The organism is Curtobacterium sp. MCJR17_055 (genome assembly GCF_003224335.1).
GTDB lineage: Bacteria > Actinomycetota > Actinomycetes > Actinomycetales > Microbacteriaceae > Curtobacterium.
The window spans coordinates 1-55,475 of sequence record NZ_QKLF01000003.1 but is presented as its reverse complement, the minus strand read 5'-3'; the positions used below and the strand labels follow the sequence as shown (position 1 = coordinate 55,475).

Here is a 55,475-nt window from a genome sequence, read left to right as displayed (position 1 = left end):
CGCCGAGAACTGCTGGGGCGTCGAGATCGGAGCCGGGGCGAGCACGGGCGCGGCCGTGGCGGCGTCGGTCTGCATCGGGTTGAACAGCGATCCACCGACGAAGGCCGACACGGCGAGGAACGACATCGCCGGGATCGTCGAACGCTGCCGCACGAACCCGTTGAAGGACCGCGGGGTCGACGGCTTCGACGGCGCGACGGACCGCGCGCGGGACCGGCGGACGATCCGGGCGGCGGGAGCGGTCACGACAGCTGCGGCCCGCGTGGCCTCGGCGTCGGAGACGCGGTTCGCTGCGACGGACACCGGCGCGATGACGGGAGCGACGGGCTGCTCCTGCTGGGCCGGGGTGGGACGGACGACCGAGGTCTCCGCCGTGCGCGTTCGGTTCTTCGCCGCTCGTCGCTCGCTGACGATCGCGTGATCGTGCAGTTCGCGGTTCGCGCGGTCGGATCGAGTGTCTGCCGTGTGCCTGCCCATGAGTCCGACCAGGATAACGGAACGATCACGGAAAGCGAAGCACCTGGGGACGGCGATTCGGCAGACGCCGATGCGGCCCGTTGCGCCCGTCCGTCAGCGCACGGCGAGCATGACCTCGACGACGGCGTCGAGGAGGGCGTCGACCTGGGCTTCGCGGTACCCGCCGTGCTTCGGACGGAACACGATCGACCGGACCTCGGTCAGGCTCAGCGGCTTGCCGTCCTTGAAGTAGCCGTGCAGCCGGCGCGAGAACGCGTCGACGTCCTTCGGGTGGTAGCCGGTCGTCAGGACGCTCACGCGCTGGAACCGCTGCCCGTCGGGTCGGCCGAGTCGCGCGACCACGTCGGACGCCTTGCTCCGGGCCTCCGCGTACCAGGCCTTCTGGCCGACGTCGGCGATCTCCCGCTCACGCTCACGTGCGGCGAACGCGTCCTCGAGTCGTTCCAGCGCGGCGTCGACGTGTTGCGTCGAGTAGCCGCCCTTCTTCATCGAGAAGGCGGTCGCGCGGATCTTCGCCGCCTCGATCCCGGGGGCGCTGTCGTTCGCGGTGTAGGCACGCCGAGCGTCCTCGAGGAAACGCTCGACCTCGTCGGCGTCGTAGCCGAGGACCGAGCGGGGGGCAGTCGGGAACGTCGAAGGCACGGCGCCATTGTGCCAGGCCTGTGTCGGAGCACTTCCTGGACGCGCGGGGACAGCGTGCGCGGAGCCCCGTCCGGAGTGTGGTCAGCGCACGATGACGAGGTACATCAGGTACGCGATGGCCGCCGACGGCAGGATGCTGTCGATCCGGTCGAGCAGCCCGCCGTGGCCCGGCAGGAACGAAGAGATGTCCTTGATCCCGAGGTCGCGCTTGATCATCGACTCGGTGAGGTCCCCGAGCGTGGCCGATCCGGAGATGAGCACCCCGAGGATGATCCCGGTCCACCAGGGCAGTCCGAGCATCAGCCACGTGACGAGGATGCCGACGAGGATGCTCGCCGCGACCGATCCCCCGAAGCCCTCCCACGTCTTCTTCGGGCTGATGCGCGGCGCCATCGGGTGCTTGCCGAGGTTGATGCCCGTCGCGTACGCCCCGGTGTCCACCGCGACGACCACGAGGATGAACGCGATCACCCAGCGTTCGCCGTGGTCCTGCGCGGACAGGAGCACCACGCAGGCACCGAGCAGCGTCACGTACGCCTGGACGAACAACCCGTTCGTGAGGTCGCGGACGACGTTCTGCGCCGACGGCTTCGTGCGGGCGAAGGCGACCTCCACGAGGCGCCACACCGAGATGACGACGACGCCGCCGAGCAGCGTCGACAGCGCCCAGTCCTGCCCGCCGAGGAAGGCGGCCGGGACGGTCGCGACCGCGACTGCGACGCTCGGGATCCTCGGGACGTCACGACCCGCGAACCGCATCGCACTCGCGAGCTCGTAGACGCCGACGCCGAGCAGGAACGCGGCGACGAGCATGAACACCGGTTTGAAGACCAGGAGCGACGCGAGCATGACCACCGCGAACGCGAGTGCGATCGCGATCGCCGCCGGCAGGTTCCGCCCGGTGCGGGCGGTCAGTGCTTCGTTGCGCACACCGAACTCGGCACGACGTTGCCGGATCTGCGCCTCGAAGTCGCTCCGGGCCGCCCTCGCCCGCGCGTCGAAGTCCTGTCGGAACCCCGTCATGCGGCGGTCATCTGATGTGGGGCGGTCGTCGCCCTGGTCCGGACGGCGCATCAGACCTCGAGGAGTTCGGCTTCCTTCTTCTTCAGCGCCTCGTCGATCTGGTCGACGTGCTTCTTCGTCAGCGCGTCGAGCTCCTTGTCGCTGCGGGCGATGTCGTCGTCGGACACCTCGCCCTTCAGCGCGTCGAGGTCGTCCTTGGCCTTGCGGCGGATGTTGCGGAGGACGACCTTGTGGTCCTCGCCCTTCCCCTTGACGATCTTCACGAACTCCTTGCGGCGCTCGGCCGAGAGCTCGGGGATCGTCACGCGGACGATCTCGCCGTCGTTCGTCGGGCTGGCCCCGAGGTTCGGGAAGGTCGCGATCGCACGCTCGATCTCCTTGAGCGCCGACTTGTCGTACGGCGTCACGATGAGGGTGCGGGCCTCCGGCGTCTGGAGGGACGCGAGCTGCGCGAGCGGGGTCGGCGAACCGTAGTACTCGACCGGGATCTTCTGGAAGAGCGCGGCGTTGATGCGGCCGGTGCGGACGGTGGCGAAGTCGTCCCTCGCGACGTCGACGGCCTTCGCCATCTTCTCGGTCGCCTCGGTCATGACGTCACTGATCACGGTGGTTCTCCTTCGGTACGGGTCGAGTCTAGTCAGTCGGCGGTCGGGACCCGGTCAGTTGCTGACGACGGTCCCGATGCGCTCGCCCTGGATCGCGGCGCGGACGTTGCCCTCGCCCTCCATGCCGAACACGTGCATCGGCATGCCGTTGTCCATGCAGAGCGAGAACGCGGTGGCGTCGACGACCTTGAGCCCCTTGAGGAGTGCGTCCTGGTAGGTGACGTGGTGCAGCTTCTCGGCGGTCGGGTCCTTCTTCGGGTCGGCGGAGTACACGCCGTCGACGCCGTTCTTGGCGACGAGCACCTCGTCCGCACCGATCTCGAGCGCACGCTGCGCGGCGACGGTGTCGGTCGAGAAGTAGGGCAGGCCGGCGCCCGCACCGAAGATGACGACGCGGCCCTTCTCGAGGTGCCGCTCGGCGCGACGCGGGATGTACTGCTCGGCGACCTGGGTCATGCTGATCGCCGACTGCACACGGGTGGCGGCGCCGGCCTGCTCGAGGAAGTCCTGGAGGGCGAGGGCGTTCATGACGGTACCGAGCATGCCCATGTAGTCCGCGCGGCCCCGGTCCATGCCGCGCTGCGACAGCTCGGCACCGCGGAAGAAGTTCCCCCCACCGACGACCACGGCCACCTCGACCTCGCGAGCGGCGTTCGCGATCTCCTTCGCGATGGAGCTGATGACGTCGGGGTTCACGCCCAGGGAACCGGCGCCGAACGCCTCTCCCGAGAGCTTCAGCAGGACCCGTCGGCGTCCGGTCTTCTCGTCGGTCATGTGTCAAGCACCCTTCGTCGTGGTCTCGTGGAAATGTACTCGGTGCGCCGGGGCGCACGACAACGGGGCCAGGAACCGGTTGGTTCCTGGCCCCGTCATGGGTTCGTTACGCGCCGACCTTGACGCGGGCGAAGCCCTGGATCGTGATGCCGGCGTTCTCGGCGGCCTTCGCGACGGAGATCTTGTTGTCCTTCGCGTAGTCCTGGTCGAGGAGCGAGATGCCCTTGATGAAGGCGTTGACGCGACCCTCGACGATCTTCGGGAGGGCGGCCTCGGGCTTGCCCTCCTCGCGCGTGATCGCCTCGACGGTGGCGCGCTCCTTCTCGATCGCGTCGGCCGGGACCTCGTCGCGCGTGAGGTACGACGGGTTCGCGAACGCGACGTGCTGCGCGATGGAACGGGCCTCGGCGGCGTTGTCACCCTCGTAGGCGACGACGACGGCGATCTGCGGCGGCAGGTCCTGGCTCGTCTTGTGCAGGTAGATCTCGAAGGCCGAGCCCTCGACACGGCGGACCGTGCGGACCTCGAGCTTCTCGCCGAGCGCCGCTGCGCTCTCGTTGACGACCTCGAGGACGGTCTTGCCGTCGAGCGGGGCCGCGTTCGCCGAGGCGACGTCGGTGGCACCGGCAGCGGCGACCGCACCGAGCACCTTGTCGGCGAGGGTCGTGAACTTCTCGTTCTTCGCGACGAAGTCGGTCTCGCTGGCGAGCTCGACGACGGTGGCGGCACCGTTGTCGGCCGATGCGACGACGACGCCTTCCGAGGTCGCACGGTCGTCGCGCTTGGCGACGGCCTTCGCGCCCTTGATGCGGAGCAGTTCGACGGCCTTGTCGTAGTCGCCGTCAGCCTCGACGAGGGCGTTCTTGGCGTCCATCATGCCGGCGCCGAGGTCCTCGCGGAGCTTCTTCACGTCAGCAGCGGTGAAGTTTGCCATTGCCTGGAGTCCTTTCTGGACTGTGCGTGTGTGGAGAGTGGGGAGCGGAGCAGGGGCGCCGGACCGGTGACGGTCCGGCGCCCCGGGTGCTCACTCGGCGGGGGTGGTCTCCGCAGCGGCGGCGGCCTCGGCCGTCGGCTCGGCGTTCTTGTCGGCGTCGGCGATCGGCTCGCCGATCTCCTTCGCGGCGACCTGAGCGTCAGCGTCGTTCTCGGCGACGGTCGCACCCTCGGGGGCGGCGTCGGCGGCCGGCGTCGCGCTGTCGCCACCGAGGAGCTCCTGCTCCCACTCGGCGAGCGGCTCGGCGGCCGCGTCGTCGTCGCCACCGTTGTGGCGGGTCTTCAGACCCTCGGCCGCGGCGTCGGCGACGATGCGGGTGAGGAGGCCGACGGAGCGGATCGCGTCGTCGTTGCCCGGGATCGGGTAGGTGATCTCGTCCGGGTCGCAGTTGGTGTCGAGGATGCCGATGATCGGGATCCCGAGCTTCTGCGCCTCGTCGACGGCGAGGTGCTCCTTCTTGGTGTCGACGATCCAGAGCGCGCTCGGGGTCCGCGTGAGGTTGCGGATACCACCGAGGGTCTTGTGGAGCTTGTCCAGCTCGCGCTTCTTGATGAGGAGCTCCTTCTTGGTGAAGCCCTTCGTCGTGTCGTCGAAGTCGATCTCCTCGAGCTCCTTCATGCGCGCGAGGCGCTTGGAGACCGTCTGGAAGTTCGTGAGCAGACCGCCGAGCCAACGCTGGTTGACGTACGGCTGGCCGACGCGGGTCGCCTGCTCGGCGATGGAGCCCTGCGCCTGCTTCTTGGTGCCCACGAAGAGGATCGTGCCACCGTGCGCGACCGTCTCCTTGACGAAGTCGTACGCACGGTCGATGAAGGCCAGCGACTGCTGCAGGTCGATGATGTGGATGCCCGAGCGCTCGGCGAGGATGAAGCGCTTCACCTTCGGGTTCCACCGACGGGTCTGGTGTCCGAAGTGGACGCCGCTGTCGAGCAGCTGGCGGATGGTGACGACGGCCATGCCGTCCCTCCTTGTTCTCGGCGCACGGGACGGAGCCCGTGCACACGGTTGCGGTTGTGTCGGTCACGACCGGTGGTCGTGGCCCCTGGCGCCCAGCCCCGTGACCGCCCGCTCGTGAGAGCGGGACCGATGGCCGCGGGACGTGCCGGAGGCCGGCACTGGTGGACACGCGAAGTCAGCGCGACCAGCGCGCTGCTGGATAGATGCTAACAGAGGAAGGAGGCCCGGATCACGCGACCCGGCAGGGTCACGCGATCCGGGCCTCCCGGCTGGGTGGGCGGCAGCGTCAGGCCTTGGCGCTGACCGTGTCGCCCTCGGCCGAGATGCCCATCTCCTCGAGGGAGCGGCCCTTGGTCTCGGGGATCTTCGCGATGACGAAGAACAGCGACAGCAGCGCGAAGAGCGCGTAGATGCCGTAGGTGACCGTCAGGTTGAAGCCGGACAGCACCGGGAACGAGATCGTGACGATGAAGTTCGCGATCCAGTTCGCCGCCGAGCCGATGCCGAGCGCGGTGGCGCGGATGCGGTTCGGGAACATCTCGCCGAGCAGCACCCACATGAGCGGGCCCCAGGTCGCACCGAAGGAGACGACGAACAGGTTGGCGAAGACGAGGGCGATGACGCCCCAGGCGCCGGGCAGCGAGGGCTCGCCGTCGACGATGCGGGCCTGCGAGAACGCGATGGCGACCATCGTCAGCGAGACGAACATGCCCGCGGAACCGGCGACGAGCAGCGGCTTCCGGCCGACCTTGTCGACGAGGAAGATCGCGATGAACGTGACCAGGACGTTCACGACCGAAGTGATGGTCGAGATGAGGAACGAGTCGCTCTCCTTGAAGCCGACGGCCTGCCACAGCGTCGTCGAGTAGTAGAAGATCACGTTGATGCCGACGAACTGCTGCAGGACGGCGAGGATGATGCCGACCCAGACGATGGGCTGCAGGCCGAAGCGGTTGCCGCGGATCGAGCCCTTCTTCTCGTTCGCTTCCTTCTGGATGCCGTCCTGGATCTCCTCCAGGCTCGTGTTCACGGTGTCACGGGGCACGATCTTGCCCATGACCTCACGCGCGTCGTCCTCGCGGCCCTTGGTGAGCAGGTACCGGGGCGACTCCGGCAGCGTGATCGCGAGGATGCCGTAGACGATCGACGGGACGACACCGACCAGGAACATCCAGCGCCAAGCCGGCAGGCCGAAGACGTCCGCCGACGCGCTGCCCGCCGTGACCGCGAAGAACTGGTCCGAGAGCAGGGCGGCGAAGATGCCGAGCGTGATCGCGAGCTGCTGGAAGGACGCGAGGCGCCCACGGATCGCCTTCGGGGAGACCTCGGAGATGTAGGCGGGTGCGATGACCGATGCGGTGCCGATGCCGAGTCCGCCGACGAGGCGCCAGATGACGAAGTCCCACGTGGCGAAGGCGAACCCCGACCCGATCGAGGACACGAAGAACAGCACCGCGGCCCAGAACATGATCCGGGTACGACCGAACCGGTCCGCCAAGCGTCCCGCGAAGTACGCGCCGAACGCACACCCGATGAGGGCGGAGGCGACCGCGAACCCGCTGGCGCCGTCGGAGAGGTCGAACTCCCCCTTGATCGCGTCGACCGCCCCGTTGATGACGGACGAGTCGAAGCCGAAGAGGAAGCCACCGACCGCCGCCGCGACGGCGAACAGCGTGACCTTCCCCTTGAACGCACGGTCCTCGCCGTGCTCGGTGGTCCTGGTCGACACGATGCTCCTGGGTTCCCGCCGCCGTGCCGGGTGGTGCACGGTGCCCCGGCGGTCGGCTGGATCGCCGTCCGAGCGGCGTTGCGGTGTCCGGAGCGGCCCCGACAGTACCCCTTCGCGGGTTGTTGAGCACATCGGGCGCCGTGCGGCGGCCGCTCCTCCACTGGCCGGGAGGCCCGGGGCTCCGTCCACAGGAGGGCTCCGGTCCGCCTCGGGGCCGGGTCGGGACGGCGAGCCTGGGTGGCATGACGAGCGCGACGAGGAGCGGACGGGGAAGCGTGGTGCCGGGCGTGGCGGGGCGGCGTGCCGAGCGGGGGCCGGCACCGGGTCGGTGGCGGGGTCCGTGGCGGGGTGCGTGGCGGTGTCCGTGGCGGGCTGAGTGGCGGGCTGGGTGGCCACGGGTCCCGGCGTCCGCGGCGACTGCGACCGCGATGAGGACTCGGAGGGCGCTGCCGGGCGTCCTGCGGGTGGGGCTGGCTGCATCGGTGGCCGTGGCCGTGGTCGGCCTGGTCGGACCGGTGGGTCGGGTCGGTGTGGCCGACCTCGCCGCCCCGGGTCGTGCCGCCGGGATGGTCGACCGGCCCGGGGAGCGGGGGTGGGCGGCGGCATTCCACGGCGTCGGCGCGGGCGGCCAGATCGGCGCGGGTGGCTCGGGTGGCGCGGTCGGCGCGGTCGGCGCGGTCGGCGCGGTCGGCCAGGACGGCCAGATGAGCCGGACCGGCCTCGTCGAGCCAGCACCTGCCTCCGCCCCGTCCGGCGCGGCCCGGTCCACGGTGGGACGGCCCCGGTGGTCCTGGCCGACGGCACGTCACGTCGTCCAGCGGCCGTGGGAACCCCCGGCGACCGAGTACGGGCCCGGGCACCGTGGTCTGGACGTCGCCGCGGACCCTGGCACCACCGTGACGGCCCCCGACGCGGGGACCGTCACGTTCGCCGGCCCGGTCGGAGGTCGACCGGTCGTGACCATCGACCACGGAGACGGGCTCGTGAGCACCCTCGACCCCGTGCGACCGGTCGTCCGGAAGGGCGACCGTGTCGACCGTGGGGCGCCGGTCGGGGTCGTCGCGTCCGGGCACTGCCCTGCCGTGACGCCGTGCCTGCACCTCGGCGCTCGGGACGACGGCAGCTACGTCGATCCGCTCCCGTTGCTGCCGGCACCGGCCTGGCCGGTCCTGCTGCCGGAGAACGCGCTGGCCGCCGGCGTCGGAGCGGGCACCGGTCAGGCGCGGGGGTGCGCCGTCCGGTACACCTCGCGCAACCGAGCGGACGAGACGTGCGTGTAGATCTGCGTGGTGCCGAGGCTGGCGTGCCCGAGCATCTCCTGCACGGCACGGAGGTCCGCTCCCCCATCCAACAGGTGCGTCGCCGCCGTGTGCCGGAAGGTGTGCGGGCCGCTCGGCCCGTCCCCCGGTAGCGCTTCGAGCAGTCTCGCCACGATGCGGTAGGCGCTCCTGGTGCCGAGTCGCGCTCCGCGGTCGCCGAGGAACAGGGCGGTGCCCGCCGCGGACGTCCGAGCGGGCGGTGCGCCGGTCGACGGAGTACCGGCGGCGGCGAGCGCCGGTCGGCCGCGCTCGAGCCAGTCCTCGAGGGCGTCCCGTGCCGGCACCCCGAACGGCACGACGCGTTCCTTCCCGCCCTTGCCGAGCACCCGGACCGTCAGGCGCTCCCGGTCGAGGTCCGTCAGGTCCAGTCCGACGAGTTCGCTCACCCGGATGCCGGCGGCGTAGAGCAGCTCGACCACGGCGAGGTCGCGCAGGGCGGCGGGGTCGTCACCGACCGCGCGGGCGCTCAATCCGTCGAGCATCTCCCGCACCTGGTCCTGTGCGACCACGCGCGGCAGGTGCGCGGCACCCTTCGGCGCGCGGAGCCGCACGCCGGGGTCGACCGGCAGCACGCCGGACTCGCTCGCCCACCGGGTGAAGGCGCGCACCGACGCGCTCCGACGGGCGATCGTCGAGCGGGCGAGACCGCGCTCGTTCGCCGTCCACAACCAGTCGCGCAGGAGCTCGAGCGTGATGCCGTCGGTCCGGTCGATCCCCCGCCCGGACGCGAACGCCGTGAGGTCGTCGAGGTCCGCGCGGTACGCCCGCACGGTCTGCTCACTGAGGCCGCGCCCGTGTCGGCCGTGCTCCAGGAACGCCGACACGGCCCGGTCGAGCCGGTCACTCCCGCGGTGGTGTCCCTCGTCGTCGTGCACCTCGTCAGGGTACGGCCGGCATCGAGCACGCTCCCGTCACCCCGCCGGGTGCGCGGCCCGTCCCCCACCCGAGACTGCGGAGGACGACGGCGGTCCCGGTCCCGCTCCGGACGTCGCGCTGGTCGTCCTCCCGCTCCGCCGCCGGCTCCCCCCGTCGTCTGGTGTCACGCGGCCGTCCACCCGCCAGGCCCCCGCGTCACCAGCCCTTGCAGCTCGGCGAGCGCGAGAGCGTCGGTCGCGTCCGCCGGTGACAGCCCGGACCGGACGGCGACCTCGTCGAGCGGGATCGGTCTCCGGCGGCTCAGGGCATCGACGGCACGGAGCACCTCGGGATCGACGCGCGCGGCGGCGATCGGCACCGCAGGGTCCGTCGTCGGGTCCCCGGACCGGGTGCGGAGGGCCGCGTCGACGGGATCCGCCGGGTGCACGACGATCTCGGCACGGCGATCGGCGATCAGCCGGTGGCAGCCGGCCGACGCCGAGGACGAGTACGGCCCCGGCACGGCGAAGACCGGTCGCCCGAGTTGCCCGGCATGGTGGGCCGTGTTGAGTGCGCCCGACCGCGCACCCGCCTCCACGATGACCGACACCGACCCCAGGGCAGCGATGAGCCGGTTGCGGGCGAGGAACCGCCACCGAGACGGTCTGGTGCCGGGCGGGCACTCCGCGAGCAGGGCTCCGTGGTCGGCGACGCTCCGGAGCATGGTGCTGTTCCCCGCCGGGTAGAGCTGGTCGACACCGCCGGCGAGCACCGCGACCGTGGGTGTACCTGCTGCGAGGGCCACCCGGTGCGCGACCGCGTCGATGCCGTACGCGCCCCCGGAGACGACGAGGCACCCGGCGTCCGCCGCGGCCGAGGTGATCTCCGCCGCGGCCTCCGCTCCGAGGACCGTGTTCGCCCGGGCCCCCACGACCGAGATGCCCGGGAGGTCACCGACCGGACGCGTTCCTCGACGCCACAGCACGAGGGGAGCATGGACACCGAGGTCGTCGATCCCGGCCGGCCAGTCCTCGTCACCCGGGACGAGGAGCGTGCACCCCACGGCGGAGGCTGCTCCCAGGACGGCGTCGACGTCGAGGCGGAGCAGCCGTGGGCGCCACCGTTCGAGTGCCGGCACGAGCGGGTCCGAGGCCGCCCGGGCGAGCTCGTCGCGCACGTCGTCCTCCGCCGAGTCGCGTCCGGTGTCGACGAGCATCTCCCCGAGTGCCACCGGCCCGTCGTCGAGCGCCTGCAGGACGGCACGGATCGAGCGGCCCGCGCCCAGCCGTCCCACCAGCTCGCCGGCCGTGCCGTCCCCCGGCTCGACGACCGTCGACCAGGCGACCCGGGCGAGGAGTTCGTCGGTGCCCAGCTCGCCGGGTCGTACGACGGCGGCACGGAGTCGTGACAGCGCGGCGGCACGGTCGACGCTCCTGCGCCGGGCAGTCCTGCCCCCGGTGCTCACAGCGCCGTCCGCAGCGCGAGCGCGCGCTCGACGTGTCGTCGGTCGGGTCGGTCGTCGCCGTCGAGGTCCGCGATCGTCCACGCCAGTCGCATCACCCGGTCCCATCCGCGCATCGTCAGGGTGCCGAGGTCGAGTGCTCGGTCGAGGACGTCGGAGGCACCCGGTGCGGCGCGGCCGTCACCGCGCAGCCACGTGCCGGTGACGTCGGCGTTCGTGGTCCATCCGGTCCCCCGGAGCCGAGTCCGCATGCGCTCCCGGGCATCGCCGATCACCCGCCTCGCCGCATCGGTGGTCGGGGCCGTCCCGTCACTCGCGCGGAGCGTCCCGGTCGTCACCCTGGCGACCGCGACCCGGATGTCGATGCGGTCGAGCAGCGGCCCGGACAGGCGACCGAGGTACCGCCGGACCGCGCTCGGCGGACACGTGCAGGCCGGGCCACCGACACCCCCGGCGTTCCCGCATGGACAGGGGTTGGCGGCGAGCACGAGCTGACACCGGGCGGGGAACTCGGCTGATCCGCCGGCGCGGTGCACCGTGATGCACCCTGCTTCGAGGGGTTGCCGGAGCGCGTCCAGGACCGCTCGGGGGAACTCGGTCGCTTCGTCGAGGAACAGCACACCGCCTGTCGCCCGTGACACCGCTCCCGGCCGGAGCTGCCCCGTCCCGCCGCCGATCAGGGCGGCCGCCGACGCCGAGTGGTGCGGCGCTTCCCACGGCGGTCGCCGTGTCCAGGAGCGCACGCCGTGCCCTGCGACCGACCGGACCGCGGCGACCTCGAGTGCCGCGTCGCCATCGAGGTCCGGCAGCAGCGCGGGCAGGCGTTCGGCGAGCATGGTCTTGCCCGAACCCGGCGGCCCGAGCAGGAGGACGTGGTGGCCGCCCGCGGCGGCGGTGACGACCGCGCGGACACCGATGGCGTTGCCGACCACGTCGGCGAGCTCGAGCGGCGGTGGTGTGTCGTCGACCGGCACCGGGAGGAGCACCGGGTCGGCGAACCCGGCCGGGAGATCGGCACCGGCGTCGATCGCGGCGGACCGGAGCGAGTCCACCCCGGTGAGCGTCACCCCGGGGACGGCCTGCGCCTCTGCGAGGTTCCCGATCGGCAGGACGACGCGGTCCATCCCGGCCTCGCGGGCCGCCAGCACGACCGGGATGATGCCCAACACGGGGCGGACGCGTCCGTCGAGACCGAGCTCTCCGACGTAGACGGTCCGTCGGTCGGCCCCGGGAGCCGTCCCCGCGGCGGCGAGGACCGCCATCGCGATGGCCAGGTCGAACCCGGAGCCGCGCTTGGGGACGCTGGCCGGGGTGAGGTTGACCGTGATGCGACGTGACGGCAGCGGGCAGTCGGCGACGGTCGCTGCCGAGCGGACGCGTTCCCGGGCTTCCCCGAGCGACGTGTCCGGCAACCCGATGATGCTGAAGGTCGGCAGCTGACTGGTGAGGTGCGCTTCGACCTCGACGAGGGTCCCCCGCACCCCCACGAGCGCCACGGCCGACGTCCGTCCGATGTCACTCATCCGATCGCCTCGACGTGCTCGATCGCCACGTGGTCCGCCACGATCGTGACGGCGATGCAGTCGAGCCGGATCGCGCGCGCCGTCTCGTCGCGGTTCGCGTGGAACCAGGCCGGGACGAGTCGACGCATGCGGGCGAGCTTTTGCGGCGTCACGGCTTCGAGCGGATGACCGGCGGCCTGGCCGGTCCGGGTCTTCACCTCGACGAAGACGATGGTCTCGCCGGTCCGCGCGACGATGTCGATCTCGCCGCGTGCGCATCGCCAGTTCCGGTCGATGATCCGGAACCCGTGCCGCTCGAGCCATTCCACGGCGTGGCGTTCTCCGGTCATCCCCGTTGCTCTCCGCGAGTCGGTCGGAACTCGTGGCGCTGCTCGATTCGTCATGGAGTCAGGATGATGAACGCCGCGACCGAATGGAGAAGGCTCGTGGTGTCCTGTGGATGGACGCGCGGAAAGACCGTCCTGTGGAGGAACGGTTGGCCCGATGTCCCGCACAACGACAAAGGCCGGACTATTCCTCACGGAATGTCCGGCCCTTGCTGTGATCGGCGACGGACGCCGATCGGGATGATCAGTGTGCGGCTGCGTACGCTTCCTGCACCTGCGTCGAGATACGACCACGAGAAGAGACCTCGTAGCCGTTCTCCTTCGCCCATTCGCGGATCTTGCCGAGTTCCTCGGAGTTGCCGCGCTTCGGCGCCGACGAGGGCTTGCCCGTCGACCCGGTGCGACGACCGGCGGTCTTGCGCGCTGCTGCGATGTAGTCCGAGATCGCGTCCCGGAACTTGTCGACGTTGTCGTTGGACAGGTCGATCTCGTAGGACGAACCGTCGAACGCGAACTCGACCGTGCGGCCATCGCCAGCGGCGATCGGCGAATCGTCGAGATCGTCGACGAGCTGGACAGTGACCTTCTGCGCCATTTCTCACTCCTTCAGGATCGTGAATACGGTCCAGCGTATCGCAGGAGTTTCCGGAATGACCGAATGCGTCGGCGATCCCCTACTCGTCGAGAGCGAGTTCCTTGGGGAGTTCGAGTTCCCGCGCGGTGAGTTCTTCGACGTTCACGTCCTTGAACGTGAGAACGCGAACGGACTTCACGAATCGGTCGGACCGGTAGACGTCCCAGACCCACACGTCGTTCATCGTCAATTCGAAGTAGAAGTCGTGCTCGGTGTCCCGACGGACCAGCTCGACCTCGTTCGCCAGGTAGAAGCGGCGCTCGGTCTCGACCACGTACCGGAACTGCCCGACGACGTCGCGGTACTCGCGGTACAGGGCAAGTTCGACCTCGCGGTCGTAGTCGTCGAATTCTTCGTCATCCATCGCGCGCTCAGTCTACGGCGACGCGGTCGAGTTCCTCGAACCCGTCGAGCGCGACCGCGGAGGCGGCGTGCAACCAGGTCTTCCGGTGCAGCGCATGCGGCCCGACCGTTCGGATGGCGTCGTAGTGCGCGGTCGAGCCGTACCCCTTGTTGGACGCCCACGCGTAGTGCGGCGCATCGTCGTGCGCAGCGATCATCAGCTCGTCACGAGCGACCTTGGCGACGACGGACGCCGCGGCCACGGAGGCGCAGTCACGGTCCGCCTTCACCCGCACCTGGACGTCGAGTGGCCGGTGCTCGGACGGCAGGGCCCGCGAGAGCCAGTCGAACGACCCGTCGAGCACCACCACCGCTCCCTCGAGCGAGACCCCGTCGTCGACGAGGGTCGTGATCGCCCGCGCCCCGGCCAGCCCCAGTGCGGCGACGATGCCCTGCTCGTCGACGACCTCGGCGGACGCCATCCCGACGGCGGTGCGCGCCCACCGGGTGACCGTCGGCACGAGCTCGGTCCGCCGCGCCTGGGACAGGAGCTTCGAGTCGGCCAGCCCCTGCGGCACGCGACGGACGTCGACCGTCACCGCCGCGACACCGACGCCGACCGGCCCGGCGATGGCACCACGGCCGACCTCGTCGACACCGATCACGGTGACCCGGCCGGCGGCGAAGAGCGACTTCTCCAGCCGCAGGGACGGACGGACCGGGGTCACTCGTCCCGCTCCTCCACGCCGGCGAAGACCTCGGGATGGTCGTCGAGCCAGGTCCACCGGCTCATCGGCCAGGAGATGACGAACGCCCGGCCCGTGACGTCGGAGAGGGGGACGAACCCCTTCGACGGGGTGTCCCCGTTGTACCGGGAGTCCTTCGAGTCGTTCCGGTTGTCGCCCATCACCCAGATGGTGCCCTTCGGCACGGTGACGGAGAAGTCGGTCGACGAGGCACGGGTGTCGCCGGCCGGGAGCTTGAGGTACGGCTCCGTGATCGGGACCCCGTTGACCGTCATCTGACCGAGGTCGTTGCAGCACGCGACGGTGTCGCCCGGCAGCCCGATGACCCGCTTGATGAGGTGGTCGTCGCTGTCCCCGGTCCCGAGCCCGACCTGCGTGAGCAGCCAGTCGGCCGCTTGACCGACGGGCGACGTCGGGGTCACGTTCGGCAGCTGCTCGCCGTCGAGCCACCCGCCCGGGTCCTTGAAGACGACGACGTCCCCGCGCTTGAGGGCGACGGTGTCCGGCACGAGTTCGTTGACGATCACGCGGTCGTTGATCTGCAGCGTGTTCTGCATCGAGGCAGAGGGGATGTAGAAGGAGCGGATCAGGAAGGTCTTCACCAGGAAGGACACCAGGAGTGCCGCGATGAAGATGATGACGAGGTCCCGCAGGAAGGTCAGCACCCCGTTCCGCGGCTTCCTCGTGTTCCGCGGGCGACGGGCCTCGCCCTCAGTCGTGTCCGTCATTTCCACTCTCGTCGACCTGTTCCCCGGGGGCCCGGGACGCATGCCCCCGGAGCGCGAGCGGCTCCGGGAACGGGCGAGCCCCCCGCCGATGCACAACCGTACATGGACGAGGGGCTCGCAGCGGGCCCGGCGTTCCGGGCGTCGCTGTGAAGGCGATCAGTTGTCGCGCTTCTCCTTGATCTTGCGGCGGGCCGCCTTGCCGCGGAGTTCGCGGAGGTAGTAGAGCTTCGCGCGACGGACGTCACCGCGGGTGACGATCTCGACGTGGTCGATGATCGGGGAGTGCACCGGGAACATGCGCTCGACGCCGACCTGGAAGCTCACCTTGCGGACCGTGAAGGTCTCGCCGATGCCGTGGCCCTGGCGGCCGATGACGACGCCCTGGAAGACCTGAATACGCGAACGCGTGCCTTCGACGATGTTGACGTGGACCTTGACGGTGTCGCCGGGGCGGAAGTCCGGGTGGTCGGTGCGCAGGGCACCGGCGGTCACGTGGTCGAGCAGCTGCATGATGGTGTCACTTCCTGCGGACGCACACGGGTCGCCGCGGATCGAATTCGGAAAGTACGAGATGCGTGCCCGGTGTCGGCGACTCCCCCGTGGCAGAGTCCAGCCAGGGCACGATCGATCATCATGCCACAACAACCCCACCGCAGCCAACCGGCAGGATGGTCCCATGATCGAACTCCGCACCCCCGCCGAACTCGACGGACTGCGTGTCGCCGGCCGCTTCGTCGCCGACGTCCTCGACACCCTGCTGGAGACGGTCGACGTCGGGGTGAACCTGCTCGACCTCGACCGCGTGGCCGCGCGGATGATCGCGGACCGTGGCGCCGAGAGCTGCTACGTGGACTACCACCCGTCCTTCGGGAAGTCGCCGTTCGGCAAGAACCTCTGCACGTCGGTGAACGACGCGGCCCTGCACGGGCTGCCGTACGACCGTGTGCTGCAGGACGGCGACCTGGTCAGCCTCGACTTCGCCGCGAGCGTCGGCGGGTGGGTCGCGGACTCCGCCGTCACCGTGCAGGTGGGCACGCCCCGGGACGAGGACCAGCGTCTCATCACCACGGTCGAACGGTGCCTCGCCGCCGGCATCGCGCAGGCGACCCCGGGCAACAAGCTCGGCGACGTCTCCGCCGCGATCGGCTCGGTCGCCAGGGGCGCCGGGTACGACGTGAACCTGCAGTTCGGCGGGCACGGCGTCGGCCGCACCATGCACGGCGACCCGCACGTCCCGAACGACGGCCGCCCGGGACGCGGACTGAAGCTCCGACCGGGCCTCGTCGTCGCGATCGAGCCCTGGCTCATGCAGGGCACGGACGAGCTCGTCCAGGACGAGGACGGCTGGACGCTCCGCAGTGTCGACGGGTCACGGGCCGCGCACGTCGAGCACACGGTCGCCGTCACGGAACAGGGCCCGGAGGTCCTCACCCTCCGGCGCGCGCAGCGCGGCGCCTGAGGCGGCAGCACCGACGAACGGACGGGAGGCCCGACACCAGCTGGTGTCGGGCCTCCCGTCCGTCGAGGGGTCGCGTCGACCCGCTCAGTCCGGCAGCAGGTCCGGACGGACGCGCCGCGTCCGCTCCACCTGCTGCTCGTGGCGCCAGGAGGCGACGCGCGCGTGGTGCCCGCTGAGCAGCACGTCCGGCACGTCGAGGCCGCGCCACGACGCCGGCTTCGTGTAGGAGGGGTACTCGAGCAGGCCGTCCTCGTGGGACTCCTCGACGAGTGACTCGGGGTTGCCGACGACACCCGGGACCAGCCGTCCGACGGCCTCGATCACGGCCATCGCCGCGACCTCGCCGCCGTTCAACACGTAGTCACCGAGGGAGAGCTCGACGACCGTGCTGCGCGCCGCGGCCCATTCGAACACGCGGGCGTCGATCCCCTCGTACCGACCGCAGGCGAACACGAGGTGCTCGTGCTCGGCGAGGGACCGGGCGATGGTCTGCCGGAAGGGCGTCCCCGCGGGCGTCGGCACGACGAGCGTCGACGAGCCGTCAGGGCGGAGCAGGGCGTCGAGGGCCTGGGCCCACGGTTCCGGCTTCATCACCATGCCGGCGCCGCCGCCGTACGGGGTGTCGTCGACCGTGCGGTGCCGGTCGGTCGTCCACGAGCGGAGGTCGTGCACGTGCAGGTCGAGCAGGCCGCCCTGCCGGGCCTTGCCGAGCAGGGAGACGTCGAGCACCCCGAAGAACTCCGGGAAGATCGTGACGATGTCGATCCGCACGGTCAGTCCTCGGTGTCGGCGGCCGGGGACGTCGCCGGTGGGGTCACCGTCTCGGGACGGCTGGTGTCCTCCGGGTCCTCGAACAGACCGGTCGGCGGGGTGACCGTGACGGTGCCGGCGTCGAGGTCGACCGCGGGCACGATCGCCGCGACGAACGGCACGAGGACCTCGCCGCGATCGGGCGTGTCGACCGCGAGCAGGTCCTGTGCCGGCAGGTGGTCGACCCGTGCGACGGTGCCGACCTCGACGCCGTCGCGGAGGACCTTCAGGCCGACCAGCTGGTGGTCGTACCAGGCGTCGTCCTCACCGGTGTCCTCGTCGGTGTCCTGCTCGACCCAGAGGATCGCCCGCGCGAGGGTCTCGGCGGCGCTCCGGTCGGCGACACCCGCGAAGAACGCGACGGGGTGGCCGTTGTACCAGCGGAGTTCGTCGAGCGCGATGGTCTTGCCCGACCACGGGGAGTCGTCGGGGACCTGGAGCGTGAAGACCGCTCCCGGCGTGAACCGACGATCCGGGTCGTCGGTGTAGAGCTCGAGCTTGATGCCGCCCTTGAGCCCGTGCGCCTTCGTGATGCGACCCACCCGGAGCTGGGTCGTCTCCCTAGGAATCGCTGTCCACCACGTCGACCCGCACGCGCTTGCCGTCGGCCAGGGCCGTGACGAGCGTGCGGAGCGCCTTCGCGGTGCGTCCGGCGCGACCGATCACGCGGCCGAGGTCCTCGGGGTGCACACGCACCTCGAGGACCTCGCCCCGCGCGGAGGTGGAGCTGGCGACGCGCACGTCGTCAGGGTGATCGACGATCCCCTTGACGAGGTGCGTCAGCGCGGATTCGAGCAAGGACTACGCCTCGGTCGTCTCGTCGGAGGACTCGTCCGCTGCCGGAGCGGCCGGGGCCGTCTTCTCCGACTTGGGCTTGAGGACGGCCTTCTTCGAGCTGTCGACCGTGAAGGCCGGCTTCGGCTCGCGGACCTTGACCTTGGACTCGGTGTCCTTCTCGCCCTTGAACTTGGCCCAGTCACCGGTCAGCTTGAGGAGCGCGGCGACCTGCTCGGTCGGCTGCGCGCCGACGCCGAGCCAGTACTGCGCACGCTCGGACTGGACCTCGATGAACGAGGGCTCCTCGGTGGGGTGGTACTTGCCGATCTCCTCGATCACACGACCGTCGCGCTTGGTGCGCGAGTCGGCGACGACGATGCGGTAGTACGGCGCTCGGATCTTGCCGAGGCGCTTGAGACGGATCTTGACAGCCACAATGACTCCTGTTGCGTACGTGTTGTGGTTGAACCGGAACCGCGGGCGTGGGGGCACACACGGTGGAAGCTCTGAGAGACTCGCGATCCGCTGGATAGAGGGTCGAGCGGACACGATTCGACCGTTCATTCTTGCAGATTCCCGAGCGGGAAGCGAGCCACGACGCGCGGCGCGCCCCGGGCACTCGATCCGGGCGGTCACGGCGCCAACGCGCGGACCGCCTCCAGGGCCTCACTCGTGGCGCGCACGGCGTCGACCGCGCGGGCGTCCCGGGCACCGCCCACCACCGCGAACGGCACGTCGGCGGACCGGAGGCCCGCGACCAGGTCGTCCCGCGCCTCCTGGCCGGCACAGAGCACAACGACGTCCGCCGGGACGGCGACCTCCGTGCCGGACCCGTCGCGGATCCAGAGCGCGCCCGGTTCGATGCGGAGGTACTCCTGCACGTCACCGAGCATCCGGACGCCTGCGTCACGGAGCCGACCGAGCGCCACCCACCGCGAGGTGAGGCCCACGCCCTGGCCGAACTTCCCGTTCCGGCGGAGCACCGTGACCAGGTGGCCCGGGCGGACCGTCCGGTGCACGGTCGGCTGGCGCTGTGGCAGGTCACCGACCAGTTCCGTCGAGACCGGAACGTCCCAGCGGGCGGCGAACTCGACGGCGCGGACCGCCTCGTCGGGTGACTCGGTGAGGAAGGCGGCGGTGTCGACGCCGATCCCGCCGCCGCCGATGACCGCGACGCTGCCCTCGGGCACGCCCTCGCGGAGCGCCTGCTCGTAGGTGAGCACGTGCGGCAGGTCGGCGCCGGGCAGGGCAACCTCCCGGGGCACGACACCGGAGGCGAGCACCACCGCGTCGCTGCCCGTCAGGTCGTCGACGGTCGCCGCCCGCCCGAGGTGCACGGTGGCGCCGCGCTCCGCGAGTTCCGCGCGTGCGGCCTGCACCGGACCGGCGTAGTCCTCCTTGCCGGGGATCACCGCGGCGAGTCCGAACTGTCCGCCCAGGACGTCCGACGCCTCCCACAGCCGGACGTCGTGACCACGGCGGGCGGCGTCGACCGCTGCGGCGAGTCCCGCCGGTCCCCCGCCCACGACGTCCACGCGCTTCGGCTCCGAGCTGGGTCGGAGGGGGAACTGCAGCTCCCGGGCTGCGCGTGGGTTGACGAGGCACGACACCGGTGCGCCGACCACGGACCGGTCGAGGCACGCCTGGTTGCAGCCGATGCAGGTGTTCACGAGGTCGGGCCGGCCGGCCAGGGACCGTTCCACGAGCTGCGCGTCGGCCAGGAACGGTCGGGCGAGCGCCACCGCGTCGATCCGTCGGTCGGCCAGCACGGCCTCGGCGTCACGGAGGTCCGTCATCCGGTTCGAGGCGATGACCCGGACGTGCGGGTGGTCGGAGGCGCGGACGACGTCGGCGATCCGGGCGGCCTGCTCGATCCACGCGCCGTGCGGCACCGCGGCCTGGATCGTCGGCGTCCGGGACTCGTGCCACCCGATGCCGACCGAGATCGCGTCGAGCCCGAGCGGCAGCAGTTCGAGCACGAGCGCGTCGACGTCGGCATCGGACGACGAGCCGGGCATGAGGTCTGCTCCGGACAGGCGGATCGTGACGGCCAGGTCCGGGACCGCGGTGCGGACCGCACGCACGACCTCCACCGCGAACCGACGGCGCTTCTCGGGGGTCCCACCCCACTCGTCGTCGCGCAGGTTCGTCAGCGGCGACTGGAACTGGTTGACCAGGTACCCCTCGGACGCCATGATCTCGACGCCGTCGAAGCCGATCGCCGCGGCGGTCCGCGCCGCGGCGGCGAAGTCCTCGACGGTGCGCCGGACCTCGTCCGCGGTCAGCTCCTCGGGCACCACCCCGCGCGCGGCAGCCCAGGGCAGCGCGGACGGAGCGACCGCGCGCTGGGGTCGGCCGTGTCGGTCCTGCAGCCCGCCGACCAGGGCGTACCGACCGGCGTGGAAGAGCTGCGCGAGGACCGTCCCGCCCGCGTCGTGCACCGCGTCGACCGCCGTGCGGAAGCGCTCGTCGGCCCCGCCGACGCCGAAGACCGCGAAGTCCGGACCGCCCCGCGCCTCGTCGCTCACGGCGATCCCGCCGGTGATGATGCAGGCCGCTCCCCCGGCCGCTCGTTCCCGGTAGAACGCCGCCATCGCGACCCCACCGTCGTCGAGCACCTCGAGCCCGGTGTGCATCGACCCCATCACCACCCGGTTCGGCAGGTGCAGTGGGCCCAGTGTCCAGGGCGAGCCGACCGTGCGGAGGTCGGCGGGCACGGTGGCGGCGGGCACGGTGGTGACGGGCACGGTGGCGGCGGGCGGAACGACAGCGGTCACGCAAGGAAGACTAGGCGACCCGTGCGGGTGCTCGTCAGGGCGGACACGCCGCGCTCCCCGCCGATCCGTCAGGTGGACGGGCAGGATGGCCCCATGGACATCCGGTTCACCGAATCAGCCCCGTCGACGATCGGCGTCGAGTGGGAGCTGCCCCTCGTCGACCGCGCGACGGGTGACCTCGCCCCCCGGGCACCGGCTGTGCTCGCAGCCGTGCGGGAGCGCCTGGGCGATGCGGACCGGGTGACGGAGGAGCTCCTGACGAACACGGTCGAGGTCGTCACCGGCGTCCACCGTTCGGTCGGCGGGGCGACGCGGGAACTCTCCGGCATCATCGGCGAGGTCATCGACGCCGCGACTCCCCTCGACGCCGACGTGATGTGTTCCGGCACACACCCGTTCGCCCAGTGGGACCAGCAGGAGATCACCCCGGACAGCGAGCACTACGCGGAACTCATCGACCGGACCCGCTGGTGGGGACGGCAGATGCTCATCTGGGGCGTCCACGTGCACGTCGGCATCGACGACCGGGACAAGGCCGTCCCGATCATGAACGCGATGCTCGGCTACGTCCCGCACCTGCAGGCGTTCACCGCGTCGAGTCCGTTCTGGGGCGGCACCGACACCGGCTACGCGTCGAACCGGGCCCTGATGTTCCAGCAGCTCCCGACCGGCGGACTCCCGCCCCAGCTCGGGGCATGGGCGAACTTCGAGGAGGTCGTCGGGGACCTCGTGCACACCGGCGTGATCGACGGCGTGAAGGACCTGCGCTGGGACATCCGACCGTCGCCGGGCTGGGGCACGCTGGAGAACCGCGTGTCCGACGGGATCTCCACGCTCGACGAGGTCGGCGCCGTCACCGCACTCGTGCAGTGCCTGGTGACCGAGAGCTCCGACCGGCTCGACGCCGGCGAGACCCTCCAGGCGATGCAGCCCTGGTTCGTCCGCGAGAACAAGTGGCGCGCTGCCCGGTACGGCATGGAGGCCGAGATCATCACGAACGTCGCCGGCGACGAACGGCTCGTGACCGACGAGGTGCACGACCTCGTCACCCGGCTGGACCCGGTCGCCGAGCGGCTCGGTTGCCAGCAGGAGCTGCACCACCTCGACACGATGATCGAGCGCGGCGCGTCCTACCAGCGCCAACTCGCGGTGGCGCAGGAGAACAGCGGGGACCTGCGCGCCGTGGTCTGGCATCTCGTCGCGGAGCTGCGCGACTCGCTCTGACACCCGCCGGACGCACGACGGGAGGCCCGTCACCAGCCGGTGACGGGCCTCCCGTCGTGATGGTGGTCGCGTGCGCGACCCCTGGTCGTGGTCAGCGACCGAGGAACTTCTGGAGCGAGGCGAGCTCCTCCTCGCTGGGTGCCTTGCCGCCCTTGCCCATGCCGAGCCCGAGCCCGGCACCGGACGGTGCCTGCTGCGGGGCGGCCGGGGCGCCCGCCGCGAGCGCCGCGCGCTTCGCCGGGTTGCCGACCTTCTTCTTCTTGGTCTGCGGCTGCTGCTTCTTGCCGCCGTGCATGCCCGGGATCGGTCCCATGCCCGGCATCTGCGGCACACCGCCGCGCGCCACGGTCTTCATCATCTTCGCGGCCTGCTCGAACCGGTTGACGAGGGCGTTCACCTCGGTCACGGTCGAGCCGGCACCGCGCGCGATGCGGAGGCGACGGGAACCGTTGAGGAGCTTCGGCAGTTCGCGTTCCTGCGGCGTCATCGACTGGATGATCGCCTCGGTGCGGATGATCTCCCGCTCGTCGAAGTTGTCGAGCGCCTCGCGCATGCCCTTCGCACCCGGGAGCATGCCGAGCATGCCCTTGATCGAGCCGGCCTTGCGCAGCTGCTGCATCTGCTGCAGGAAGTCGTTCAGCGTGAAGTTGTCGGACGCGATCTTGTCCGCGACCTTGCGCGCCTCTTCCTCGTCGAACGCACCCTGCGCCTGCTCGATGAGGGACAGGATGTCGCCGAGGTCGAGGATGCGGCTCGCCATGCGGTCCGGGTGGAACGGCTCGAAGTCGTCGAGCCCCTCACCCGTCGAGGCGAACATGATCGGTCGGCCCGTGACCGACGCGACCGACAGCGCCGCACCACCGCGGGCATCGCCGTCGAGCTTCGACAGCACGACGCCGGTGAAGTCGACGCCCTCCTGGAAGGCACGGGCGGTGTTCACCGCGTCCTGACCGATCATCGCGTCGATGACGAACAGGACCTCGTCCGGGTCGACCGCCTTGCGGATGTTCGCCGCCTGCTTCATGAGCTCGGCGTCGACACCGAGTCGACCGGCGGTGTCGACGATGACGGTGTCGTACTGCTGGTCGACGGCGGCCTTGATCGCGTTCTTGGCGACCTTGACCGGGTCACCGACGCCGTTGCCGGGCTCGGGGGCGAAGACGTGCACGCCGGCCTGCTCACCGACGACCTGCAGCTGCTGCACGGCGTTCGGACGCTGGAGGTCCGCCGCGACGAGCATCGGAGTGTGGCCGTCCTTCTTGAGCCACTTGCCGAGCTTGCCCGCGAGGGTCGTCTTGCCCGCACCCTGCAGACCCGCGAGCATGATGACCGTCGGGGGTCGCTTGGCGAACTCGAGGCGGCGCTGCTGCCCGCCGAGGATGCCCACGAGCTCCTCGTTGACGATCTGGACGACCTGCTGCGCCGGGTTGAGGGCCTTGTTGACCTCGTCCGAGAGCGCACGTTCACGCACGGCGGCGGTGAACGACTTCACCACCTCGAGCGCGACGTCCGCGTCGAGCAGGGCCCGCCGGATCTCGCGGACGGTGCCGTCCACGTCGGACGGGGTCAGCCGTCCCTTGCTCCGCAGGTTGCGGAAGGTCTCGGTGAGCCGATCGGAGAGTGAACCGAATTGCGCCATGATCCGACCATCCTACCGTCCGCGGTCGTCGGCCCGGGAGGCGCGGCGCGGGACCGCACCGCCGGTGCCGTTCACGCCCGCTCGCGCCGGCGGATCTGCCGCGGCCCGGCTGCCACCACCGCAGTGACGACGACCGCGCCGGCGAAGACGCTGAGGGTGACGATCCCCCACGGCACGGAGTCGCGATCCTGCCGGGGTGGTGGAGCGCTAGCGTCGGGCCATGCGGAACGTACCCCCCACACTCGACCCAGACGTCGTCGCAGAGATCGACCGCCGGCTCGTGGGCGTCGAGCAGGACCACGGCGTCCGCGTGCCGTGGGCGATCGAGAGCGGCAGTCGGGCCTGGGGGTTCCCGTCGCCCGACAGCGACTACGACTGCCGGTTCCTCTTCGTGCGACGCTCCGACGACTACCTCGCACTGTGGCCGGGACGGGACGTGATCGAGACCCCACTCGATGCCGTCTTCGACGTCAACGGGTGGGACCTGGCGAAGACCGTCCGTCTCCTGGTGAACGGCAACGCGACCGTGACGGAGTGGCTGCGATCCCCGATCGTCTACAGCGGAGACGAGGGCTTCCGCGACCGCCTCCTGACCCTGGCCGCGGCCGTCGCGGACCGCGGACGCATCGGCCGACACTACCTGCACGTCGCGCACCGACAGCAGGAGCGGGACCTCACGCTGAAGCGGTTCTTCTACGTCCTCCGCCCAGCATCGACACTCCGGTGGCTCCACGACCACCCGGAGAGCGCGACCCCGCCGATGGACCTGTCGACCCTGCTGGCCGACTCGACCGTCCCGTCGCACGTCCGTGACGCCACGGCGGACCTCATCGAGCTGAAGGCGAGGACCCGCGAGATGGGCACGGCCACCGCTCCGGACGTCCTCCAGCGCTTCGTCGCCGACGAACTCGACCGTGCCGCCGGCTTCGACGACGTCCCACCGAGCAGCACCGCGACGGAGGCCCGCCAGATCGCCGAGGACTACTTCCGAGCGGAGGTGCGCCGCTGGTCGTGAGACCGCACCGGAGCACCAGAGCCGGCCGGTACCATCCCCGGCCCGGTACTCAGTCCAATGGCGCACCTGCTCGAGGCGCCGGCAGGGCGCCAGTCGGTACGACTCCCGGACCGGCGGGCACCACCGGCAGCGGCCGGCCGGGAGGCCTCCCACCGGTCCGGGCCGTTCGTCACCTCGACAGCGCGACCGGAACGACGACTGGCGCGTCCCCGCCGAACGGGACGCGCCAGTGGCCGTGGTGTCGCGACGTCAGACGCGCGAGCCGCCTCCGCGCACGCGCCGGAGGATCCACCCCACGACGGCGAGCACGATGAGCACCAGCCCGATGAAGAGCAGGGCCTTGAGCGCGGCGCTGACGATGCCGGTGATCAGCAGGACGACGCCGACGATGATCGCGATGATGAGCAGTGCGGGCATGAGATGTCCTCTTCCGGTCGGTCAGGTACCAGCCGGACGGTACACGTCAGCGGGCTGCTGCGCGCGCCGGTCGACGTCGACGTCCACACCCTGCGCGACGTCACTGTCCACGGCACGACTGCGGAGGAAGACGACCGCCAGGATCGGCAGCAGGATGATCTGTCCCCAGATGCCGATCGACTGCGCCTCGTCCGCCCAGCTCCGCGCCGTCATGCCGACCGCCTTCAGCGCGAAGCTGTGGAACCAGCCGACGAAGAGCAGCAGGTTCGCCGTCATGTACGCGACGACCCACCACAGGCGGATGCGCACGACCGCGAAGAACGGGGTGAGCCACAGGACGTACTGCAGCGAATCGACCTTGTTCGCGACCAGGTAGGCGCAGAGCAGGGCCGCACTCGTCTCGATCCACGGCATCCGACCGCGGCGGAGCCCGATGAGGAGCCCGACGACCAGGACGGCCAGCACGGCGACCGCGGTCGCTCCGGTGGAGAGCAGGTTCAGCTTGTGCTGCACGCCCGGGTCGGGGTTCGCCGACCACGGCTGCAGGCCCCAGTACCAGACCGACATCGTGCTCGGGTCGATGGCCCGGGTGCCCTGGAACCGGATGACGGAGAACCACGACGTGGCGTTGACGACCACGAACGGCAGGTTGGCCGCGAGCACCACGCCGACGGCACCCGCCACGGCAGCGGCCGCGCGACGGAACCGGTCCGGCCACGCCACACCGGCGTCGACCAGGAAGGCGAGGACGAACGGTGCGACGAACGCGAGCGGGTAGAGCTTGAAGGCCCCGCCGAGGCCGAACAGCGCCCCGACGACGACCGCTCGCCAGACGGGTGCGCGTCCGGCCGGCCACCGCACCGCGGCGAACAGGCCGGCAGCGGTGCAGAGCACGGTGAGCAGGTCCCAGTTGTAGAGCGCGTAGAGGAACAGCGGCGGAGTCGCGGCGAAGACCCAGGCGCGGCGTCCGGCGACGCGGGCCAGGAACACGGTGACCAGGACCACCACGGGCACGAAGGTGATCGCCGTGACGACGAGGAACCCGCGCAGCGAGTCGACGGGCAGTGCCGACAGCCAGGCCCAGAGGCCGGTCAGCGTCGGGTACTCGAGGGTGCCGGGCGGCAGACCGCGGTCGGTGAGCTCCCCGACGTAGGGGAACACGTGCGACCCGAGGTCGCGGATCCCCCACAGGCTGAGGGTGTCGCCGAGGCACGCGTGCCCCGTCACGTACGCCAGGTCCAACCCGTCCGCCGCGCACTGCAGCTTGTGGAACAGGCTCCCGAACGTGAGCGCGACGGCGACGCAGCACATCACCACGAGCTCGAGGACGGAGACGCCGCCGGGAGCGCGGTCGGTCAGACGGCGGAGGACGGGACTCACCCGACCAGGTTCTGCACGAAGACGTGCGGCGTGAAGCCGGTCAGGTCGTTGATGCCCTCGCCCTGGCCGATGAGCTTGATCGGGATGCCCGTCTTCTCCTGCACGCTGAGCACGAACCCTGCCTTGGCCGACCCGTCGAGCTTCGTGATGACGAGTCCCGTGACCCCGGCGCCCTCGATGAAGGCCTGCGCCTGCGCGAGCCCGTTCTGCCCGGTCGTCGCGTCGAGCACGAGCAGGACCTCGGCGATCTCCGTCTGCTTCTCGACGACGCGCTTGATCTTGCCGAGCTCGTCCATCAGCCCGGCCTTCGTGTGCAGCCGGCCGGCGGTGTCGATGACGACGATCTCCGTGCCCTCGCGGATCGCACGCTCGACGGTCTGGTACGCCACCGACGCCGGGTCCTGCCCGGGCTGTGCGGGGCGGACGACGTCGACGCCGGCACGCTGCGCCCACGTCGCGACCTGCTCGACGGCCGCGGCGCGGAACGTGTCGGCGGCGCCGACCAGGACCGTGCGGTCGTAGGTGCGGAGGAACTTCGCGAACTTCCCGATGGTGGTGGTCTTGCCGACGCCGTTGACGCCGACGACGAGGACCACGGCGGGACGGTTGCTCAGCTTGAGCGTCGTGTCGAGCTTCGACAGCCGCTCCTCGAGCACCTCGCGCAGCATGCGGTTGAGGTCGGCGGGGTCCGTCGTGTCGTACCGGGCGACGCGCGCACGGAGGTCCTCGATGATCTCCTCGGAGATGTCGGGGCCGAAGTCCGCGCCGATCAGCGCCGTCTCCAGGTCCTCCCACGTCGTCTCGTCGATGGTCTTCCGCTGGAACAGACCACGGAGCCGGGAGGACAGGGACCAACTACTCGCCATGTTCCCAGCTTACGGGTGCCCACTCGGTGCCGGCCTTCGGTAGGGTCGGAGTCGCGAAGGGGAGTATTCCCTCTCGGCGACCCCGTCAGTACGGCCCGGAACGACCCGGACCCGGGGCGTCGGTCGCGGCCCACCGGATCACCGGACAGGACCGCGGCGGAAGAGACCTTCAGGCTCCGGCGTACCCACTTTCCCTGTGTGGCACGCCCCTGACCTGGAGGCTCTCCATGGACGTCCCCCTGTACGTGTGGCTCTTCACGATCGCAGGCATCCTCGGCCTGCTCGTGTTCGACTTCTTCTCGCACGTGCGCACGCCGCACGTGCCGCACATCCGCGAATCGGCCTTCTGGTCCATCGTCTACATCGCGCTCGCGATCCTGTTCGGTGTCGGCGTGTGGGTGTTCGGCGGCGGACAGGCCGGCGGTGAGTACTTCGCCGGCTGGTTGACCGAGAAGGCGTTGTCGGTCGACAACCTCTTCGTCTTCCTCATCATCATGACGACCTTCGCGGTGCCGAAGGAGTTCCAGCAGAAGGTCCTGCTCGTCGGTGTCGCGATCGCCCTCGTGGCGCGCGGTGTCTTCATCGCCCTCGGCGTCACGATCATCGAGAACTTCTCGTGGGTCTTCTACCTGTTCGGTCTCCTCCTGTTCTGGCTCGCGTGGTCGCAGGCCAAGGGCGGCGACGAACACGGTGCCGAGGAGGGCGACTCGAAGCTCATCCGTCTGCTCCGCCGCGTGATCCCGACCTCCGAGCACTACGACGGTGACCGCCTCACCACCAAGGTCGACGGCAAGCGCCTCTTCACCCCGATGCTGCTCGTCATGGTCTCGATCGGCCTGACGGACGTGCTCTTCGCGCTCGACTCGATCCCCGCGATCTTCGGGCTGACGCAGGACGCGTTCATCGTGTTCACCGCGAACGCGTTCTCGCTCCTCGGTCTCCGCCAGCTCTACTTCCTCATCGCCGGCCTGCTCGAGCGGCTCATCTACCTCGGTCAGGGCCTGGCCGTCATCCTCGCCTTCATCGGCGTGAAGCTCGTCTTCCACGCCCTGCACGTCAACGAGGTGCCGTTCATCAACGGCGGTCAGCACGTCGAGTGGGCGCCCGAGATCCCGATCTGGTTCTCGCTGGGCTTCATCCTCCTGACGATCACCGTCGCGACGGTCGCGAGCCTCGTCGTGTCGAAGAAGCGCCAGCAGCGCGGCCTCACCCCGACCGGCGAGCCGGCGGACGCCGTCGAGGCCGACGCGAAGTAGTCGCCACCTCCCCACGCCTGACTGGAGGCTCCCCACCGGTCACGGCCGACCCGCCGCTGGCGCGTCGGTCCGGAACCGGCCGGTGGGGAGCCTCCCGTCCGTCTCCGACCGTCGGCTACGCGACCGCTGCGGCGGGCTCGGGCTTCTGCACCCGCTGGCCGACGACGGCGGACACGCCGTCCTGCCGCATCGAGACCCCGTACAGCGCGTCGGCGATCTCCATGGTCCGCTTCTGGTGCGTGATGACGATGAGCTGCGACGACTCCTGCAGCCGCCCGAACACGGTGAGCAGGCGGCCGAGGTTCGCGTCGTCGAGCGCCGCCTCGACCTCGTCCATGATGTAGAACGGGCTCGGCCGGGCCGTGAAGATCGCCACGAGCAGCGCCACGGCAGCCAGGGACCGCTCCCCGCCGGACAGCAGCGTCAGCCGGTCGATCTTCTTGCCCGCGGGCTTGACCTGCACGTCGATGCCGGTGGTGAGCAGGTCGTCCGGGTTCGTCAACGTGATCGATCCCGAACCGCCGGGGAACAGGATCGGGAACACGACGTCGAACGCCTCGCGGGTGTCCTCGAACGCGGACGCGAAGATGGTCTGCATCTTCCCGTCGAGCTCCTCGATGATCGTCAGGAGGTCGGCGCGGGTCTTCTGCAGGTCGTCGAGCTGGTCGGACAGGAACGCGTGCCGCTGCTCGAGCGCCTGGAACTCCTCGAGCGCGAGCGGGTTCACCTTGCCGAGCCGCCCGAGGTCACGCTCGGCCGCGGCGAGTCGGCGCTCCTGCTCGGCGCGGACGTACGGCGTGGTCGGGACGTCCGCGGGGTCGACGTCGGGTGCCTCGTACTCGGGCAGGGCAGGCCCGCCGGGCAGGGTCGAGCCGGCGGCGAGCACGGTCTCGTCGGTGTCGTCGGTCTCGTCGACGTCGACACCGACCGGGTCGAGGTCGTCAGCGGCCGTGTCCTCGGCCCCCGTCGACACGTCCTCGGCAGCGGCCGCTCGTGCCGCCTCGCGGTGCCGTCGTGCGAGCACCCGCGGGTCGATGAGCACGTCGACCGGCACGGGGACGTCCGGCCCGTACTCCGCGACGAGCACGGTCTCGCCGAGCCCGAGTTCGCTCTGCGCCCGGTCGAGGACCCCGGACAGGTGCAGCCGCTTCTCGTAGATCTCCATCTCGAGCGAGTGCACCCCGTCGGTGATGGTCTGCAGACGGTCCCGCAGCTCGCGCTCCTCGTTCCGGATGCCCTGCAGCTCGGTGTTGCGCTTCGTGCGCTCGGACTCCTCGGTCGCGAGCTGCACCCGGGCCTCGGCCAGCGAACGGTCGACGGCGGCGAGGACCACCGGCAGGTCGGCCAGGACACCCTCGGCCGAGGCGATCTGCCCCCGTCGGATGACCGCGAGACGCGCAGCCTCCTCGGCCGCCGCCCGCTCCGCTCCGAGTTGCCGCTCGAGCTGGTCCGCCCGACGCCGCTCGGCCCGGGCACGCTCGCGGGCGGTCTCGACCTGCAGTCGGTGTTCGATCTCCGCCGCCCGGGCGGCGTCGACGGCGTCCTGCGCCGCCGGCCGGGCGGACGCGTCGACGACCGGGCGCGGGCGCTCCGCGAAGGCCCGGAGCTCCGCTTCGGCCGCGGCGAGTGCCGCTTCGGAGGCCGCAGTCGCACCGTCCGTCTCGGCGAGGGCTGCGCGCAGCCGCTCGACCTCGGCAGCGGTGTTCTCCGCCCGGGCGCGGGCGGAGGCACTGGTCCGGTCGTACTCCGCCGTCGCGCGGGCGTGGGCGCGCGCGGCCCGGTCCGCCTCGTCCACCGCCCGCCGTGCGGCCTCCACCGCGGTCCGCGCAGCCTGGAGGCCCGCGGCCGCCTCCTCCGCCTCGGCCACCACGGTCTCCCGGCGGGTGGCCGCTGCGTCGCGGTCCGCGGCCAACTCGATGCGGGACGTCGAGCGCTGCCCGCCGCCGGTCACCCGCGCCGCGCGCACGAGGTCGCCGGACCGCGTGACCACCGTGGCGTCCGGGGCGGCCGCGAGCACCGCCTCCAGGTCGACGTCGTCCCGGTCGGCGACCAGCGTCTCGGTCAGGACCGCGGTGAGCGCGGGCGGGCCGGTCACGACGTCGAGCGCGGCCCGGACGCCGGGCGGCAGCGCGGCGGGCAGCCGTGACGCACTGCCGGCCACGTCGGCGACGACCACGTCGATGCGACCGAGGTCCGCGGCCCGGGCGTGGTCGACGGCGTCGAGCGCAGCCCGCCGGTCCTCGGCGAGCACGGCGTCCGCGAGCCCGTCGAGTGCGGTGGCGACGGCCGCCTCGTACCCGGGCGTGACCGTGAGACGGTCGGCGAGCCGGCCGGCGATCCCCTCGCGACCGGCGTCGATGAGCGCTTGCGAACCGTCACGGACGTCGATCGAGAGCGCGAGCGCGGCGATCCGGGCGTCGAGGGCGTCCCGTTCGCGCTCGAGCGCGTGCAGTCGGTCCCGGTGCGTGTCCCGGTCCGCCTGGGCTCGGTCGAGCTGGTCGCGGGCCGCCGCCAGCGTCGCAGTGAGTGTCTCGTCGTCGGTGTCCAGCGCCGGGTCGCGACCGAGGTCCTCCAGGGTGGCGGCGGCCTGCTCGGCACGGACGACCGCCTCGGAGAGCGCTCGCTCCCGCCGCTCCCGGTCGGCGACGGCCGACGACCGCCGCGAGCGCGCCACCTCGACGGCCCCGGCGAGCCGCTGGCCGTTCAGGTCGTGCTGCGCGACGCGGGCAGCCTGCGCGGCGATCTGCTCGTCGAGCGCGTCGAGTGCGGCACGAGCGGCCTGCACCCGCTCACCGACGGCGGTCGTCCCACCCTGCATCTCCTGCGCACGCAGGTCGAGCCGGTCGGCTTCGGCGCGGACGCCGGCGACCCGCTCGGGCGTGACGGTCGGGCCCTGCTGCGGTGCCTCGGCCTGCTGCGCGAGGAACATCAGCCGCTGGTTCGCGAGCATCGACAGGCTGCGCAGTCGCTCCTGCACGCTCTCCAACCGGTGGACCACGGTCCGGGCGCGGTCGACGTCGTCGCCGACCATGCTCTGCTCGACCTGCTGCTGCCGCTGCCGGATCTGCTCGAGCCGCTCCTGCAGGACGATGCGCTCGGACTTCCGACCGGTCTCGACCTCGACGTGGTCGCGCAGTTCGCGCCGCAACCGCACGACGTCGTCGGCGAGCAGGCGGGCCTTGGCGTCCCGGGCGACGGCCGCGACCGACTGCGCCTTGCGGGCCACCTCGGCCTGGCGTCCGAGCGGTTTCAGCTGCCGGCGGATCTCCCCCGCCAGGTCCGACAGCCGTGTCAGGTTCGTCTGCATCGCGTCGAGCTTCCGGAGCGTCTTCTCCTTCCGGCGGCGGTACTTGAGGATGCCGGCAGCCTCCTCGATGAACCCGCGCCGGTCCTCCGGGGTGGCGTGCAGCACCTTGTCGAGCTGGCCCTGCCCGACGATGACGTGCATCTCCCGGCCCAGCCCGGTGTCGCTCAGCAGCTCCTGGACGTCGAGCAACCGACAGTTCTCGCCGTTGATGGCGTACTCGCTGCCACCGTTCCGGAACAGCGTCCGCGAGATCGTCACCTCGGCGTACTCGATCGGCAGCAGACCGTCGGCGTTGTCGATCGTCAGGGTCACCTGTGCGCGACCGAGGGGACCGCGGGTGGCGGTGCCGGCGAAGATGACGTCCTCCATCTTGCCGCCGCGGAGGGTCTTCGCCCCCTGCTCCCCCATCACCCAGGCAAGGGCGTCGACGACGTTCGACTTGCCGGAGCCGTTCGGGCCGACGATGCATGTGACGCCCGGCTCGAACGCGAACGTCGTGGGCTGCGCGAAGGACTTGAACCCCTTGAGGGTCAGGCTCTTCAGGTACATGCGGTCTCCGGCTGGTCGGTTCGCGTCAGGCTAACGCCTGCGCTGCCGCGGAGCGGGCTGGCACACGGGGCAGCGGTGGCTCGACCGGTTCATGAAGGCCTCACGCACGATCGCGGTGCCGCACCGCGGGCAGGGCTCCCCCTGCTGGCCGTACACCGCGAGGCGTTGCGAGAAGTACCCGGACTGCCCGTTCACGTTGACGTACTGCGCGTCGAAGCTCGTCCCGCCGTCCTCGAGCGCGCGGCGGAGCACGGCCCGGACCTCGTCGAGGAGCAGGTGCAGCGTCGCCCGGGGCAGCCGGTCGGCCGGTCGGTCGAAGTGCAGGCGCGCTGCCCACAGCGACTCGTCCGCGTAGATGTTCCCGATGCCGCTGATGACCCCCTGGTCGAGCAGCACACGCTTGATGCCGCTGGACCGCTTCCGCGCCGCGGCGGTGAAGCGGTCGTCGTCGAACGCGGGGTCGAGCGGGTCCCGGGCGATGTGCGACACCTGGAACGGGATCCGTCGGCGCCAGTCGGCTCGCGGGTCGGTCGTGTCGATCTGCCCGGCGTGGCCGGCGGCAGCGCCGTCGACCGTGGGCAGCATCCGGTCGATCGCCATCGACCCGAAGGTGCGCTGGTCGACGAACTCGAGCTGCACCGGTGCCTCCCGGACGCCGTCCCGGTCCGTCCCGGGAGGCTGCACGTCGAGGACGATCCGCCGGTGCCGTGCGGCGGGTCGGTCGCGGCCGAGCAGGATCTGGCCGCTCATGCCGAGGTGCGCGACCAGTGCTTCGGGTCGGTCCCCGTCGGGGTCCAGCGGGAACCACATGAACTTCCCGCGACGGACGGCCGCGGCGATCGTCCGCCCGGTCAGGCGGTGCGCGAAGTCCTCGGCAGGCCCGTCGTGGCGGGTGAGCGCGCGCTCGTCGTGCACCTGCACGGCGAGCACCCTGGCGCCGGTGACGGCGGGTTCGAGGCCGGCGCGGACGACCTCGACCTCGGGGAGTTCGGGCACCCGGTCAGCCCTCGACGGGACGTCCGGACAGTCGCGTCCAGGCGTCGAGCGCGGCGGACATCTCCGCCGTCTTCTTGCTCGTGCCGGTGCCGGTGGCGACGTCCTCGCCCTGCAGCACGACCGTCGCGTGGAAGGTCTTGTCGTGGTCCGGGCCCGCTTCGGTGATGCGGTAGGCGGGGTTGCCGAGCGAGCGCGCGGAGGCGAGCTCCTGCAGGCTCGTCTTCGGGTCCATCGCGGCGCCGAACCGCGCGGGGTCGACCAGCAGCGGCGCGACGAGCCGCAGCACCAGGTCGGTGGCGGCGTCGGCGCCGGCGGACAGGTACGTCGCCCCGATCACGGCTTCCACCGTGTCGGCGAGGATCGACGACTTGTCGCGACCACCGGTCTGCTCCTCGCCCTTGCCGAGCCGGAGGTACGCGCCGAGCCCGATGTGGCGGGCGATCTCGGCGAGGGCGACCGTGGAGACGAGGCTCGCGCGCCGCTTGGCGAGCTCGCCCTCGTCGAGTTCCGGGTAGTCACGGAACAGCTTGACAGTCACGGCCTGCCCGAGGATGGAGTCGCCGAGGAACTCGAGCCGCTCGTTGTGCCCGATCCCGCCGTGCTCGTACGCGTACGACCGGTGGGTGAGGGCGAGCTGCAGGAGTTCCGGGTCCACCGGCACGTCGAGGAGGTCGCGCAGACGAACGACGTCCGACCCCACGGGGCGGGACCCCGCGGCGCCGGACGTCGCAGTCATGAGGGGAGTCCGATCAGACGTCGGCGACCTTGCGGCCCTTGTACTCCATGTACAGGGGCGTGCCGGCCGAGTCCTCGACGACCTTCGCGCGGTGCGGGAGGCTGTAGGTGACCTTGCCGTTCTCGATCGTCTTCACGAGCTGGACCGGTGCGGCCTTCCACTGCGATCGACGGGCGTGCGTGTTCGCACGGGACTGCTTGCGCTTGGGGACGGCCATGGTGGTTCTCTTTCGCTTGGTCGGTGGTCAGTCGTGGGCGGTGGCGGTCACTCGGCCTGGTCGGCCGGCGTCCGCTCCTCGTCCGCGGTGGTCTGGTCGGGAGTGCTGTCGTCGAACTGGATCCCGCTGAGCGCAGCCCAGCGAGGATCGGTGGCAGCGGTTGTCGGCCGCTCGCCGATGTCCGCCAGGCGCTCACCCGTCTCCGGGTCGAGTCCTGGGCAGTCCGGCCGGCAGACCGGCTGGAACGGCAGTGACAGCACCACCGCGTCTCGGACGACCGGTTCACAATCCACGTGGTCATCGTGAACCTGGTAGTCGAATTCCTCCGAGGCATCATACGCGAACAGTTCCGCGAATTCGACCTCGACGAGCTCGCTGACGTCGATGAGACAGCGCGAGCACTCCCCCGTCGCCTCGGCCCGGGCGGTGCCGGACGCGAGCACACCCTCGTGGAGGCCCTCGAGCTTCACGTCGAGGTGCATCTGGTCGCCCTCGCGCACGGCGATGAGACCGGCGCCGAGGGTGCTCGGGACGGTGATGTCGAGCGACACCTCGCGCATGTCGCCCGGCCGGTGCGCGAGGTCACGCACACGCAGGGCGTAGGGGCTGTTCACGGAGGAAGACACGATCAACCAGCCTACCCCGCTCAGGCCGACGAGTCGAGCACCCGGAGCGTGTCGAGGGCGGCCGTCCGTCGGTCCGGCCGTCAGGCCCGCCCGGCGAGCGCGCGGGCCACCGCGTCGGGCACGTACGGCGTCACGTCGCCACCGAGGGACGACACCTGCCGGATGAGCGAGCTCGAGACGTGCGCCCGGGCGGCGTCCGGCAGCAGGAAGACCGTCTCCACCCCGGCGAGGTGCCGGTTCATGATCGCCATCGGGGTCTCGTAGGCCACGTCCTCGCCGGACCGCACACCCTTCACCAGGATCTTCGACCCCACCTGCCGGCAGTAGTCGACCAGGAGCCCGGCCGTCCACTCCCCGACCACGACCCGGCCCGGGATCCCGAGCTCCGTGACGGACTCCCGGATGAGCCGGACCCGGTCGCCGGCGTCGAACAGTGCCGCCTTCTTGTCGGGGTTGTGCACGACGAGCACGTGCACCTCGTCGAACAGGTCCACGGCACGGGCGATCACGTCGAGGTGTCCCAGCGTCACGGGGTCGAACGAGCCGGGCACCACGGCGATCTTCGTCATGTGAGCGACGATACCGGCCGACTCCGCTCAGTTCTTCCCGAGGAAGGCCGCGTCGGACTCGTCGAGGCGGCGTGCGAGGGCGTCCCGGAGCGCGGGACTGCCGCTCAGGTCCGGGTCGTCCTCCAGGAGGCGTTCGGCCTCCTCCCGCGCGTCCACGATGAGGTCGGCGTGCTGCACCACGCGCAGGAGCGTCAACGACGACCGCCCACCCGACTGCCGTTCGCCGAGCACGTCGCCCTCCCGGCGCAGTTCGAGGTCGACCCGTGCCAGCTCGAACCCGTCGTCGGACGCGGCCACCGCGTCCACGCGCTCCCGTGACACCGTGTCGGTCTCGGCGGCGGTGACGAGCAGGCAGACACCCGCGTACTGCCCGCGACCGATGCGCCCGCGCAACTGGTGCAGCTGCGAGACGCCGAACCGGTCGGCGTCGAGCACCGCCATCATCGAGGCGTTCGGGACGTCGACACCGACCTCGATCACCGTCGTCGCGACGAGCACGTCGACCGCGCCGTCGGCGAAGGACGTCATCACGCGGTCCTTCTCCTCCGCCGACATCCGGCCGTGCAGGACCTCGATGCGCCGCCCCGCGAGCACGGGCATGGCGCGCATCCGTTCCGCGGTCGCGAGGACCGTCGCGGGCTTCCTGGTCGGCGTGCCGTCGGCGTCGGCGCCGCCCGGCGTGCCGTCGGCCGCGGCTCCGTCGCCGGCGGGACCGGGCGTCCCGTCGTCCTCGCCGTGCGCGTCGTCGATCGCCGGACAGACGACGAACGCCTGGCGCCCGTCCGCCAGCTCCTCGGCCATCCGCGTCCAGATGCGGGACTCCCACCCGGGGTGCTCGGCGAGCCCGACGGTGAACGTCTCGACCCCGGCCCGGCCGGACGGCATGCCCTGGATCGTCGAGACGTCGAGGTCGCCGAACACGGTCATCGCCACGGTCCGCGGGATGGGCGTCGCGGTGAGGACGAGCACGTGCGGTGGCGTCGAGCCCTTCGTCCGCAGGGCCTCACGCTGCTCCACCCCGAAGCGGTGCTGCTCATCGACGACCACCAGGCCGAGTTCGGCGAAGTCGACCCGGTCGCCGAGCAGCGCGTGGGTGCCGACCACGAGGCGGGACCCACCGGACGCCGCGGCGAGCAGCGCCCGCCGGCGCTCGTCGGTGGACTGCGACCCGGTCAGGATCACCGGACGGAGCTCCGCGGCCAGGTCCGGCCCGAGGAACTTCACGATCGACCGGAGGTGCTGCGCGGCCAGGACCTCCGTCGGGGCGATCAGCGCGGACTGTCCGCCGGACTCCGCCACGGTGAGCATCGCCCGGATCGCGACGAGGGTCTTGCCCGAACCGACCTCGCCCTGCACGAGCCGGTGCATCGGCCAGGTCCCGGCCATGTCCTGCGCGATCTCGGCCCCGACCGACCGCTGGTCGTCGGTCAGGGTGAACGGCAGGCTCGCGTCGAAGCGCTCGAGGACGCCGCCGGGCGACGCGGTCCGGGCGACGGACGCCGTGGCCCGCGCCGCGATCCGGCGCTGCACCAGCGCGGTCTGCAGCACGAACGCCTCGCGGTAGCGCAGGGCGTCCTGCGCCCGTTTGAAGTCGGACACCTTCTCCGGCCGGTGCAGCAGTTCGAGTGCCCGACGGAACGGCACGAGGTCGAGCCGGGTCCGGACGGAGGCCGGGATCGGGTCGGCGACGTCCGGCAGCGTGTCGAGGACGACCCCCATGGCCTTCGCGATCTGCCAGGACGACAGGGAAGCCGTGGCCGGGTAGATGGGGATCGGCTGGCGCGACCAGCGGATCGCCTCCTCCGACCCCGGGTCCGCCGTGGCGCGGGGGTCGTCCCGGTCGAAGAGCTCGTAGTCCGGGTGCGCCAGCTGCCGGGCGCCGCGGTAGTCGCCGACCTTGCCGGCGAAGACCCCGCGGGCGCCGGGCACGAGGTCCTTCGTCCGCCACCCCTGGTTGAAGAACGTCAGGGTCAGCAGGCCGGTCCCGTCCCCGATCTTGGCCTCGAGGATGGAGCCCCGTCGCGCCCGCATGGTGCGCTCCCGGACCTCGACCACCTCGGCGACGATCGTGACCGACTCGCCGATCGCGAGCGAGTCCAGCGCCGTGAGTGCGCCGCGCTCCGCGTAGCGACGCGGAGCGTGCTCGAGGAACTCCCCGACGGTGCGGTGCCCGAACGCCTTCTCGATCGCCTTCGCCGTCCGCCCACCGAGGACGTTCGCCAGCCGCACGTCGAGCGGCGCCGGGCCCCACTGCACGGGTCCCCCCACGGCAGCGGACGGCGCGTCGCCGACCGACGCAGCGCCCGCACGGGCGGCGTCAGCGCCCGCGGCTGGGCTCGTCGGAGCGGCATCGGTGCGGGAGGTGGCCACGCCCCAACGGTACCCGCGACGTCCGACCCGCCACGAGCCTCCCCGGCGGGGCTGTGGAGGACGCCGGGGTCGCCGCCGCGGCCCGCTACGGTGGCAGCATGACGCGCATCATCGCCGGCGCCGCCGGGTCCACGACGCTCCGGGTGCCGAAGTCCGGCACCCGACCGACGAGCGACCGTGTGCGCGAGGCGCTGTTCTCCTCCCTCGAGTCGCGCGGGCTCATCGACGACACCTCGGTCGCGGACCTGTACGCCGGAACCGGTGCGCTCGGCCTCGAAGCCGCGTCCCGGGGTGCGGTCGAGGTGTCCCTGGTGGACCGCGCCGCGTCCGCGGCGGCCGCCTGCCGCGAGAACGCGCGCGCGGTGCAGAAGCGCGCGCCTGGTGTCCGCATCGACGTCCACGCGCAGCCCGCACTGGGGTACCTGCGGGGGACGGCGAAGACGTTCGACCTCGTCTTCATCGACCCGCCGTACGAGGTCGCCGAGTCCGAGGTCACCGACGTGCTCGAGGCCCTCGTGTCACGCGTGACGCCCGGTGCGGTCGTCGTCGTCGAACGCGGCACCCGCTCCCCCGAGCCCACGTGGCCGGCCGGGCTCACCCGGTTCAGCAAGCGCTCGTGGGGTGACACCGTGGCATGGGAGGCCGTGGCCGACGCGGACTGAGGCTACCGCCGCTCCGACCGGAGCCGGACCTGCTGCCGGGCCGGTGCCGGAGCGCGCGGGGGTGCGACTTTGCGTCAGCCCGCGACGCCGTCCCAGTCCGCGTACGGGTCCCACCCCGTCGTCGGGACGGGCGTCCCGCCACGAACCAGGTCCACGGACCGCTCCGCATGGTCCGCTCCCGCGTGGGACGTGCGCTCGCGCACCACGCCGATCCGGCGGAAGCCGCCCGGCAGGCGCGTCCCGACCGGGAAGGTCGCCAGCAGCCCGTGGTCCTCGCCGCCGTGCAGCGCGACCTCGTCCACCACCCCGTCGGGCGCCGACGCCTCGGCCGGGTCGAGTTCCAGGGTCACGCCACTCGCCCGGGCGAGGCGCCCTGCGTCGATCGCGAGCCCGTCGGACAGGTCGAGCATCGCCGTCGCACCGGCTGCGGCAGCCAGCGGACCGTCGGCGATCGGGGGGACCGGGCGGCGCTGCCGGGCGACGTCGGGGTCCGTGTCGGCCCCGCTCGCCCGGACCCGCTCGACGTCGGGCTCCCCCGCGGCGTCGACGCCGTCCCGGAACAGCCGGGCCAGGCCGCGGGCGGCGGCGCCGAGCTCCCCGGAGACAGCGAGGACGTCACCGACCCGGGCACCGGACCGGACGACGGGGTCCCGCCCTCCGAGGTCCCCGAACGCGGTGACGGTCAGCGAGAACGTCGCCGACGTGGACAGGTCGCCGCCGACCACCCCGCACCCCGGAGCGAGGGCGTCGACGGCGAGTCGGAACCCGTCCGCGACGCCCTCCAGCACCGCGACCTGGGTGTCCGGCGGAGCCGCGATCGCGACGACGAGACCGGAGGGCACGGCGCCCATCGCGGCGACGTCGGAGAGGTTCGTGGCGGCGGCCTTCCAGCCGACGTCCTCGGGCGAGGACCACGCCCACCGGAAGTCCGGGCCGTGCACCATCATGTCCGTGGTCACGACGAAGCGGCCGTCGGGGGCGGCGACGACGGCGCAGTCGTCCCCGGGCCCGAGGACCGGGGACCCGGCGGGGAGGCGTCGCGTGACCCGGTCGAGCACCGCGAGTTCGCCGAGCGCTCCGACGGTCGTGCGCTGTGCTCCGGCGGTCGCCCGCCCGTCGACGCCGTCGGGACCGTCGGTGCGGTGCTCGTGCTGGTGCTCGTCGTGCGTCGCGTCCACACGAGAACGGTAGCCTGGACGCCGATGGACACCGCGCGCCGAGGACCCCGCATCATCGCCACCGTGCTCGCCGCGGCGGCGGTCGTGGCCGGGCTGTCCGGCTGCACGAACGCGGTCCGCATGGAGCCCGCTCCCGCAGCGGACGCGGCCGCGTGTGCCGATGCCCAGGTCCGCCTGCCCGCGGTCGTCAACGACACCCTGGCGCTCCGCAACACCTCCGCACAGGCCACGGCGGCGTGGGGGTCCCCCTCCGCCGTGCTCTACCACTGCGGTGTCGCCGTGCCGACCGTCTCCGACCTGCCGTGCTTCTCGCAGGGCTCCGTGGACTGGATCCGCGACGACCGGGGGAAGGAGGTCGTCTACACGACGTTCGGCCGGTCCCCCGCGGTCCAGGTCGTCATCGACACCTCCCGCGCGACGGGCGACGCCCTGCAGGACCTCGGTGACGCCGTGTCACGGCTGCCGGAGGACGGCCACCGCTGCCTCGACCCGCAGGACGTCGACTGACCCGGACGGTCCTCAGCGGACCGCGGCGCGTCCCAACTCGATGAGCTCCGCGACGAGTTCCGGGTAGGGCAGCCCCGACGCCGCCCAGCAGCGCGGGTACATCGAGAACGGGGTGAACCCCGGCATGGTGTTGACCTCGTTCACGACGAAGCCGTCGTCCGTCAGGAAGCAGTCCACACGGGCCAGCCCGGCGCCGCCGATCGCCTCGAAGGCACGCGCTCCGACGGAACGGATCTCGTCGGTCTCCGCCTCGGTGAGCGGGGCCGGGCACAGCAGCTGCTCGTCACCGCCCAGGTACTTGGCGGCGAAGTCGTAGAAGCCGTCCTCGGCGACGACGATCTCCCCGGGCAGGCTCGTCCGCGGCACGCCGTCACGACCCTCGAGCACGGCGACCTCGACCTCGCGGCCGACGACCCGCGGCTCGACGATGACCTTGCTGTCGTGCTCGAAGGCGAGGTCCATCGCCGCACCGAGCTGAGCGGGGTCGTCGACGCGCGAGACGCCCATGCTCGACCCGGCGCGTGCGGGCTTCACGAACAGCGGGAAGCCGTGCGCGGCGACGGTCTCGGCGACGTCGACCGGATCGGCCTGCCACTGCCGACGGAGCACCGTCGTCCACGGGGCGACCCGGAGCCCGGCGTGCTCGAGGACCGCCTTCGCGACGTGCTTGTCCATGGCCAGGGCGCTCGCCAGGACGCCGTCGCCGACGTAGGGCAGGCCGGCGGTCTCGAGCAGGCCCTGGACGGTGCCGTCCTCGCCGAAGGGTCCGTGCAGGATCGGGAAGACGACGTCGACGTCCCCGAGCGACTCGACCGAGCCGTCCGGCAGTTCGACGGAGAACCCACGGGAGTCGCCGGAGAGCGGGAAACGGACGCGGGTGCCGTTGTCCGGCACGGTCGGGAGCTCCTGACCCCGGAGTGCCCAGACCGACGGGTCGTCCGCCTGGAGCGTGAACGCCCCGTCCTTCGTGATGCCGATCGGCAGCAGGTCGTACCGGTCGCGGTCGACGACGTCCATGATGCCGCCGGCGGTCACGCAGCTGATCTCGTGCTCGCTCGACCGGCCACCGAAGAGCACGGCGACGGTGGTCCGCTCGTCGGTGCCGCTCGGCGTGCGCTCGGCGTCGGTCGGTTCGGATGCGGGCGCGGTGCTGCTCATGGACGCTCCAAGCGGTGGGTACCGGGACCGGTCACTCGCCCTGGGGCTCGTCGGTCTCCGTGAGGTGCGGCGCGATGTTGCGCGGATCGAGCCTACCGGCGAGGACCTCGCCCACCTGTCCGACGATGGGCATGTCGACGCCGTTCGCCCGGGCCAGCTCGAGGATGGGCGCGACCGAGGCCAGGCCCTCCGCGGTCTGGTTCATCTGCCGCACGACCTCGTCGAACCGGTACCCCTGCCCGAGCAGGCGCCCGGCGGTGTTGTTGCGCGACAGCGGCGACTGGCAGGTGGCGATGAGGTCGCCGAGGCCCGCGAGACCGGACAGCGTCGACGGCTGCGCGCCGAGCGACACCGCGAACTCGGTCATCTCGGCGAGGCCGCGGGTGATGATCGACGCCTTGGTGTTCTCGCCGTACCCGACACCGTCGACGATGCCGATCGCCACCGCGATGAGGTTCTTGAGGACCCCACCGAACTCGGTGCCGATCACGTCGGTGTTGATGAAGGAGCGGAAGTACGGGTTCGTCGCCACGGCTGCCACGGCGGTCGCGGTGTCCGCACTGGACGACGACACGACGGCCGCGGTGGGCTGCCGGCGGGCGATCTCGAGCGCCAGGTTCGGTCCGCTCGCGACGGCGATGCGGTCCTGGTCGATGCCGAGGCCGTCGAGGAGCACCTCGCTCATCCGCAGGCCGGTCGCCTTCTCCACGCCCTTCATGAGGCTCACGACGGGCACATCCGCGGGCAGGAGTTCGCGGATGGCGGCGAGGTTCGAGCGCAGCGTCTGCGACGGCACCGACACGTAGACCTGCTCGGCACCGGACAGCACCGCTGCCAGCGACGTCGACGCGGTGAGGGTCCGCGGCAGGTTGATGCCGGGCAGGTACTCCGAGTTCCGCTTCGTCTCGGTGATCTCCCGCGCGACCTCGGGACGCCGGGCCCAGAGCACGGTCTCGGCCCCGCCCTCGGCGAGCACCTTGGCGAACGTGGTCCCCCAGCTGCCGGCACCGATCACGGCGACCCGTGGCTTGTCGGTCGACTGCATGACGACGCGGATCGCGGCGGTGTCCACGGCGCCGCGGGCTGCGACGGAGGGGTCCGGGTGGTCGTCGTGCGGGCGGAGGCCGGGCGCGCTGGTCCGGTCGGCTGCGTCACTCAAACTTGCCGGTCTCCTTCTGCTTGTTCGCGGTCGGGTCCCAGCGCTCGGCGGGCGCCTGCTCACCGCGGAGGCCCTCGAGCAGCGCGGTGATGCGCTCCATGAGCAGCGCGGTCACCTCGGTGAGGGCTTGCTGGTCGACCGGCTTCCCACGCCACCGCGACAGGTCGAGCGGCTCGCCGTAGACGATGTCGACCTTCGCCGGCGGGAACAGGCGGAGCTTCTTGCCGTACCGCGCCATGATCCGCTGCGTGCCCCAGTGGGCCATCGGGATGAGCGGGACGTCGTTCTCGAGGGCGATCCGCGCCGCCCCGGTCTTGCCGCGCATCGGCCACAGGTCCGGGTCACGGGTGAGCGTGCCCTCGGGGTAGACGATGACTGCGCCGCCGTTCGACACGAGTCCCTTGCCGCCCTTCAGCGGGTCGTTCAGGCGGGTCCGGCCGTTGCGCTCGACGGGGATCTGCCCCATACCGCTCATGAGCTTGCCGAACACCGGCACGCGGAACAGCGACGCCTTCGCGAGGAACCGCGGCGATCGACGGTGCAGCCACACGGTCGTCCCGACGACGAGCGGGTCGATGTTCGTGTAGTGGTTCGGGGCGAGGACGAACGCCCCCTCCTCCGGCAACCGGTTCGGGCCGTGCCAGCGGTAGCCGGAGGCGAACCGGATGGTCGGGATCACGACGGACCCGGTGATCCGGAAGGCCCGGTTCAGCTCGCCGCGTCGCCACCGCCGACCGGGGACCGGGAGGCCCGTGCGGACCTCTCCGGGTCGTCCCACCTGTGGCAGTTCCAGCGCGTCGGGCCCGGTCGTCGGTCGTGCCACGGCGGCACCGTCACCGGTGCCGCCGTGGTCGTGCTGCTCCGCCACGTCAGCCGGCGAAGTCGAAGTCCGCGCCGAGCTTGCGGAGCTTCGGGATGAAGTGCTCGTACCCGCGGCTGATGATGCCGACGTTCGTGATGTGCGACTCGCCCTCCGCGGTCAGTGCCGCGATGAGGTGGCTGAAGCCGCCGCGGAGGTCCGGGACGCGGACGTTCGCGCCGTGCAGCTTGGTCGGGCCGGTGATGACCGCGGCCTGCTCGAAGGGACGACGGGCGACGCGACGGTCGTGGCCGGGCAGGCCCTCCTTGTGCACGACGATGTCGGCACCCATCTCGTTGAGCGCGTCGGTGAAGCCGAAGCGGTTCTCGTAGACGGTCTCGTGCACGACGCTCTGGCCCTCGGCCTGCGTGAGCGCGACGACGAGGGGCTGCTGCCAGTCGGTCATGAAGCCGGGGTGCACGTCGGTCTCGATGACGACGGGCTTGAGGACGTCGAGCTCGCGGTAGAACCGGATGCCGTCCTCCTGGATGTCGAACCCGCCGCCGACCTTCCGGAAGACGTTGAGGAACGTCATGAGCTCCTGCTGCTTGGCGCCCTCGACGAAGATGTCGCCGTTGGTCGCCAGCGCGGCGGAGGCCCAGCTCGCGGCCTCGTTGCGGTCGTTGATCGCACGGTGCGTGTAGCCGCGGAGCGACTTGACGCCTTCGATGAAGATCGTGCGGCTCGGTTCGACCGTGACGATCGCGCCCATCTTCTGCAGGATCGCGATGAGGTCCATGATCTCGGGCTCGATCGCGGCGTTCCGCAGCTCGGTGGTGCCCTCGGCGAGGACGGACGAGAGCAGGACCTGCTCGGTCGCGCCGACGCTCGGGTAGGGGAGCTCGATGTTCGCGCCCTTGAGGCCGTTCGGGGCCGTGATGTGGATGCCCGAGACCTGCTTGTCGACGACGGCACCCATGGCGCGCAGTGCGTCGAGGTGGAAGTCGATCGGGCGGTCGCCGATGCGGCAGCCGCCGAGGTCGGGGATGAACGCCTCGCCGAGCTTGTGCAGCAGCGGACCGCAGAACAGGATCGGGATCCGGCTCGAGCCGGCGTGCGCGTCGATCTCGGCGAAGTGCGCCGACTCCACGCGCGAGGGGTCGAGGATGAGCTCGCCACGGGCGGGGTCCGTCACGCGGACACCGTGCACCTCGAGCAGGCCGCGCACGACCTTGACGTCGGAGATGTCCGGGACGTCCTTGAGGATCGACGGGGTGTCGCCGAGGAGCGCAGCGACCATGGCCTTGGTCGCCAGGTTCTTCGCACCGCGGACCTCGATGCGTCCCACGAGCGGCTTGCCGCCCCGGATGACGATCTCGTCCGACTTCAACCCGACGCGCGCCCCTGCAGCTGCTGCGTCCTGTACGAGAGAGTTCACTACTTCACCGGCAATGTCTTCGGCCGCCAACGGGAGCGGCGGGATTCGAACTCCGTGATCGAGGTCTCGTCACGGAGGGTGAGCCCGATGTCGTCGAGCCCTTCCATCAACCGCCAACGAGTGTAAGCGTCGATCTCGAAAGCCACGTCCATGTCGCCGATCGACACGCGCTGTGTCGCCAGGTCGACGGTCGCCTCGATCCCGGGCTGGGCCTCGATCGCCGCCCACATCCGCTCGATCTCGGGCTCGGACACCATCGCGGTGACCAGTCCCTGCTTGCCGGCGTTGCCCTTGAAGATGTCCGCGAAACGGGGTGAGACGACCACGCGGAACCCGAAGTCGCGCAGCGCCCACACTGCGTGCTCGCGGGAGGACCCGGTGCCGAAGTCCGGGCCGGCGACCAGGACCTTCGCGCCCTGGTAGGCGGGCTGGTTGAGCACGAAGTCGGGGTCCTGGCGCCAACCGGAGAACAGCGCGTCCTCGAACCCGGTCTTCGTGACCCGCTTGAGGTAGACCGCGGGGATGATCTGGTCGGTGTCGACGTTCGACCGCTTCAGCGGTGCCGCGATCCCGGTGACGGTGCCGATCTTCTCCATCAGTTGTTCCCTCCAGCCGTCGCCGGCACGGCCAGGCGGGCGTCGTCCTCTTCCAGGTCCCACGGGCTCGACAGCGTTCCGCGGACAGCGGTCGCCGCGGCCACGAGCGGCGAGACCAGGTGGGTCCGGCCGCCCTTGCCCTGCCGCCCCTCGAAGTTGCGGTTCGAGGTCGAGGCACAGCGCTCCCCCGGCGCGAGCTGGTCCGGGTTCATGCCGAGGCACATCGAGCAGCCGGCGAAGCGCCACTCCGCACCGAACTCGGTGAACACCCGGTCCAGGCCCTCGGCCTCGGCCTCCAGGCGCACCCGGGCGGACCCCGGCACGACCATCACCCGCACGCCCGGCGCCTTCTGACGCCCGCGGATGACCGACGCGAAGGCGCGCAGGTCCTCGATGCGGGAGTTGGTGCACGAGCCCATGAACACGGCGTCGACGGCGATGTCCTTCATCGGCGTCCCGGCGGCGATGTCCATGTACTCGAGGGCTCGGGAGGCCGCGGCCTGGTCGTTCGGGTCGGTGAAGTCGGACGGCGACGGGACCGAGTCGGACAGCGAGACGCCCTGACCGGGGTTCGTCCCCCAGGTGACGAAGGGCTCGAGGGCGTCCGCGTCGATGAAGACCTCGGCGTCGAACACGGCGTCGTCGTCGGTCGCGAGGGTGTCCCAGTACGCGACGGCCTCGTCCCAGTCGGCGCCCGTCGGGGCGTGGTCGCGGCCCTGGACGTAGTCGTACGTGGTCTGGTCGGGGGCGACCATGCCCGCACGGGCACCGGCCTCGATCGACATGTTGCAGATCGTCATGCGGCCCTCCATGGAGAGCGCCCGGATCGCGGAGCCGCGGTACTCGAGCACGTAGCCCTGTCCGCCGCCGGTGCCGATCTGCGCGATGACCGCCAGGATGATGTCCTTCGCCGTGACGCCCGGGCGCAGCGTGCCCTCGACGGTCACCGCCATCGTCTTGAAGGGCTTGAGCGGCAGCGTCTGCGTGGCGAGGACGTGCTCGACCTCGCTCGTGCCGATGCCGAACGCCATGGCGCCGAAGGCCCCGTGCGTCGAGGTGTGCGAGTCCCCGCAGACGACCGTGATGCCGGGCATCGTCAGTCCGAGCTGCGGACCGACCACGTGCACGATCCCCTGCTCCTTGTCGCCCAGCGAGTGCAGGCGGACGCCGAACTCCTCGCAGTTGCGGCGGAGCGTCTCGATCTGCGTGCGGCTGGTCGGGTCCGCGATCGGCCGGTCGATGGCGAGCGTCGGGGTGTTGTGGTCCTCGGTGGCGATGGTGAGGTCCAGGCGTCGCACCGGACGACCGGCCTGCCGCAGGCCGTCGAAGGCCTGCGGGCTCGTCACCTCGTGCACCAGGTGGAGGTCGATGTAGAGGAGGTCCGGGTTGCCGTCCTCACCCTTGACGACGACGTGGTCGTCCCACACCTTCTCGGCGAGCGTCCTGCCCATGCCCGTGCCTCCTCATCCGCGTTCCGACCCCGCTGTCACGGCGTCGTCCGAGCATGGTAGCAGCTTGGTATACCAATCGCGACGACGCCCGGGAGGCCCGCCCCGCGGTCCCCGACACCCGTCGCGGTGAGAGGATGGCGGGGACATGACGACGCCCGCGCACTCGACCCGCACCACCAACCTCGAGGGCGCGGCCCGCGCCGCGATCGCCGGTGGGGTGCCGCTGGCACTCCTCATCGCGCTCGGCCTGCCGCAGTACGCCGCCTTCGCGGTGTTCGCCGGGTTCACGGCGATCTTCGGCGCGACCGAGCCCTACCGACAGCGCGCCGTGACGACCGGGGTCGCCGGCGCGATGCAGGTCGTGTGCATGGCGGCGGGCATCGCCGTCGCCCTCCTCGGCGCGCCGCTCTGGCTGCAGGGAGTCGGGCTCGTCGTCGTCATCGTCGGCGCGGTCGGCACACTGACGGCACTCCGGGCGATCCCGGCACAGCCGATCTTCCCGGTGTTCGCCTTCGTGGTGTCCGCGCTCGTGCCCGTGCGTCCGTCCGACCTGCCCCTCGTGGCGACGGTCATCCTCTGCGCGGTGGCCTGGGCGTGGCTCGTCGCGATGTCCGGCGCCGCGTTCCGGCTGGTCCTGCACCCGCACGCGCCGCACCGCTTCCGCCCGCTCGCGGACCGCAAGCACCGTTCCCTCGCGGTCCTCCGGACCTCGGCCCTCTGGGAGACGGTCGCCCTCAACGTCGTCGGTGCACTCGCTGCCGGTGCCCTCGCCGAGGCACTGCCCGGCCTCGGGCACCCGTACTGGGCGGTCATCGCCGTCGTGTCGACGCTGCCCGCGCTCCGGCAGCGGCACACCGTCTCGCGCGCGGTCCAGCGCGTCGTGGGCACGGTCGGCGGCACGGTGATCGCGGTCGGGATCCTGCTGCTCGAGCCCTCGGCCTGGTGGATCGTCGTGATCGCGGTCGTCGGACAGTTCGGGGCCGAGGTGTTCGTCGCCCGGAACTACGCCGTCTGCCTGCTGTTCCTCACCCCGCTCGCCCTCGCGGTCTCGTGGCTCAGCGTGCCCGAAGCGCCGACGCTCCTCGCACTCGACCGGATCGGCCAGACCCTCCTCGGCGCGCTGGTGAGCCTCGTGCTCCTCGCCGTCGGGCGTGCGGTCGAGCGGCGGCGCGGCCGCCCGCTCGGTGCGACCAGCAGCATCCGGACCGTCTGACGGACCGCGGTCGTCCCGACGGTCCCGTACCGGGCCTCCCGAACGGCGCAGGGCAGGTCCGGACGTCCGGCACGCCGGGCGCGTGCGGCACGATGGGCGCATGGACGACATCGCCACGCCCGGGACCTACACGCTGCTGCCCACCGCACCGCCGCTCGAGGACTACCTGCGCCTCCGACGTGACTCCGGCTTGACACCGGTGACGGCCGAGCAGGGCGCGCCGGCGATCGACGGCGCGTGGTCGGCGTGTCACGTCGTCGACGAGGACGGGAGACCGGTCGCGATGGGGCGGGTCATCGGCGACGGCGGGTGGTACTTCCACGTCGTCGACATCGCCACCGACCCCGGGCACCAGCGTCGTGGGCTCGGACGGGCCGTCGTCGAGTGGCTCGTCGCGGACGTGCGCGAGCGGGCCCCGGAAGGCGCCTACGTCTCGCTCATCGGGGACCCGCCCGGGCAGCGCCTCTACCGGTCACTCGGGTTCGAGGACGTGGCGCCGAGCCTCGGCATGGCGGTCGTCCTCGGCACGGACGGCTGAGCGCGGACCGCTGCGCGCGGTCGGCTGCTCGCCGTCGGCCGTGCTCAGCGCGGCTCGATGTTCCAGGCGTCGATGACCGGGCGGCCGTGCTCGTAGCCGAGGGTGCTGACCGTCGCCGTCCCGAGCTTGAGCACGGCACCGTCCTGCGGGGCGAGCCGGATCCAGGCCGCACCGAGGGCGCGGAGGACGTGGCCGTGGGCGACGACGATCGCGTCGTGTCCCTCGGCCAGGACGGGCCGCGCCCGGTTGATGACCCGTTCCACGCGGACCCGGACCTCGGCAGCGTTCTCGCCGGGGGTGTCACCGGCCGGGACCCCGTCGGTCCACAGGTCCCACGGGCCGTGCCGCTGCACCTTGATCTGCGGCGTCGTGAGGCCCTCGTAGGCGCCGTAGTCCCACTCGTACAGGTCCTCGTCGAGTTCCGGGTCGACGCCGATGATGCGGGCGGTCTCGCGCGCACGTGTCAGTGGGCTGGACAGTGCCAACGCGAACTCGCGGTCGGCGAGGTACCGGGCGGCACGCTCCGCCTGGGCCTCCCCGTTCGCCGTGAGGGGGATGTCCGTGCGGCCGGTGTGCTGCCCGCTCTTCGACCACTCCGTCTCTCCGTGACGGACGAGGACGAGTTCGCCGGGGCGTTCCGAGGTCATGAGTTCCTTCCGAGCCAGAGGCCGAGCGCAGCAGCGCCGACCGAGACGACGAGCATGCCGAGGCCGTTGAGGACGGCGAGCCGGGTCTTGCCGGATCGGAGGAGCTGCACGGTCTCGACGCTCGCCGTCGAGAACGTCGTGTACCCACCCATCATGCCCGTCCCGAGCACGGTGACCATCGGGACTGCGATCGTCCCGGCTCCACCGAGCCCCGTGACGAGTCCGAGGACGAACGACCCGGTGACGTTGACGAGCACCGTGCCGAGCGGGAACCGCCGCACCCGCGCCTTCACCAGTCCGTCCAGGACGAACCGCAGCGCGGCTCCGACACCGCCACCCGCCGCGACGAGCAGGAGTCCCACGGCCGTCACCGCGCCGGCCCCGTCCCCGGCCCTGCCGACGCCGTGGCTCGCCGCCGGAGCCCCGCGGCGAGGGCGGTCCCGGCGACCACCGCGGCGAGGCCGAGCAGCACGGTCAGCAGCGCGGAACCGGCGCCGGCCCCCCAGCGCCCGACGTCGATGAGCCGAGCGGTGTCGTCCGCCAGCGCGCTGTAGGTCGTGAAGCCACCGAGCACGCCGGTCCCCACGAACAGCCGGACGGTGCGCCGACGTCCGACGTCGGGGCCGGTCAGTGCGAGGTGCTCGAGCAGCAGACCGAGACAGAACGCCCCGGCGACGTTGATCGCGAGGATCGTCCAGCTGATGCCGTCGACGGGCGGCAGCACGGCGGCGAGCACGGCCCGGACCGCGGTGCCGAGTGCTCCACCGAGGGCGACCAACGCGATGAGTCCGGCGCGCAGGTGCGGCGGCGGTCCCGCCGGTCGTCCGTCCATCCGTCGTCTCCTGCCCACTCGCACCCCGGCTGCACCCGCTGCCGGGCGGGACGACGAAGGCCCCCACCCGGACGGGTGGGGGCCTTCGTGCTGGTGACCCCAGCGGGATTCGAACCCGCGTTACCGCCGTGAGAGGGCAGCGTACTAGGCCGCTATACGATGGGGCCGCGGCGATGTGTCGGTTCGGAGTGTGTCACTCGTGGTGACCCCAGCGGGATTCGAACCCGCGTTACCGCCGTGAGAGGGCGGCGTACTAGGCCACTGTACGATGGGGCCGTTCCGACAACTCGACAAGTATGGCACAGGGTGTGAGCGAGCACCAAAACGAGCCCGTCCGTCCCGGTGTGTCGCCGGGCCGACCGGGGCATACGGTGGGTCGATGACGGTGCGCATCGGCCTGTCCGGCTGGCAGTACGACTCGTGGCGCGGCGACTTCTACCCGGAGGGCCTCGCGAGACGACGCTGGCTCGAGCACGTCGGTGATCGGTTCCCGGCCGTCGAGGTCAACGGCTCCTTCTACTCGTTGCAGCGTCCGTCCCGGTACCGCGCCTGGCGGGCGGCCGTCCCGGAGGGCTTCCGGTTCGCACTCAAGGGCGGCCGCTACCTCACACACATGCTGCGGCTCCGGAACGTGGACACCGCGCTGGCGAACTTCTTCGCCTCCGGTCCGCTCGAGCTCGGTCCGGCCCTCGGTCCGGTGCTCTGGCAGCTGCCCGAGCAGGTCGTGCCCACGCCGGAGGTCCTCGACGCGTTCCTGGCGGCCCTGCCCCGCTCGCACGGTGACGCCGCCACGCTCGCCACCGGGCACGACGCCAAGGTCGCCGAGCCCGCCACGACGACGGAGCACGCCAGGCTGCGGATCGACCACGCGCTCGAGGTCCGGTCGCCGGACGCCGTCACGCCCGAGCACCTCGCGGTGCTCCGCCGGCACCGGGTCGCGCTCGTGGACTCACACGCCGGGGACTTCCCCCGGTTCGTCCACGACACGGACGCGCCCCTGGCGTACCTCCGTCTGCACGGAGCGCCGCACACGTACCACGACGGCTACCCACCGGAGGCCCTGGCGGACTGGGCCAACACCGTCCGCCGCCACGACGAGGCGGGCCGTGACGTGTGGGTCTTCTTCGACAACGACGCGGAACGGCACGCCCCCTGGGACGCACTCGGCCTCGCCCGGCTCGTCGGCCGCCCTCAGACCCGGAGCGACTCCCCCGGCGCCAGCGAGACGACCTCGCCCGCGGGTTCGACGACCTGACGGATCCGGTCGGTGTGCCCGGCGAGCCCGATGTCCGAGAGCGTGGCCTCGTGGATCGGGACGGCGCGTCGCGGTGCCACCGCTGCCAGGTGGTCCATGAGCTCACCGATCTTGAGCCACGGTGCGCCGACGGGCGTCGCGAAGAGCTCCACCGGCACGCCCGGGTCGATGTAGGCGTCGCCGGGGTGGAACAGCAGCCCGTTGACGAACACCCCGGTGTTGTCGACCACCGGGACGGACGAGTGGATGAGCTGGTGTCGCGTCCCGTGGAAGGTGAGGGAGAACGGCCCGACGGTCCGGGCCTCCCCCGCGGTCACCACGTCCACGGCGACGACCTCGGCCAGCGCCGTGGCGACACCGGCTGGGCCGAACACGGGGATGCCCGGGTTGCGCTCGAGGATGCCGGCCACCTGCTCGGCGGTGCCGTGGTCCGGGTGCTCGTGGGTGACGACGACGGCGACCACGCCCGTCACCTCGACGGGGCGGGTGAAGGCGCCGGGGTCGATGACCAGACGGGCGCCGTCCTCCTCGACGACGAGGCACGCGTGCTCGAGCTTCGTGACCAACATGGCGACGAGCGTACGCCGCCCTGCACGCGCAGGGTCCGGCCCGTCGCCGGGCCGACGGACTCCCGGCTCCCCGCGTCACCGGTTGTCCGGCGGACGCCCGGCCCGGTCCCTACCGGGCGTCCGGCGGCAGGGTCTCCTGGGCGGCGTGTGCGGCCTGGGCGTGCTCGGCGTCGGCGATGAAGCGTTCCGCGCCGTCGCGGGGCATGGCGGACTGTCCGCCACAGTACGAGCACTGGAGCACGTAGCGGCCGTGTCCGAAGGGGAACACGGGCACGAAGAAGAGCGTGAACCAGGTGCGGAGGCGGTGCAGGCGCTGCGCGGCGGTCGATCCGCAGAGGGCACAGGCGAAGAAGAGGACGCCGGCGAGGGCGCTCCTGGTGCGGCTGCCGAAGATGATCATGACGTCCCCTGTCGGTGGTCGGTCGCCGGACGCCGCCGCCGACGACGTCGTCGGCGTTCGGGCGTGGCGCGTGCTGTTCCGCCCATGATGGGCCGGTCGTGGTGTGGACGGGCGGATCGAACACGCGGCTGAGCCCGGGAACGACGAAGGCCCCCGGTTTCCCGGGGGCCTTCGATCACGTTGCTGGCTGGGGTACCTGGACTCGAACCAAGAACGACGGTACCAGAAACCGCTGTGTTGCCAATTACACCATACCCCATCGGACCCTGCGGTCCTGCGCCCCGTTGTCCGGGGCACGATCAACTACTGTACAGCATCCCGGAGGTCTTCGAGACCACCCACCAGGTCGCGGTGCACCGCAGCGGCCGTCGACGCCCCGTGACCGGCCGCGACGATGAGCTGTTGCGGTCCCGGCGGCGTGATGTCTCCCACCGCGTACAGCCCGGGTGCGCCGGTCCGACCGAGCCGGTCCACCCGCACCAGGCCCTGCTCGTCCCGGTCGAGGTCGGCGTCGACCCAGTCGAGGTCCGCGTGCCACACCGGGCGGACGAAGGCGCCCGAGCGCGGTTCGACGTGCCCGTCCGCGAGCCGCACACCCGTCATCCCGTCGCGGTCGCCCTCGAGGTCGGCCAGCGGTCGGGCGTCGACACGGATGCCCGCGCGTTCGAGCCGCGTGCGACCCTCGCCGGTCACCGGCGCCACGCCGTTCGTGTACACCACCAGGTCGTCCGTCCACGCGCCGACGAGCAGCGCGCGGTCGACGACGTCGTCCGTCTCGCAGATGAAGGCCAGCGGTTGCCCGGCCTTGTCGTAGGCGTCGCACTCCACACAGCTGTGCACGTCGGTGCCGTAGAACGCGCGGAGCGACGGCAGCGCGGGGAACGCCTCACGGAGACCCGTGGCGAGGACGACCGCGCGCGCAGCGGCGTCCACGTCCGTCCCCCGCCAGCTGCCGTGCACCCGCCAGACGTCACCGTCGCGCCAGAGGCGGTCGACGACGGCCTGCGTGACCGTGGCCTCCGGGTACCCGGCGACCTCCTCGCGACCGAGCCGTCGGAGCTCGAGGGGCGAGATGCCGTCCCGTGTGATGAACCCGTGCGACCGGAGGGTCGCCGCGTTCCGGGGCCGGTTGGCGTCGACGAGCAGGACGGTCCGCTTGGCCCGCACCAGGTTCAGCGCGGCGCTGAGCCCCGCGGGACCCGCGCCGACCACGACGACGTCGTACACGGCCGTCAGCGGGCCGCGAGGGAGCGCAGTCGCGCGAGCGTCGACGCCTTGCCGAGGATCTCCATCGACTCGAAGAGCGGCGGGCTGATCCGTCGCCCGGACACCGCGACGCGCAGCGGACCGAAGGCGACACGGGGCTTGAGCCCGAGTCCGTCGATCAACGCCGCACGCAGCGCCTGCTCGATGGCCGTGGTCTCCCAGTCCCCGAGCGCGTCGAGCGCCTCGATGCCGGCCTGCAGGACGGGCACGGGGTCACCCTTGAGCGAGGCGAGGGCGTCGTCCTCCACCACGAGGTCCGCGTCCGACGTGAACAGGAAGCCGAGCATCGCAGGCGCCTCGCTCAGCAGCTGCATGCGCTCCTGCACGAGCGGTGCCGCGAGGGCGAGGACACGCTCCTGCTCCCGTGTCGCCGGCTCGTCGAGGTACGCGGTCAGGTACTGCTTGAGACGCTCGCGGAAGTCCGCCGCGTCGAGCAGACGGATGTGGTCGCCGTTGATCGACTCGGCCTTCTTGTGGTCGAACCGTGCCGGGTTCGGGTTCACGTCGGTGACCTCGAACGCGGCGGTCATCTCGTCGACCGAGAACACGTCACGGTCGGGACCGATCGACCAGCCGAGCAGCGCGAGGTAGTTGACGAGCCCCTCCGGCACCATCCCGTTCGACCGGTGGTGGAACAGGTTCGACTCCGGGTCCCGCTTCGAGAGCTTCTTGTTGCCCTCCCCCATGACGTAGGGCAGGTGCCCGAACTGCGGGATGAAGTCGGCCATCCCGATCTCGTGGAGCGCCTCGTACAGTGCGATCTGCCGCGGCGTCGAGGAGAGCAGGTCCTCCCCGCGGAGGACGTGGGTGATCCCCATCAGCGCGTCGTCGAGCGGGTTCGTGAACGTGTACAGCGGCTTGCCGTTCGGCCGGACCACGACGAAATCCGGGAACGAACCCTGCGGGAAGGTGATGGCGCCACGCACCAGGTCCTGGAAGCCCAGGTCACGGTCGGGCACACGCAGACGCAGCGCCGGCTCTCGGCCCTCGTCGCGGAAGGCCTGACGCTCGGCGTCGCTGAGGTCGCGCTCGTGGTTGTCGTACCCCTGCTTCGGGTCTCGCCCGTTCGCGCGGTTCCGCGCTTCCATCTCCTCGGGCGTCACGAAGGACTCGTACACGTGGCCGGCGTCCTTGAGCCGCGCGATCGCGTCGACGTAGACGTCCGTGCGCTCCGACTGCCGGTACGGGCCGTGGGGGCCACCGACCTCGACGCCCTCGTCCCAGTCGAGCCGCAACCAGCGGAGCGCCTCGATGATCTGACCGTACGACTCCTCGCTGTCCCGAGCGGCGTCGGTGTCCTCGATGCGGAACACGAGCTTGCCGCCCGTGTGCCGCGCGTACGCCCAGTTGAACAGGGCGGTACGGACGAGGCCGACGTGCGGCGTTCCGGTGGGCGACGGGCAGAACCGGACGCGGACGTCGGAACCGGTGGCTGAGGAGAATGGCGCTGTCATGACGCCGTCGATCCTACCGTGGCGCTCCCCTGCCGATCGGTGTCGGGGGCGACGCCCCTGCGTCGAGGATGCGGCTGGGGACGCGAAAGAGCCCCTGGCCGGGGTGAGCGTTGCTGCTCACCCCGGTCAGGGGCTCGATCGTTCTGTGAAAAGAAGTCCGGCGGCGTCCTACTCTCCCACAAGGTCCCCCTTGCAGTACCATCGGCGCTGAGAGGCTTAGCTTCCGG

Annotated in this window: 57 protein-coding genes and 3 tRNA genes (1 of these 60 running past the window's edge); 10 read left to right on the top strand and 50 right to left on the bottom strand. The window is 71.6% G+C overall.

The features are described 5' to 3' along the window. From DEJ16_RS07805 to DEJ16_RS07770, 8 genes are all read right to left on the bottom strand, one after another. Positions 1-477: the 5' portion of a transglycosylase SLT domain-containing protein gene (locus DEJ16_RS07805; RefSeq protein WP_110825184.1), read on the bottom strand. Its footprint begins 507 nt before the window's first position; 477 of the gene's 984 nt are visible here — the first part of the coding sequence; the start codon lies at positions 475-477; its stop codon lies off the left edge, out of view. Positions 478-570: 93 nt separating this feature from the next. Continuing rightward, positions 571-1,119: a DivIVA domain-containing protein gene (locus tag DEJ16_RS07800; protein WP_110825185.1), complete on the bottom strand. Its 549-nt coding sequence runs from the start codon at positions 1,117-1,119 to the stop codon at positions 571-573. Positions 1,120-1,200: 81 nt separating this feature from the next. Next, positions 1,201-2,142: a phosphatidate cytidylyltransferase gene (locus tag DEJ16_RS07795; protein WP_110825186.1), complete on the bottom strand. Its 942-nt coding sequence runs from the start codon at positions 2,140-2,142 to the stop codon at positions 1,201-1,203. Between the two features lie 50 nt (positions 2,143-2,192). Continuing rightward, positions 2,193-2,747, bottom strand: a complete 555-nt coding sequence (gene frr / locus DEJ16_RS07790; protein ID WP_110825187.1) for a ribosome recycling factor — start codon at positions 2,745-2,747, stop codon at positions 2,193-2,195. A 54-nt stretch (positions 2,748-2,801) separates the two neighbouring features. Then, complete coding sequence (pyrH, locus tag DEJ16_RS07785) at positions 2,802-3,521, bottom strand: UMP kinase (protein WP_110825188.1); 720 nt, start codon at positions 3,519-3,521, stop codon at positions 2,802-2,804. Positions 3,522-3,627: 106 nt separating this feature from the next. Further along, positions 3,628-4,455 (bottom strand): translation elongation factor Ts, encoded by an 828-nt coding sequence (gene tsf, locus DEJ16_RS07780; protein WP_110825189.1) that lies wholly within the window; start codon positions 4,453-4,455, stop codon positions 3,628-3,630. Between the two features lie 90 nt (positions 4,456-4,545). Further along, complete coding sequence (rpsB, locus tag DEJ16_RS07775) at positions 4,546-5,472, bottom strand: 30S ribosomal protein S2 (protein WP_110825190.1); 927 nt, start codon at positions 5,470-5,472, stop codon at positions 4,546-4,548. Between the two features lie 286 nt (positions 5,473-5,758). Next, positions 5,759-7,201 (bottom strand): sugar porter family MFS transporter, encoded by a 1,443-nt coding sequence (locus tag DEJ16_RS07770; protein ID WP_258365872.1) that lies wholly within the window; start codon positions 7,199-7,201, stop codon positions 5,759-5,761. A 428-nt stretch (positions 7,202-7,629) separates the two neighbouring features. Between DEJ16_RS07770 and DEJ16_RS07765 the strand changes: the two genes are divergently transcribed. Beyond that, positions 7,630-8,481 (top strand): murein hydrolase activator EnvC, encoded by an 852-nt coding sequence (locus tag DEJ16_RS07765; protein WP_258365871.1) that lies wholly within the window; start codon positions 7,630-7,632, stop codon positions 8,479-8,481. On the opposite strand, the gene DEJ16_RS07760 is transcribed toward DEJ16_RS07765, so the two are convergent. The 9 genes from DEJ16_RS07760 to rplS all read right to left on the bottom strand — a co-directional run bounded on the left by DEJ16_RS07760 (position 8,418) and on the right by rplS (position 15,646). Then, on the bottom strand, positions 8,418-9,395 hold the full coding sequence (locus DEJ16_RS07760; protein WP_110826155.1) for a tyrosine recombinase XerC: 978 nt from the start codon (positions 9,393-9,395) through the stop codon (positions 8,418-8,420). The two genes, DEJ16_RS07765 and DEJ16_RS07760, sit on opposite strands and share 64 nt — an antisense overlap. A gap of 164 nt (positions 9,396-9,559) precedes the next feature. Beyond that, entirely contained in the window at positions 9,560-10,840 is a 1,281-nt protein-coding gene (dprA, locus tag DEJ16_RS07755; RefSeq protein WP_146232845.1) for a DNA-processing protein DprA, read from the bottom strand. Beyond that, on the bottom strand, positions 10,837-12,360 hold the full coding sequence (locus DEJ16_RS07750; RefSeq protein ID WP_110826153.1) for a YifB family Mg chelatase-like AAA ATPase: 1,524 nt from the start codon (positions 12,358-12,360) through the stop codon (positions 10,837-10,839). The genes dprA and DEJ16_RS07750 overlap by 4 nt, the downstream gene beginning before the upstream one ends. Next, the gene (locus DEJ16_RS07745) at positions 12,357-12,743 is read right to left on the bottom strand and encodes a YraN family protein (RefSeq protein WP_110826152.1); all 387 of its coding nucleotides are present in this window, start codon (positions 12,741-12,743) and stop codon (positions 12,357-12,359) included. Before DEJ16_RS07745 ends, DEJ16_RS07750 begins: the two co-directional genes overlap by 4 nt. A gap of 187 nt (positions 12,744-12,930) precedes the next feature. Next, the gene (locus DEJ16_RS07740; RefSeq protein ID WP_110826151.1) at positions 12,931-13,281 is read right to left on the bottom strand and encodes an Lsr2 family protein; all 351 of its coding nucleotides are present in this window, start codon (positions 13,279-13,281) and stop codon (positions 12,931-12,933) included. 79 nt (positions 13,282-13,360) lie between these two features. After that, positions 13,361-13,684, bottom strand: coding sequence for a DUF2469 family protein (locus DEJ16_RS07735; RefSeq protein ID WP_110826150.1), 324 nt, complete (start codon positions 13,682-13,684; stop codon positions 13,361-13,363). Positions 13,685-13,691: 7 nt separating this feature from the next. Beyond that, entirely contained in the window at positions 13,692-14,390 is a 699-nt protein-coding gene (locus DEJ16_RS07730; RefSeq protein ID WP_110826149.1) for a ribonuclease HII, read from the bottom strand. Continuing rightward, positions 14,387-15,136: a signal peptidase I gene (gene lepB, locus DEJ16_RS07725; RefSeq protein ID WP_110826148.1), complete on the bottom strand. Its 750-nt coding sequence runs from the start codon at positions 15,134-15,136 to the stop codon at positions 14,387-14,389. The genes DEJ16_RS07730 and lepB overlap by 4 nt, the downstream gene beginning before the upstream one ends. A gap of 156 nt (positions 15,137-15,292) precedes the next feature. After that, positions 15,293-15,646 (bottom strand): 50S ribosomal protein L19, encoded by a 354-nt coding sequence (gene rplS, locus DEJ16_RS07720; RefSeq protein WP_110826147.1) that lies wholly within the window; start codon positions 15,644-15,646, stop codon positions 15,293-15,295. Positions 15,647-15,812: 166 nt separating this feature from the next. Here rplS and map point away from each other — a divergent pair, with 166 nt between their 5' ends. Next, positions 15,813-16,595, top strand: a complete 783-nt coding sequence (gene map, locus DEJ16_RS07715; protein WP_110826146.1) for a type I methionyl aminopeptidase — start codon at positions 15,813-15,815, stop codon at positions 16,593-16,595. Between the two features lie 84 nt (positions 16,596-16,679). Here the strand turns inward: map and trmD are convergent, their stop codons facing one another. The 5 genes from trmD to DEJ16_RS07690 form a co-directional block, all read right to left on the bottom strand. Beyond that, a complete protein-coding gene (trmD, locus tag DEJ16_RS07710; protein WP_110826145.1) occupies positions 16,680-17,366 on the bottom strand; it encodes a tRNA (guanosine(37)-N1)-methyltransferase TrmD in 687 nt (228 codons plus the stop codon). A gap of 2 nt (positions 17,367-17,368) precedes the next feature. Then, positions 17,369-17,947, bottom strand: a complete 579-nt coding sequence (rimM, locus tag DEJ16_RS07705; protein ID WP_181419522.1) for a ribosome maturation factor RimM — start codon at positions 17,945-17,947, stop codon at positions 17,369-17,371. Between the two features lie 19 nt (positions 17,948-17,966). Then, positions 17,967-18,203 (bottom strand): RNA-binding protein, encoded by a 237-nt coding sequence (locus DEJ16_RS07700; protein ID WP_110826143.1) that lies wholly within the window; start codon positions 18,201-18,203, stop codon positions 17,967-17,969. A 3-nt stretch (positions 18,204-18,206) separates the two neighbouring features. Beyond that, positions 18,207-18,617: a 30S ribosomal protein S16 gene (gene rpsP, locus DEJ16_RS07695; RefSeq protein ID WP_110826142.1), complete on the bottom strand. Its 411-nt coding sequence runs from the start codon at positions 18,615-18,617 to the stop codon at positions 18,207-18,209. 197 nt (positions 18,618-18,814) lie between these two features. Further along, entirely contained in the window at positions 18,815-20,959 is a 2,145-nt protein-coding gene (locus DEJ16_RS07690) for an FAD-dependent oxidoreductase (protein WP_258365870.1), read from the bottom strand. Positions 20,960-21,052: 93 nt separating this feature from the next. Here DEJ16_RS07690 and DEJ16_RS07685 point away from each other — a divergent pair, with 93 nt between their 5' ends. Next, the gene (locus tag DEJ16_RS07685) at positions 21,053-22,183 is read left to right on the top strand and encodes a glutamate--cysteine ligase (protein ID WP_110826141.1); all 1,131 of its coding nucleotides are present in this window, start codon (positions 21,053-21,055) and stop codon (positions 22,181-22,183) included. A gap of 91 nt (positions 22,184-22,274) precedes the next feature. Here DEJ16_RS07685 and ffh read toward each other — a convergent pair whose 3' ends face one another. Then, positions 22,275-23,822 carry a signal recognition particle protein gene (gene ffh / locus DEJ16_RS07680; protein WP_110826140.1) on the bottom strand — a complete coding sequence of 516 codons (1,548 nt, stop codon included), beginning with the start codon at positions 23,820-23,822 and terminating at the stop codon, positions 22,275-22,277. Between the two features lie 220 nt (positions 23,823-24,042). Between ffh and DEJ16_RS07675 the strand changes: the two genes are divergently transcribed. Next, positions 24,043-24,837 carry a nucleotidyltransferase domain-containing protein gene (locus tag DEJ16_RS07675; RefSeq protein ID WP_110826139.1) on the top strand — a complete coding sequence of 265 codons (795 nt, stop codon included), beginning with the start codon at positions 24,043-24,045 and terminating at the stop codon, positions 24,835-24,837. A 249-nt stretch (positions 24,838-25,086) separates the two neighbouring features. Here DEJ16_RS07675 and DEJ16_RS15750 read toward each other — a convergent pair whose 3' ends face one another. The 3 genes from DEJ16_RS15750 to ftsY are packed head-to-tail and all read right to left on the bottom strand — an operon-like array spanning position 25,087 to position 27,500. After that, positions 25,087-25,254, bottom strand: coding sequence for a hypothetical protein (locus DEJ16_RS15750; RefSeq protein ID WP_181419521.1), 168 nt, complete (start codon positions 25,252-25,254; stop codon positions 25,087-25,089). Positions 25,255-25,275: 21 nt separating this feature from the next. Beyond that, complete coding sequence (locus DEJ16_RS07670) at positions 25,276-26,634, bottom strand: hypothetical protein (RefSeq protein WP_110826138.1); 1,359 nt, start codon at positions 26,632-26,634, stop codon at positions 25,276-25,278. After that, a complete protein-coding gene (gene ftsY, locus DEJ16_RS07665) occupies positions 26,631-27,500 on the bottom strand; it encodes a signal recognition particle-docking protein FtsY (protein WP_110826137.1) in 870 nt (289 codons plus the stop codon). Before ftsY ends, DEJ16_RS07670 begins: the two co-directional genes overlap by 4 nt. A gap of 227 nt (positions 27,501-27,727) precedes the next feature. On the opposite strand from ftsY, the gene DEJ16_RS07660 reads away from it, so the two are divergent. Then, on the top strand, positions 27,728-28,756 hold the full coding sequence (locus DEJ16_RS07660) for a TerC family protein (protein WP_110826136.1): 1,029 nt from the start codon (positions 27,728-27,730) through the stop codon (positions 28,754-28,756). 115 nt (positions 28,757-28,871) lie between these two features. Here the strand turns inward: DEJ16_RS07660 and DEJ16_RS07655 are convergent, their stop codons facing one another. The 7 genes from DEJ16_RS07655 to DEJ16_RS07625 all read right to left on the bottom strand — a co-directional run bounded on the left by DEJ16_RS07655 (position 28,872) and on the right by DEJ16_RS07625 (position 38,012). Next, positions 28,872-32,612, bottom strand: coding sequence for a chromosome segregation SMC family protein (locus tag DEJ16_RS07655; RefSeq protein WP_110826135.1), 3,741 nt, complete (start codon positions 32,610-32,612; stop codon positions 28,872-28,874). Positions 32,613-32,642: 30 nt separating this feature from the next. After that, positions 32,643-33,608, bottom strand: coding sequence for a bifunctional DNA-formamidopyrimidine glycosylase/DNA-(apurinic or apyrimidinic site) lyase (mutM, locus tag DEJ16_RS07650; RefSeq protein ID WP_110826134.1), 966 nt, complete (start codon positions 33,606-33,608; stop codon positions 32,643-32,645). A 4-nt stretch (positions 33,609-33,612) separates the two neighbouring features. Next, complete coding sequence (gene rnc / locus DEJ16_RS07645; protein ID WP_110826133.1) at positions 33,613-34,344, bottom strand: ribonuclease III; 732 nt, start codon at positions 34,342-34,344, stop codon at positions 33,613-33,615. Between the two features lie 13 nt (positions 34,345-34,357). Further along, complete coding sequence (gene rpmF, locus DEJ16_RS07640; RefSeq protein WP_022905230.1) at positions 34,358-34,561, bottom strand: 50S ribosomal protein L32; 204 nt, start codon at positions 34,559-34,561, stop codon at positions 34,358-34,360. A 47-nt stretch (positions 34,562-34,608) separates the two neighbouring features. After that, positions 34,609-35,187 carry a DUF177 domain-containing protein gene (locus tag DEJ16_RS07635; protein ID WP_258365869.1) on the bottom strand — a complete coding sequence of 193 codons (579 nt, stop codon included), beginning with the start codon at positions 35,185-35,187 and terminating at the stop codon, positions 34,609-34,611. Positions 35,188-35,267: 80 nt separating this feature from the next. Next, a complete protein-coding gene (coaD, locus tag DEJ16_RS07630) occupies positions 35,268-35,756 on the bottom strand; it encodes a pantetheine-phosphate adenylyltransferase (RefSeq protein ID WP_110826132.1) in 489 nt (162 codons plus the stop codon). A gap of 27 nt (positions 35,757-35,783) precedes the next feature. Further along, complete coding sequence (locus tag DEJ16_RS07625) at positions 35,784-38,012, bottom strand: ATP-dependent DNA helicase RecG (protein WP_110826161.1); 2,229 nt, start codon at positions 38,010-38,012, stop codon at positions 35,784-35,786. Positions 38,013-38,224: 212 nt separating this feature from the next. Here DEJ16_RS07625 and DEJ16_RS07620 point away from each other — a divergent pair, with 212 nt between their 5' ends. After that, positions 38,225-38,788 (top strand): RsmD family RNA methyltransferase, encoded by a 564-nt coding sequence (locus DEJ16_RS07620; RefSeq protein ID WP_110826160.1) that lies wholly within the window; start codon positions 38,225-38,227, stop codon positions 38,786-38,788. 74 nt (positions 38,789-38,862) lie between these two features. Here DEJ16_RS07620 and thiL read toward each other — a convergent pair whose 3' ends face one another. Continuing rightward, positions 38,863-39,966 carry a thiamine-phosphate kinase gene (gene thiL, locus DEJ16_RS07615; protein WP_375232117.1) on the bottom strand — a complete coding sequence of 368 codons (1,104 nt, stop codon included), beginning with the start codon at positions 39,964-39,966 and terminating at the stop codon, positions 38,863-38,865. 24 nt (positions 39,967-39,990) lie between these two features. Here thiL and DEJ16_RS07610 point away from each other — a divergent pair, with 24 nt between their 5' ends. Continuing rightward, a complete protein-coding gene (locus DEJ16_RS07610) occupies positions 39,991-40,473 on the top strand; it encodes a DUF3515 family protein (protein WP_110826131.1) in 483 nt (160 codons plus the stop codon). A gap of 12 nt (positions 40,474-40,485) precedes the next feature. On the opposite strand, the gene DEJ16_RS07605 is transcribed toward DEJ16_RS07610, so the two are convergent. The 6 genes from DEJ16_RS07605 to leuC all read right to left on the bottom strand — a co-directional run bounded on the left by DEJ16_RS07605 (position 40,486) and on the right by leuC (position 47,074). After that, the gene (locus DEJ16_RS07605; RefSeq protein ID WP_110826130.1) at positions 40,486-41,631 is read right to left on the bottom strand and encodes a D-alanine--D-alanine ligase family protein; all 1,146 of its coding nucleotides are present in this window, start codon (positions 41,629-41,631) and stop codon (positions 40,486-40,488) included. A 31-nt stretch (positions 41,632-41,662) separates the two neighbouring features. Then, a complete protein-coding gene (locus tag DEJ16_RS07600) occupies positions 41,663-42,676 on the bottom strand; it encodes an NAD(P)H-dependent glycerol-3-phosphate dehydrogenase (protein ID WP_110826158.1) in 1,014 nt (337 codons plus the stop codon). A gap of 106 nt (positions 42,677-42,782) precedes the next feature. Further along, positions 42,783-43,613: a 1-acyl-sn-glycerol-3-phosphate acyltransferase gene (locus DEJ16_RS07595; protein WP_258365868.1), complete on the bottom strand. Its 831-nt coding sequence runs from the start codon at positions 43,611-43,613 to the stop codon at positions 42,783-42,785. A gap of 46 nt (positions 43,614-43,659) precedes the next feature. Continuing rightward, a complete protein-coding gene (murA, locus tag DEJ16_RS07590; RefSeq protein ID WP_110826129.1) occupies positions 43,660-45,027 on the bottom strand; it encodes a UDP-N-acetylglucosamine 1-carboxyvinyltransferase in 1,368 nt (455 codons plus the stop codon). After that, positions 45,027-45,623 carry a 3-isopropylmalate dehydratase small subunit gene (leuD, locus tag DEJ16_RS07585; RefSeq protein ID WP_110826128.1) on the bottom strand — a complete coding sequence of 199 codons (597 nt, stop codon included), beginning with the start codon at positions 45,621-45,623 and terminating at the stop codon, positions 45,027-45,029. Before leuD ends, murA begins: the two co-directional genes overlap by 1 nt. Then, a complete protein-coding gene (leuC, locus tag DEJ16_RS07580; RefSeq protein ID WP_110826127.1) occupies positions 45,623-47,074 on the bottom strand; it encodes a 3-isopropylmalate dehydratase large subunit in 1,452 nt (483 codons plus the stop codon). Before leuC ends, leuD begins: the two co-directional genes overlap by 1 nt. 145 nt (positions 47,075-47,219) lie before the next feature. On the opposite strand from leuC, the gene DEJ16_RS07575 reads away from it, so the two are divergent. After that, the gene (locus tag DEJ16_RS07575; RefSeq protein ID WP_110826126.1) at positions 47,220-48,287 is read left to right on the top strand and encodes an FUSC family protein; all 1,068 of its coding nucleotides are present in this window, start codon (positions 47,220-47,222) and stop codon (positions 48,285-48,287) included. Positions 48,288-48,387: 100 nt separating this feature from the next. After that, positions 48,388-48,825, top strand: coding sequence for a GNAT family N-acetyltransferase (locus DEJ16_RS07570; protein ID WP_110826125.1), 438 nt, complete (start codon positions 48,388-48,390; stop codon positions 48,823-48,825). 44 nt (positions 48,826-48,869) lie between these two features. Here the strand turns inward: DEJ16_RS07570 and DEJ16_RS07565 are convergent, their stop codons facing one another. The 5 genes from DEJ16_RS07565 to DEJ16_RS07545 form a co-directional block, all read right to left on the bottom strand. Then, positions 48,870-49,472, bottom strand: a complete 603-nt coding sequence (locus DEJ16_RS07565; protein WP_110826124.1) for a histidine phosphatase family protein — start codon at positions 49,470-49,472, stop codon at positions 48,870-48,872. Next, positions 49,469-49,843, bottom strand: coding sequence for a fluoride efflux transporter CrcB (crcB, locus tag DEJ16_RS07560; protein WP_110826123.1), 375 nt, complete (start codon positions 49,841-49,843; stop codon positions 49,469-49,471). The genes DEJ16_RS07565 and crcB overlap by 4 nt, the downstream gene beginning before the upstream one ends. Continuing rightward, complete coding sequence (locus DEJ16_RS07555) at positions 49,840-50,304, bottom strand: CrcB family protein (protein ID WP_110826122.1); 465 nt, start codon at positions 50,302-50,304, stop codon at positions 49,840-49,842. The genes crcB and DEJ16_RS07555 overlap by 4 nt, the downstream gene beginning before the upstream one ends. A gap of 91 nt (positions 50,305-50,395) precedes the next feature. Then, a tRNA-Glu gene (locus DEJ16_RS07550) sits at positions 50,396-50,471 on the bottom strand. A gap of 33 nt (positions 50,472-50,504) precedes the next feature. Beyond that, positions 50,505-50,580: transfer RNA gene (locus tag DEJ16_RS07545), tRNA-Glu, on the bottom strand. Positions 50,581-50,683: 103 nt separating this feature from the next. On the opposite strand from DEJ16_RS07545, the gene DEJ16_RS07540 reads away from it, so the two are divergent. Then, a complete protein-coding gene (locus DEJ16_RS07540) occupies positions 50,684-51,559 on the top strand; it encodes a DUF72 domain-containing protein (RefSeq protein ID WP_110826121.1) in 876 nt (291 codons plus the stop codon). Here the strand turns inward: DEJ16_RS07540 and DEJ16_RS07535 are convergent. From DEJ16_RS07535 to gltX, 5 genes are all read right to left on the bottom strand, one after another. Next, on the bottom strand, positions 51,496-52,128 hold the full coding sequence (locus DEJ16_RS07535; protein ID WP_110826120.1) for an MBL fold metallo-hydrolase: 633 nt from the start codon (positions 52,126-52,128) through the stop codon (positions 51,496-51,498). The two genes, DEJ16_RS07540 and DEJ16_RS07535, sit on opposite strands and share 64 nt — an antisense overlap. Positions 52,129-52,237: 109 nt before the next feature. After that, the gene (locus tag DEJ16_RS07530) at positions 52,238-52,528 is read right to left on the bottom strand and encodes a zinc ribbon domain-containing protein (protein WP_110826119.1); all 291 of its coding nucleotides are present in this window, start codon (positions 52,526-52,528) and stop codon (positions 52,238-52,240) included. Positions 52,529-52,712: 184 nt separating this feature from the next. Then, a tRNA-Gln gene (locus DEJ16_RS07525) sits at positions 52,713-52,787 on the bottom strand. Positions 52,788-52,831: 44 nt separating this feature from the next. Further along, complete coding sequence (locus DEJ16_RS07520) at positions 52,832-53,755, bottom strand: NAD(P)/FAD-dependent oxidoreductase (RefSeq protein WP_375232118.1); 924 nt, start codon at positions 53,753-53,755, stop codon at positions 52,832-52,834. A gap of 5 nt (positions 53,756-53,760) precedes the next feature. Continuing rightward, complete coding sequence (gene gltX / locus DEJ16_RS07515) at positions 53,761-55,248, bottom strand: glutamate--tRNA ligase (protein WP_110826117.1); 1,488 nt, start codon at positions 55,246-55,248, stop codon at positions 53,761-53,763. Positions 55,249-55,475 lie beyond the last annotated feature (227 nt).

Excerpts from the sequence above, each read along its gene's own strand:
- DEJ16_RS07795 (WP_110825186.1), bottom strand. The coding sequence starts at position 2,142 with ATGACGGGGTTCCGACAGGACTTCGACGCGCGGGCGAGGGCGGCCCGG.
- pyrH (WP_110825188.1), bottom strand. The coding sequence starts at position 3,521 with ATGACCGACGAGAAGACCGGACGCCGACGGGTCCTGCTGAAGCTCTCG.
- tsf (WP_110825189.1), bottom strand. The coding sequence starts at position 4,455 with ATGGCAAACTTCACCGCTGCTGACGTGAAGAAGCTCCGCGAGGACCTC.
- rpsB (WP_110825190.1), bottom strand. The coding sequence starts at position 5,472 with ATGGCCGTCGTCACCATCCGCCAGCTGCTCGACAGCGGCGTCCACTTC.
- DEJ16_RS07765 (WP_258365871.1), top strand. The coding sequence starts at position 7,630 with ATGAGGACTCGGAGGGCGCTGCCGGGCGTCCTGCGGGTGGGGCTGGCT.
- DEJ16_RS07750 (WP_110826153.1), bottom strand. The coding sequence starts at position 12,360 with ATGAGTGACATCGGACGGACGTCGGCCGTGGCGCTCGTGGGGGTGCGG.
- DEJ16_RS07745 (WP_110826152.1), bottom strand. The coding sequence starts at position 12,743 with ATGACGAATCGAGCAGCGCCACGAGTTCCGACCGACTCGCGGAGAGCA.
- DEJ16_RS07740 (WP_110826151.1), bottom strand. The coding sequence starts at position 13,281 with ATGGCGCAGAAGGTCACTGTCCAGCTCGTCGACGATCTCGACGATTCG.
- DEJ16_RS07735 (WP_110826150.1), bottom strand. The coding sequence starts at position 13,684 with ATGGATGACGAAGAATTCGACGACTACGACCGCGAGGTCGAACTTGCC.
- lepB (WP_110826148.1), bottom strand. The coding sequence starts at position 15,136 with ATGACGGACACGACTGAGGGCGAGGCCCGTCGCCCGCGGAACACGAGG.
- rplS (WP_110826147.1), bottom strand. The coding sequence starts at position 15,646 with ATGCAGCTGCTCGACCACGTGACCGCCGGTGCCCTGCGCACCGACCAC.
- map (WP_110826146.1), top strand. The coding sequence starts at position 15,813 with ATGATCGAACTCCGCACCCCCGCCGAACTCGACGGACTGCGTGTCGCC.
- DEJ16_RS07685 (WP_110826141.1), top strand. The coding sequence starts at position 21,053 with ATGGACATCCGGTTCACCGAATCAGCCCCGTCGACGATCGGCGTCGAG.
- ffh (WP_110826140.1), bottom strand. The coding sequence starts at position 23,822 with ATGGCGCAATTCGGTTCACTCTCCGATCGGCTCACCGAGACCTTCCGC.
- DEJ16_RS07675 (WP_110826139.1), top strand. The coding sequence starts at position 24,043 with ATGCGGAACGTACCCCCCACACTCGACCCAGACGTCGTCGCAGAGATC.
- DEJ16_RS15750 (WP_181419521.1), bottom strand. The coding sequence starts at position 25,254 with ATGCCCGCACTGCTCATCATCGCGATCATCGTCGGCGTCGTCCTGCTG.
- ftsY (WP_110826137.1), bottom strand. The coding sequence starts at position 27,500 with ATGGCGAGTAGTTGGTCCCTGTCCTCCCGGCTCCGTGGTCTGTTCCAG.
- DEJ16_RS07660 (WP_110826136.1), top strand. The coding sequence starts at position 27,728 with ATGGACGTCCCCCTGTACGTGTGGCTCTTCACGATCGCAGGCATCCTC.
- DEJ16_RS07655 (WP_110826135.1), bottom strand. The coding sequence starts at position 32,612 with ATGTACCTGAAGAGCCTGACCCTCAAGGGGTTCAAGTCCTTCGCGCAG.
- rnc (WP_110826133.1), bottom strand. The coding sequence starts at position 34,344 with ATGACTGCGACGTCCGGCGCCGCGGGGTCCCGCCCCGTGGGGTCGGAC.
- rpmF (WP_022905230.1), bottom strand. The coding sequence starts at position 34,561 with ATGGCCGTCCCCAAGCGCAAGCAGTCCCGTGCGAACACGCACGCCCGT.
- coaD (WP_110826132.1), bottom strand. The coding sequence starts at position 35,756 with ATGACGAAGATCGCCGTGGTGCCCGGCTCGTTCGACCCCGTGACGCTG.
- DEJ16_RS07620 (WP_110826160.1), top strand. The coding sequence starts at position 38,225 with ATGACGCGCATCATCGCCGGCGCCGCCGGGTCCACGACGCTCCGGGTG.
- DEJ16_RS07610 (WP_110826131.1), top strand. The coding sequence starts at position 39,991 with ATGGACACCGCGCGCCGAGGACCCCGCATCATCGCCACCGTGCTCGCC.
- DEJ16_RS07605 (WP_110826130.1), bottom strand. The coding sequence starts at position 41,631 with ATGAGCAGCACCGCGCCCGCATCCGAACCGACCGACGCCGAGCGCACG.
- DEJ16_RS07600 (WP_110826158.1), bottom strand. The coding sequence starts at position 42,676 with ATGCAGTCGACCGACAAGCCACGGGTCGCCGTGATCGGTGCCGGCAGC.
- leuD (WP_110826128.1), bottom strand. The coding sequence starts at position 45,623 with ATGGAGAAGATCGGCACCGTCACCGGGATCGCGGCACCGCTGAAGCGG.
- leuC (WP_110826127.1), bottom strand. The coding sequence starts at position 47,074 with ATGGGCAGGACGCTCGCCGAGAAGGTGTGGGACGACCACGTCGTCGTC.
- DEJ16_RS07575 (WP_110826126.1), top strand. The coding sequence starts at position 47,220 with ATGACGACGCCCGCGCACTCGACCCGCACCACCAACCTCGAGGGCGCG.
- DEJ16_RS07570 (WP_110826125.1), top strand. The coding sequence starts at position 48,388 with ATGGACGACATCGCCACGCCCGGGACCTACACGCTGCTGCCCACCGCA.
- DEJ16_RS07565 (WP_110826124.1), bottom strand. The coding sequence starts at position 49,472 with ATGACCTCGGAACGCCCCGGCGAACTCGTCCTCGTCCGTCACGGAGAG.
- DEJ16_RS07555 (WP_110826122.1), bottom strand. The coding sequence starts at position 50,304 with ATGGACGGACGACCGGCGGGACCGCCGCCGCACCTGCGCGCCGGACTC.
- DEJ16_RS07540 (WP_110826121.1), top strand. The coding sequence starts at position 50,684 with ATGACGGTGCGCATCGGCCTGTCCGGCTGGCAGTACGACTCGTGGCGC.
- DEJ16_RS07535 (WP_110826120.1), bottom strand. The coding sequence starts at position 52,128 with ATGTTGGTCACGAAGCTCGAGCACGCGTGCCTCGTCGTCGAGGAGGAC.
- DEJ16_RS07530 (WP_110826119.1), bottom strand. The coding sequence starts at position 52,528 with ATGATCATCTTCGGCAGCCGCACCAGGAGCGCCCTCGCCGGCGTCCTC.
- gltX (WP_110826117.1), bottom strand. The coding sequence starts at position 55,248 with ATGACAGCGCCATTCTCCTCAGCCACCGGTTCCGACGTCCGCGTCCGG.